Consider the following 51,440-nt stretch of genomic DNA (forward strand, 5'->3'; position numbering starts at 1 on the left):
TCGGCGGAGTCGGCCTCGACGTCATTGCCGCCGAAGTCCTGGCCCGGCACCGCATGGCCTACCCCGAGAACGGCATCGAACTGCCGCACCAGCCCCTGCTCGGCGGCGGCGAATACCAGTGGCGCCGCGACGGCGAACCCCACCTGTTCAACCCCGAGACCGTCTTCCGGCTCCAGCACGCCACGCGTGAACGCCGCTACGACATCTTCAAGGCCTACACCCGCGGCGTTGACGACCAGTCCGAGAACCTCATGACCCTGCGCGGTCTGCTGAAGTTCAAGGCCGGTTCGCGTCCCGCGGTGCCGCTTGAGGAAGTCGAACCGGTTTCCAGCATCGTCAAGCGGTTCTCCACCGGCGCCATGAGCTACGGCTCCATCTCCAAGGAAGCCCACGAGACCCTCGCGATCGCCATGAACCGGCTGGGCGGCAAGTCCAACACCGGTGAAGGCGGCGAGGACGTGGACCGGCTGCTCGATCCCACCCGCCGTTCCGCGGTCAAGCAGATCGCCTCCGGCCGCTTCGGCGTCACCAGCCTGTACCTGTCCAACGCGGACGACATCCAGATCAAGATGGCCCAGGGTGCCAAGCCCGGCGAAGGCGGCCAGCTGATGGCGCAGAAGGTCTACCCCTGGGTGGCCCGCACGCGGCACTCGACGCCCGGCGTCGGCCTCATTTCGCCGCCCCCGCACCACGACATCTACTCGATCGAGGACCTCGCGCAGCTGATCTATGACGCCAAGCGCGCCAACCCCTCGGCCCGGGTGCACGTCAAACTCGTCTCCGAGGTCGGGATCGGCACCGTGGCGGCCGGCGTCACCAAGGCGAAGGCCGACGTCGTGCTGGTCTCCGGGCACGACGGCGGTACCGGCGCCTCGCCGCTGAACTCGCTCAAGCACGCCGGTGTCCCGTGGGAACTCGGCCTCGCCGAGACGCAGCAGACGCTTATGCTCAACGGCCTGCGCGACCGTGTGGTGGTGCAGGTCGACGGCCAGCTCAAGACCGGCCGCGACGTCGTCATCGCCGCGCTGCTCGGCGGCGAGGAGTTTGGTTTTGCCACCGCCCCGCTGGTGGTCTCCGGCTGCATCATGATGCGCGTCTGCCACCTGGACACCTGCCCGGTGGGCGTCGCAACCCAGAACCCCGAGCTGCGCTCCCGGTTCAACGGCAAGCCCGAATTCGTGGTGAACTTCTTCGAATTCCTTGCCGAGGAAGTCCGCGAAATCCTCGCCGAGCTGGGTTTCCGCAGCATCGAGGAAGCGATCGGCCACGCCGAGATGCTCGACTCCCGCGACGCGATCAACCACTGGAAGGCCGAAGGGCTGGACCTTGATCCGATCCTGCACGGGCTCGAGTTCGACAACGACGCGCCGCTGCGCAACCTCACCGGCCAAAACCACGAACTCGACAAGCACTTCGACCAGCGCCTGATCGCCATGGCGGCCGAAGCGCTGAGCGACCGCACACCGGTGAAAATCTCCGTGAACGTCATCAACACGGACCGCTCCGTCGGCACCATGCTCGGCCACGTCGTGACGAAGACCTTCAGCACCGACGTCCTGGCCACGGACACCATTGACATCACGCTCAATGGCACCGCGGGACAGTCGCTCGGGGCGTTCCTGCCGGCCGGCATCACGCTGCGCATGTTCGGCGACTCCAACGACTACGTCGGCAAGGGACTCTCCGGCGGCCGCATCATCGTCCGGCCGGACCGCACCAACGTGTTCCCGGCCGAGCGCAACGTGATCGCCGGCAACGTGATCGGCTACGGCGCCACAAGCGGTGAGCTGTTCCTCCGCGGCCAGGTGGGCGAACGCTTCCTGGTCCGCAACTCCGGCGCCACCGCGGTGGTCGAAGGCATCGGGGACCACGGCTGCGAGTACATGACCGGCGGCCAGACGCTCATCATCGGCCGGACCGGACGCAACTTCGGCGCCGGCATGTCCGGGGGTACGGCCTACGTGCTGGACCTGCAGACCGAGCGCGTCAACAAGCAGGCCCTCGAGTCAGGCGAGCTGCAGCTGCGCGAGCTCGACGCCGAGGACCGCGACATTGTCCACGGGCTGCTGGTGAAGCACCTCGAGGAAACCGAGTCGCTGCTCGCGGCACGGCTCCTCGAGAACTTCGATGACACCGCAGCCCGCATAACCAAGGTGCTGCCGCGCGACTACGCGGCCGTCCTGCAAACCCGTCTTGACGCCATCGAAGAGGGCCTGGACCCCGACGGCGAAGAAGTTTGGTCTCGAATCCTGGAGGTGACCGGTGGCTGATCCACGCGGATTTCTGAAAGTACGTCAGCGTGAAACCCAGCCGCGCCGTCCCGTCCCGGTCCGCATCATGGACTGGAAAGAGGTCTATGAGGCCCAGGAAAAGGGTGTCCTCGAGAGCCAGGCCGGCCGCTGCATGGACTGCGGCGTCCCGTTCTGCCACCAGGGCTGCCCGCTGGGGAACCTCATTCCGGAATGGAACGACCTCGTCTGGCGGGACAAGGGCGAGGAAGCGATGGAGCGGCTGCACGCCACCAACAACTTCCCCGAATTCACCGGACGGCTGTGCCCGGCCCCCTGCGAGGCGTCCTGCGTACTCGGCATCAACCAGCCCGCGGTGACCATCAAGCAGGTCGAGGTGTCCATCGTGGACCAGGCCTTCGAGAACGGCTGGGTCAACCCGCTGCCGCCGGCGCGCCTGACCGGCAAGACGGTCGCCGTCGTCGGGTCCGGCCCCGCCGGGCTCGCCGTCGCCCAGCAGCTGACCCGGGTGGGCCACACTGTGGCCGTGTACGAGCGCGACGACAAGATCGGCGGCCTCCTGCGCTACGGGATCCCCGACTTCAAGATGGAAAAAGAGCAGGTGGACCGCCGGCTGGAGCAGATGAAGGCCGAAGGCACCCGGTTCCGCACAGGAGTGGCCGTCGGCACCGACGTGACGTGGGAGCAGCTGCGCCGCCGGTACGACGCCGTCGTCGTCGCCACCGGGGCCACCGTCCCGCGTGACCTGCCGATCCCGGGCCGCGACCTCGACGGCGTCCACTACGCCATGGACTACCTCGTGCCGGCCAACCGGGTGGTGGCGGGGGAGACCGTGGAGAACCAGATCAATGCCGCGGGCAAGCACGTGGTCATCCTCGGCGGCGGCGACACCGGCGCCGACTGCCTCGGCACCGCGCACCGTCACCAGGCCGCGTCCGTGACCACACTGGCGATTGGCAAGCAGCCGCCCGTCGAGCGGGCCGGCCACCAGCCCTGGCCGACATTCCCCACCTTGTTCGAGGTCGCCAGCGCGCACGAGGAAGGCGGCGAACGCACCTACCTCGCCTCTACCGTGGAGTTCGTCGGGGAAAACGGCAAACTCACGGGCGTCAAGGTTGCGGAGACGGAATTCGTCGACGGCAAGCGCCTGCCGAAGGCCGGCACCGAGCGGATCATTCCGGCGGACCTCGTCTTCCTGTCCCTGGGCTTCACCGGCGCCGAACCGGCCGGGATCACCGACCAGGTCCAGGCCGACTTTGACGGGCGCGGCAACGTGGCACGCGACGGTTACTACATGACCAACACTGAAGGCATCTTCGTCGCGGGCGACGCCGGCCGCGGCCAGTCGCTCATCGTTTGGGCCATCGCCGAAGGGCGCGCCTGCGCGGCAGCGGTGGACAAGTTCCTGATGGGCAGCACCATTCTGCCGGCACCCGTGGCGCCGACCGACCGTGCGATGGCTGTTCTGTAGTCCCACAGGACCTCCGGGATTCATCCGCACTTCAACTTAATCCATGCAACACACCAGTAGGGTAGGTATATGAGACGCGCTAAAATCGTGGCCACTTTCGGACCGGCAATCGCAAGCTTTGACAACACGCTGGCCGTGCTGGAAGCCGGCGTTGACGTGGCACGCATGAACATGAGCCACGGCGATTACTCCGTGCACGACAACACCTACGAGAACGTCCGCAAGGCTGCGGGACAGCTCGGCAAGGCCGTGGCCATCATGGCTGACCTGCAGGGCCCGAAGATCCGCCTCGGACGTTTCGTCGACGGTCCCCACCTCCTGGAGGTCGGTGACACGTTCACGATCACCACCGAGGACGTTCCCGGCACCAAGGACATCTGCTCCACGACCCTCAAGAGCCTGACGGAGGACGTCAACCCCGGTGATGCCCTGCTGATCGACGACGGCAAGGTCGCCCTCCGCGCGATCGACGTCGACGACGTCAAGGTGGTCGCCCAGGTGATTGTCGGCGGCTGGGTCTCCAACAACAAGGGCATCAACCTGCCCGGCGTTGCCGTCAACGTGCCGGCGCTGAGCGAAAAGGACGAGGACGATCTGCGCTGGGCCATGCGCCGCGGCGTGGACATGGTTGCCCTGTCCTTCGTCCGGGATGCCTCGGACATCGTCCGCGTGCACGAGATTATGGACGAGGAAGGCCGCCGCGTGCCGGTGATCGCCAAGATCGAGAAGCCGCAGGCCGTGGAGCAGCTCCCCGAGATCATCGACGCCTTCGACGCCATCATGGTGGCCCGTGGCGACCTCGGTGTGGAACTTCCCCTCGAGGAAGTACCGATCGTGCAAAAGCGCGCCGTTGAACTGGCACGCCGCTGGGCGAAGCCGGTTATCGTAGCCACCCAGGTCCTCGAGTCCATGATCGACAACCCGCGCCCGACGCGCGCCGAGGCCTCCGACTGCGCCAACGCGGTGCTCGACGGCGCCGACGCGGTCATGCTCTCCGGCGAGACCAGCGTGGGCAAGTACCCGATCGAGACCGTCAAGGTCATGGCCCGGATCATCGAGTCCACCGAGGTCCACGGCCTCGAGCGCGTCCCCCCGCTCGGCACCAAGCCCAAGACCCGCGGCGGCGCCATCACCCGGGCCGCCGTCGAGATCGCCGACCAGCTGGATGCGAAGTACATCTGTACCTTCACCCAGTCCGGTGACTCTGCACGCCGCCTCTCCCGGCTGCGCCCCATCAAGCCGGTCTTCGCCTTCACCCCGGTGGAGCACGTCTGGAACCAGCTCGCACTGACGTGGGGGATCCAACCGGTCCTGGTCCCGATGGTGGGCCACACCGACGAGATGACGGCCCAGGTTGACCGCAGCCTGCTGGAACTCGACGTCGTCGAGGACGGCGACCTGGTGGTCATCGCCGCCGGTTCGCCTCCCGGAAAGGCGGGTTCGACGAACCTGCTGAAGGTCCACAAGGTGGGCGACCTCGCTGACATCGGCGGCCAGGGCGAAGCGGCAGTGGCCAAGGACAAGCTCGGCCCGTGGCCGGAAAAGAAGAAGAAGAACCGGGTCCAGGCCTAGTTCTGAAAGCTTGAACGCAAAAGGGAGGATCCCCGCCGGCTGGCGGGGATCCTCCCTTTTTGGTGCTTGGTGCTTAGTGTTTCGAGCGCGCGGCTGGCGGCCGCGGAGCGCGGCCGGAACCGCCGGCCGCTAGTTGACCTGGTTGATGATGGTTTCGGCAACCTCGCGCATGCTGAGGCGGCGGTCCATCGAGGTCTTCTGGATCCAGCGGAAGGCTTCCGGTTCCGTCAGGCCCATCTTGGTGGTCAGGAGGCTCTTGGCGCGCTCCACGAGCTTGCGGGTGGCGAACTGCTCCTGCAGGTCGGTGACCTCGCTCTCGAGGGCCTTGATTTCCTCGTGGCGGGACAGCGCGATCTCCAAAGCCGGGATGAGGTCCGCCGGGGTGAACGGCTTGACCACGTACGCCATGGCGCCGGCGTCGCGGGCGCGCTCCACGAGTTCTTTCTGGCTGAACGCGGTGAGCAGGACCACGGGGGCGATCCGGGCCTTGACGATCTTCTCGGCGGCCGAGATGCCGTCCATGACCGGCATCTTGACGTCCATCAGGACCAGGTCGGGCTTGAGCTCCTCGGCAAGCTGGACGGCCTTTTCGCCGTTGTCCGCCTCGCCGACGACGTCGTAGCCTTCGCCCCGCAGGATCTCGATGATGTCCAGGCGGATGAGGGTCTCATCCTCGGCGACGACAACGCGGCGCGCCGGCTGGGAAGTGGGGGTTGACTCCGTCTGTTCTGACACGGGAACTCCTTGGAAAGGTACGGCGGGAACTCAACCATCATAGGTTTTGTCCGCCAATGTACTTGGACCGGTTTGGTTCGATGCGGCGTCACTGGCGCGATTCTGGAATTCAGCCTATCTGCATGTAGAGTAATTTCGCGCACTGGAAGCGATCGCGTTGCTCACAGCACTGTGGCAGGCTGATTGTTACACCGGTGTACTCCGCGCCCGAGTGGCGGAATTGGCAGACGCGCCGCACTCAAAATGCGGTATCGAAAGGTGTGTGGGTTCGAGTCCCACCTCGGGCACAGTGTTTCCGCAGGTCACAGCTTATTGCCGTGAGTAGTGCTGACAAAGCTTGACTTCAGGAGTTGTTTGTGCGCTGTACCCGCTGCACGCAGAACCTCTGCGCACCGGTTCCCTGGAAGATGCAGCCGCGCCGCCGAATAGCCTCCACCGCCCGAACTTAATGTCGGGCTGCCGGTACCACTCCTGGCGGCCGAAGAAGCAAGGTCTTTTCCGGACTTGAGCGTGCAACGACTCTAAGTGTCGGTGGTGGATACGCGTATAACCTGTAGCGCGGAGCGACGGGCGCCGTGCGAAAAGCCTCCCGAGTCGTCATAATTGGCCGGGGCACGCACGTGATGTGATGGGATTTGGGGGTGGATCACAACAAGAAGCGCCGACGCCAAGAACGCTGGATCGCCACCCTAGCCGCATTAACCTTCGTACTCGGCTTTGGGATCTTAGTCGGACACACTGGCTTTCGTATCGACGCAGGGCCGCTCGGGAACTTGTACGGTCTAACGCCGAGCCAATGGGGCGTTCTGGTCTCGGGTTTGGTTGGTTCGATAGCGGGTGGAATCGTAGCAGTTTGGGTTCTGCGTCGAACCCTCGACCATCAGGACGAAAACCATCGCCGCCAGTTGGACCAAACACAGAAGCTGCATGTGATTCAACTTGAAGCACAAAAAGCAGAAGCAACAAGACAACGCGCCCACGCGATGGCAGCGGTCTTGTTGTCCGGCTTCTGGGGCCTCGCCAGGAATCCAAAGGCTTCGGCCGACGAGATGGTGCAGCATATCGACGCAATCATCCAAGCAGCACATAACCTGCGCTTGGAAAGCGAGCACTCCGATTTGGCCCAAGCGCTGATGAGCCTGAATGGGGAGTTGTACGACGCCCCTTCGGTCATTCCTGGTAACGAGACTGCGCGGAAAGAATTGCTCCGCATCACAGGTGCAGTTTCCGGTGCGGTGGTCCTGTGGTTTCAGGCGGAGGACCTCGCCACACGGCAGGCCACCCTCCGGTCCATCAAAAAATCGAAGGACGACGCGAAAAACTTGCTTCAGCCTGACCAACGCACCTGAGAGGAAGCTCGTCGCGGCCAATAACGGTACGGATCTGCCAGATCAGAAGCGCGAAAACAGAAGATTTGATCTTCACCCTAGTCGTTTAGAGGTAGTGGTCCGCGGGGATTTTCGTGGATTCCTCCCGGAGGAAAAAGAATCCAATCTGGAGCTACTACTCGCTCACCTACGCCGAATAAATGCCAACCGGTGCCGGCGTAGAAGACAAGAGTCAGGAAGAAAACTCCTCTGATCTGCTCCCCGACGTTGACACGGTAAACCCCGCTTGGGGCAGGAACAAGACGAACGTAGGCAACGTGCGGAGCTGGATACCAGACGTGGGTTCCAGTGCCATAATCCTCCAAGTCCTTTGCCAAGCGCTGCCAGTCTGAGTCCGACATATCAGCCAGCCCCGGGGCGTGTTGGGCAAATAAGGGGGTCAACGCGGTCGTGGTTACAGGCTCGTCGTCATCCCTGAGGATATTGAGGAAAGTAATGGCCATCCAGATCGGATTGAAGAAGTTCTGATCACCCAACTGGTGCTCACCTTCCTCTTTGGTGAGTTGTACCGGCGGTTGCTCTGACGTGATTTCCTTTAACCGGCCATCAAAGTCACGGCTCCAACGCACGTCCCGGGAGTCGATGAAGTCAACACTTGCTACGGGTGCTGCGGGAAATTGAAAGGGTCCCAAGTGCGCCAGCAGCCCCAATGAGATGTCCCATGACCGCTTGCTTCGCGCTGGCAACACTGGGATCGTCTCGGGTGCCGCTAAGGGACCGACTTGAACCCTAGGATGGCCCGCGCCTACCAAGATATGCACGTCAAATACCGGCTCGTTGCTCTCGTTGGCGGCATACAGGATGTCCTGTCGGCGGTACTGCCGACCCTGATCCGAACTTATGTATTCAGATTCGATCAAAGCGGAAACCAAGGAAGCCGCTGCAAGTCGCTCTGCCGAAGCCCGCTCCGCGCGCTCTTCTTTGAGAGCCGCCTGGGCTCTTCTGCCTTGAACGCTTCCCGCCAAGCCAAGCACGACAGCAACAGCTGTTGCCCCAACTGTTCCGAAAGCTTGCCAAGCATCCCACCACTCCGCTTTTCCTAAAAAATCGGACATCCATGCGCTGCTGCGGACACCGATGCTCCTGACGGTTATGGCAGTCGCCACCACGAGAGTCACAAGCATTTTTCCAACTTCAGGGACATAGCTCGGGAAGCACCTTTCACAGGCTCAGTTCGGTATTGAAGATTCAAGTCCAGGTCACACCGCATCTACAACGTGGTCTTGGCGGGCATGTCTGGCCGATCCTCATCATCGCTGAAATCCGAATTGGCTGAACCTTCCGTCGTTTCGGGACCAAGTATTGCACGCACGAGGATGGTGGATATCAACTCATCAGCCATCTTGCCGAGTTTCCGTACGTTACTGGATCGCGCTGCTAACGTGCCCAGCACGCTTTTGACTTGAGATACGTCTACGGCGTGACGTTCCTCGGCCTCGAGTGCTCCGACTCGGGCGTCGACTAAGCGGTGCATAACAAGACCAACTTCCTCTCTTGAAAGAGGCTCAAACTGGATCAATGCATCGAATCTGGAATACAACGCATCGCCTAGTACGTCCTGAATCTCTTTCTCGGACTCATAATTTGACGTACAGATGATCAGTGAGCGTCCGACATCCACTCGGTAGTTTTTGTCTTGAAATACACCGCCATCAAAGAACTGATAGAAAGCGCTGTGAAAGACGGAGGCTGCTTTATCGAACTCGTCAATCAGCACTACACCCGACTCACGGTCGAGTAGGTCGTGGGCAAAAGAAGGTTCAGAGTGCCCGCCTCCAAACAAGTACGAAGCAAATTTCTCGTTGTGAAACATCGAGAACTGTTTGCGCATGAGGGTGCCCCCGAGAAGTTCGTTGATGAACTGAGCGGTCTCCGTCTTGCCCACACCCGAGGGACCATAAAACATGATAACGACTGGTTTAGTGCGCACCTCTCGGGTAAGAGGATAGAGCGCCGCCAGAAGATCTTCTTTGACGTTTCCTTGACCTACCAGATGCTTCCCGAAGTCATCGCGGAACCGTTCAAGCGTCTTGCGAGTTACGGAGGGGTACTTGTAATGGAGTTCCTTGAACGTTTTGGAAAAGACTCGCTTGAGGTGCTCTTGTACGTGCACCGGGGGATTGTGTAGATGTAGTTCTTGAGGGTTGTGCGCCTGAACCAAGCCGGCAAAGTTAGTAATGACGTGTTCCTGAAGACTGGCGTAGTCGCCTGACTCGGCGATGAGGCGTTTTGGCCGACGCTTTTTTGGTGTGATCTGCTTCGGCTCGCCCTCGCGATCGGGCATAACGACTCTCAGCTGACGGTTGCTTTCTTCGCGCTTGAAGACGGCTTCAAGAAGGCCCTCGTTCTTTTTCTTCTCGCCTGTGGATTCCTCAAACCATGACAGGGGGCCGTAGTATATAGAAATTTTGGTGTCAGTCGGCATGCTCGACCCCTGCCAAAAGAACGTCAAACACGTTGAGGAGGGCTTCCTCCTTCACCTCAACCCCATCGAGTGCGTCCCGAACCCTGACCGGGGCGTCTCCATTGTTTGGATTCATCTCTGCAGTCATGGTTAGGCTCGCTTCTCCTGCTTTGCCAACTTGGATGCCATGGAAGACGAGATGCATGCGTCCCAGGTCAACCAGCCCGTAGTTGTTCCGGAACGCCCGGCTATTGAACCGCAGGATGCACTTCTTTCCCTCTGGATCGGTGCCCAACAGTTCGTAGTATCCTTTTGCAGCTTCAAGCGCATCACCTAGGCCCGCCAAGTTGATGGGCAGCTCATCCATCTTCAACATAGCCATGTATGGGGTGAACATTTTCATATAAGCGGCAGAATCTTTCGTGGCCGCAACATCGAGATCAGCGAGTCGCGTTACTCCAGGATGATCCTGGGCAAGCGCCAAATAGTCGGTCAAAATGGTGTTGGACAGCGTCTTGTTCAGGATGTTTCGTCCAAGATTTGATGCACTTGCACCACCGCCGACTTCCGCTGACCCCCCAAAAAATGGGAACCAACTGAACTTGGCTGCCGCGTTTGCCTCAGCTTTGCCGTGCATTTCTGCGACGCGTTCCTTCACCTGCTCTGTCGTCAGTGCCGTCCTCCCACCTGCCGATACGTCGAGCAAGTCCGACGCTGATTCTTCATCAAAATAGACAATCTTGATGAAGGAGATGCTGAGATCTTGTTCTTTTTCACCCATTGATTTGCCTCCGTTGCTCGTGTCGAAGGCGATCCGCCGACCTCGTTATAGCCGGTCTTTTGAAGCGGCTTCGTGCATTGATGAAATCACATTAGCGCCATGTATCAGCCACTTAAGTCACCAACGCACCAGACACCACTTGAGCCATGAACTGCAGGCCAGCGCGTGAAACCCGATCTGGGCAGGCGAAGCAGGAATCGTGTTGGCGTTGTTGGTCGCCGTCTTTGTTCTGGTAGGGGTCCATCCGCTGGGTTGAGGGGCCGTAGTGCAACTCATGTGACCGGCTACGGGACCGAAAATTCGCCGCGGAGCGTTGCGCCCAGGTTTTGGAGAGTTCTCATTTCCGAGGTCGCCGCGGCAGCGCCCTAGTTGCCCGGGGGTCCCCGCTCAGCACTCAGCACTCATGGGACGTGGTGCAGCAGTTTTAGGGCGGCGTCCCGGTCAACCGAATACACGTATCCGTTGTTGGAGCCGCCCTTCGCCGTGACCGGGCCCCGGCCAGGCGGCAGGATCCGGTAGGCGTCTTCCCGGGGAATCCGGACTTCGCAGAGAGGATCGGTGAGCACCAGTATGCCGTTCGTGTCGGTTGGCTCCTTGTAGCCGCGCAACGGTGGATAAGAAGGCGTCGGCAGCGTGGCCACGAGGCTGATGCCCTGAACTGCCGGGCTCTTAAAGTTCAGTATCACGTCTCCCGGCCGGATATCATCCAATGTCTCCCAGGATGCGACGCGCTGCCCGCGGGCGCCTTTCAAAGGGGCCCACAAGGTGCCGTCGGGGTAGACATGCCGGAAGTTCTGGGACTGGAATGCCCACCAGAAATTAGTGGCAGGACCGACAGGGACGGTGATCGGTGTGTCCTTCGCTGAACTGGTCATGCATTATTCATACCGGAAACGCAAGGATGCCTGAGGATCTTGCAAACGGGTCTGCCCCAACCGGCGCGCCCTGCTCTGTCTCTAGCAGCGGGCTCGAATCATCAACGGTTCTTGGTGGCGTCGTCGGCGGATGGCAGGTAAATTGACCGCCAGGTGACAATGGGCGTGGTGTTGGGGGGTCTTCGTTGCAGCTGGTGGCGTACATCAATGGTGAGCGAGTCGATGCGACTGAGATGGCTCATCGGCCGTGGCGTGATCTCGTGAAACATCCGCGCTATGCGGAGCTGGTGCTGAGTGAATGCGGGCTGCGGGCAAAACGGGTGACCTCCCACATGGGCCGCCAGTACTTCGCCCATTACCCGAGCCTTGAGTGCCCTGTCGTGCACAAGTCGGAGTCGCCCCAGCACCTGGCCATGAAGCAGGCGCTGAAGGACAGGATCAACGCGACCCCGGGGTGGACCGCCGAGGTGGAGGCCGCTCATCCCGAGCGGGCCTGGACTGCCGACGTCTTGGCCACCAACACGGACGGCCGGCGGCTTGCGTTCGAAGTGCAGCTCTCGCAGCAGACCGAGGAAGAGTTCGTGCGCCGGTCCCAGCGTTACGTGGACGATCGCATCGGCCCGGTGTGGGTTGTCCCCAAAGACTTCGATTGGTTCCGGGTGCAGCTGCCGATGATCGTAACGGGCTTCGGCAAGACCAGTAACCTGCCCGGGGATCCTGCTGAATTGATGGAGATGCTCGACCACCAGCCGCTCATCGGAAAGATGGCCCGGTCCGGGTCGATGGTGGACGCGGTCCTGCAACCAAGATTCAAGTGGCCTCACGGGACGCCACGGCACCAGTGGGACACCATCCGGCGACTGGAGGCTGAGCGCGCCGAAGCCGCGGATGCCGCCAGAGTGAAGGCTGCTCAGGAAGCCAAAGCGAGACAGCTCCTGGGCCAGGAGGAGGTGCAACGCAAGGCGGAAAGGGACTCGCTGTTCGCGGTTCAAGCTGTGGCACCGGACGTCGGGGCTGTACCCGCAGTTAAGGCGGGGATGAATGTGTGGGCGAGCATCGTCAGGTGTTCCGGCTCCGGCCACCCTTTCCTCATCTGGCGGCTGCTGGAGCCGCCGGCGAGGATTGATCTTCGCCCTTACCGGCCGGGCCCTGAAAGCCTGGACCGTGTCCTTGTCCCGGTCGAGGCCTGGCTTCAGGCCGCTGGCGGCTCGCTGGTCCGAGGCAAATTGGTCACCGTGAACCGACCCGGTAAGCCTCTGGGGTTCGCATGCCCTACATGCAACGACCTGGTCCAGGGGCGGTGGGTGTCGTCGATACCAAATTCGAAGTGGTCAGCAATTGCCGAACGTAGCCAGGCGGAGGTTGACGTTCCCAAGCCGCCGGAACCGGGCGCGCGCCCTGGGCCGCCAAGGGAGCAAACCTTCAGGCCTCAGACGGTGCACCGGCCGGCGCGCATTGAGGAAGGCCACCCGGAGTACATCGGCCCGCGGCCCTGGGCCCTCTGGATGTCTGAGGCCAGGGACGCGACCGAGATCGCCGCACGCCAGGCGGCCAAAGATGCCAGGGCAGCACGACTGCGGGAAATCGGCGAGAACCCACGCTACATCGGCAGCGCCAACGGATTCAGATTCCAGTGCAGTGACTGCGGCGGAACTTTCGAAGACGACAATGAGGGCATCCACGCGAACGCCCAGTGTCTGGCGCGTGGCGGCAGGCACCCGGCTGGCAGTTGGCGATGACGGGCGGTCGTGAAAGGGTCGCACCCATGAAGCCGATCATCCTGCTCGACTCGACGGCGTTCTCAACCCGGTGCTCCGGTCGCGGCCGGGAACTGCCCCGCTCTGTTGATACAGGGTGCGGCCGGTTGGCTGAGGCCTGCGAGGGGCAAAAAAAGAGGGTGTGGACACTGCCCACACATGCAGGGTCTGACTGGTTCGTAGTGGCTACGGTTTGCGCCGGATTCCGGATATTTTCGGAGCGCCAGAACCCGGACTGCGTGGATCATCCGACGGCCGCAAAGTCCGCTGGATAAGCACCTCGGTGCACCAGTTCCCGCCACCGACCGAATCCTCATTACCGGCAAGTAGTATCTGGAAGCCCTGGGGCACAGCAAAGCGGAGGGAGCGCGGGAGGAGCTGGACTTGCTCGTGGACCCGGACATCCTCAAGACATTCCGGAACCGGGGAGTGAAGCACTGGCGAGAGCTGCGGCTGGCGGAGCTGGCCAAACTCGACGACCGTAGCCCCGGGAAGCCTTAGCCCGTAACCTCCGCCGGCTGCTTTTTAATGGCGCGAAGCTTCATGAGAGTGTCCTTGCCCAGTTCAGTCAAAGCCCAGTACTTGTTTTTCTCTGTAACGCCGCGAGGCTTCTTGCCGTGCTCCGTTAGGTTCAGCGCAAAGAGTTGCAGCATGATGCGGTCAAAAACTGGCTGCGGAAGACCGACTAATTTTGCTTCACCGAAGTCGCTGGGCAGGAGGTCCGCATGACTACCTGTCAGGAGCCGGCGCGCAAAATTGTTGAGAGCCTTAGCAAGTTCTTCCTCGCTGGCTTCGTCGATAAGGCGGATTCCCAGTTCACCGATGATCTGGTTCCAGGTTACGGTTATTAAGGCTGTATGACGCTTGGTCTTGTCATATACGCCAAAGGGATCGTCCATGTCGGCGAGCTCTATGTAGTCACTGACGACTTCCATGTCGTAGGTGTCTTCGCCTGAGGCTAAATCCTCAGGAATGCGAGCTATTTCGATAGTTGACGCTTGGACTTCCAACTCAAGCTCTTTGACTTTGGCCCGCAGCTCAGCCAGCTCGGCCTGCGTTTCGGGTGTCATGGCGTGTTGACCTCGCACCCAACCTTCAGCTGGATATTGCTTGATCGCACGAATCATGCTGCGTGACACCACGGAGCCGAGTTCGGCAGCCGAAGTGTAGGGCTTCACAAGCCGGCTCATAACCTTGGCTCGGAATGCGTCCATTTTGGCCTGCATCTCAGGCTGACTCTTACTCAGGGCGATCTCTTCGGGCTTCGCGTGAACGAAACCAAGCACAGGCTTTCCAGTCTCAACCGCGTAATCGTACTCTTTCTCGGTGTAGCTGATGCCTTCAGGAGTAGTGCTGCCGTACCGGCCTCCAACGATCACCACGTAGTAGTCACTTTCGTCAATGACTTGCTGGATGAGAGTCCATTGCTCGTCGCTTGTGGCGGGAAACATTTCCATGCCCGCCGGGAGACAGTCCATCTCCAGAAGCGCCTGAATGACTTCGCGGCGCTCCTCGGCCAGGTCGGTGTATGTGGAGCTGATGAAGACTTGATAGCGGCGATCCATGTCCTAATGTCTAGCACAATCGACCGACATTCATGGGCCCGGGGCCGCGCTCAGCCCGGTTGCTTCCCTAACATGCGTTGGTGCTGTCTGAACCATTTGCTGTACTGGGGCCGGCCGGTTCGCAGGTCGCCTTCGATGGTCCGGAGCCATCTGACCCGCGCACCGTCCCGGAACGAGATCGGGGGAACGTCCAGACTCCGATATTTGGTTTCCTCGCCCGGGTGGAGCACTTGCCGCGCTCCCTGACTAATCTGCCGACCGCCGTGGTCGTAGAAGAAAACGTCGTAGATCGACTCGTCGCTGTTATTGCGGATATGAAACCAGCGGTCCTCCATCGGCTCACCCGGTATGAAGTAACTGAAGTAGTAGACAACTCGGGGGGCCTGGGACGTGCGGCGCAGCGCGGCATCTCTGCGGATGACGTAGAAGGTGGCGAAGAAGGCGGAGCCGGCGAATAAGGCAGACGCCCATTGCCCGACGGTGCCCCAGGTGTCAGGGTCGAAGTTCATTGGTCCCCTCGACGAGAATCGACCAGGTCTGCTGAACCGCGTTCTCAAGTACGAGGATGAGCTTAATGAGAGTCTGTGAGGCTTTGTCGTACGGCCGCTGGTGTCCGTCACGCCTAGCATCAGCCAAAGCCTGCATGGCGTCAGCAATCGCCGGAAAGATCGCATCGGCCGCCTTACGTACCTCGTCGGAAGCGTACAGGCGAAGATGACTCGGCATGAGCCTCCGCGCGAGAAGGGGCAGTCCAGAACCCCCAGGGAAGGAGACTTTTCAACGACTGAACGACCGGGACGACGAGAATGTCATACTTCTCCTTGGATCGTGCGAGTTCGTCTCAGACGTACCGCCAATACCCACCTTCTACTGGCCAAGTTCCAGCGAATAGGGCAGTCGCTAGCGTGTCATATCGACTGCTCACACTGTCCAAATGGCGCCGGGGTAGCGGCGCTTCATGCCTCCACTCGTGCACGTTTGCAGGGTCTTTGTCCATCGCCCTCGTCTACCTTGGGACGACCCACCTCACCGATTGCCGTAGTCGGCGCCTCACGATAAATTGCCTCCAGCAGGCCAACAGATACAGCCCGATAAAAGAGCGCGCTTACGGCAGCGGCGATGCTGCCGATCAGGTGTACGGACAGGGGAGCGAGTGGGGGAATCACCGTACAAGATCAGTCTGATTTCCGGAAGGGCAGTTCTGCCTCCAGGAGGGGTTGCCTGGTACTTCGCCGAGTGGCACGATGCAATCGAGAAGATCCGGTTGTTCAAGGAGCGGACAGTCGGTCGGCGGATTGGCCATCGGGAGCGTATCCCTGTGGAGCTTGCTTTGATCCATCGCCCGGACAATGACTACAACCCGTATGCGATCTCAATTGCAGCGCCCGCTCACTATGGCGGGGACCGAGACAGCAGGTTCTTCGGATATTTCTACGACCACCAGCTTCAAAAGGTAGGCATGAGACGCCTTGCCGATCTTTCGGATGAATTGGGTGGTGCGGAGATCAGCTGCACGGGAATTGCTACTGAAGACGGACTGGAAGTTGATCTTCCGGAACCGGAGGAGTTGGCAACAGCCATAGACGACTTCCTTGGCTACGACGACACGAGAACACATAAGCGGAGGTCGCCAGCCACGGAAAGTGCACTTTCGGCGTTGCAGGTCTTCGCACACGAACCAGTGCCTGTAGGAGCGCTGCGTCTGACGACATGCTTTAGCGGTGCTGGTCGGAGGATAAACATCGAGGATAAAACGTCCCGGCGACTGGTGGGTCATATCGACCGCGGCTATTTGCTCCTCGAAGACGAACGTGACAGAGACTCGGTATCGAGTCTGCTTTCCAGATCGGGCCTGCGGATAACCGGCCCCGTCGGTACGGGCGCGGTCCCGCTGGAAGCTGACTGGCCCGTAACACGGGTGCCAAACCTTCAAGTAGACGTCCAAATCGAGGTATACCTGTTCCCTCCACGGGAACCAATAGGCCGATACAACCCTAAAACGCGAAAGTTGTGGGTCGAAGACAGCCGGCTGGTCGGACCATCGCTTTGCTACGCGGCGCGTCTAGGTCTTTCCGTAGCTGAAGTCGGGCTTCCCAAGCGACCTTGGAGACTCGACGACGAGGTCGCCTTTGACGAACTGAGGGATTACGGCCGACATAACAAATTTGCAAGCAAGCAGGCAAAAGCTGCTGCACCCATAATTCGCACTCTTCCAGACACCGTTCGTGCAGCCGGGCTGGAAAGGCTGATAACAAAGCGCATGATTGACGTGGAATCATTCCGCATTACGCAGGGCGCCTTGGTCGAGAAAAATGATCAGTTTCGACTCAACGAATTATTTGTACTCCAACGGCAGGAGCTATTCGGCCAGCACACTTTGACCGACACATCAGGGATGTGCAGGCTATGTGGACAGAAGGCGTGGACATTCACGACGATCGTCTGCACGGAGTCACTGACCTATTGCCAACAATGTCTGGAGTTCGCGAGCGAGGGCGTCTTCGAGCACTGGGGCAAAGCAGCTGACGCGCTGACGATGCTGGCAGAACTCGAATTCAGCAACGTGCCGATGCTGAAAGCGCAGCTAGACACTCTGCACATTGATCCACGAAGTCCCGTGCCACCCGAGGTGATCGACAAGCTCCTGCTGCTGAGGTTCACGATCAAGCGCGCCAAGTTCCCATGGACCCTCCTCCTAGAAAGAGCAGGCTTAGCGGAAAACGGTTTACGCTTGAGCAGAGGCACCCTCATTCGTGCCCGCGACGGGCATAAATGCCTTTCGCTAGGCGAAAAGGCGGTTTGCGACTTCCTGCATCAGTTTGGTATCAAACATGAGCGCGAGCCAATGTACCCCCTGGATCCAGACCTAAACCCTCTCGGCCGCCGGAGGGCCGACTGGAGATTGGCTGACGGCACTTTTGTAGAGCTATGGGGATTGCCCGACGACCCTGTCTACGCTACGAAAATGCGAGAAAAGCGCGAGCTTGCGGAACGACATGGGGTGGCACTCATCGAATTAACAGTTCGCGACCTTCCTGCGCTGCCGCTGGTGTTCGCGCCGTGGCTGCCGCCTGGGACGCCGGAAATGACATCCTGGGTATGGTCGCCTGTCGTGAAGCCCTTAACTACCACGCCCAAGAATAAAGACAGCGAAGGAATGGGTCGAAATGCATTCAACGCAGATGCGCGGAAGGAGCGGATGGAACGTTGCCGCCGAGCGTTAGAATTGCAGTCACTCGGATGCAGCAGGAAAGAAATCGCAGAAGCGCTTGGCACCAGCGTAGACGGCGTCAAAGTGTTGCTGCGTGATGGCAGATTCTTCTCCGACCCTGCCTCGAACGAGGAACGACTGCAACGGGCTAGTGCTGCTGTTGTGGCCCAGCGGCGTGGACTTACTAAGGCACAGTTCAAAGCAGAGAGCGGCTTCGCTGACCCCCAAGTCAATGAGTCATGGAAGGACGCGGACGTCCTTCACCCATCGTCGCCGGCGGGGTCTCCGTTAACCTGACAAAGGAATCGAAGCGCAGTCGGAACTGCAAATTGTCGCGTCTATTCAATAGGTGACTCCTCGCACCGGTCGGGGACCACTGCGCCGATAGATCCCTCATTGGGAGGCACAGGATCACTTCGTGGCCTATCTCCGGGCCTTGGCTAAAACGCCCATGATCGGCGTTCCGTCCAGCTGACAGGTCAGTCTCCTCTTGGGTTACATGTTCGGCACTCGCCACCAGCGGCCGTGACTAGCAGACTCCGGTAGTCAAAGACCGTGGCGTCTCATGCTCCATCGCTCAGCTATTCGGATCGGTCGATGAGAACGGAATCGGGGCGAGCAAATGCCAACTGGGTGTCCCCGCCGAGGTCCTTCGCTTGCCGCACGCGTCGGTGACTTGCCTGTCGTCGCCGGCGCTTCCCTTGGTGCACGTCGTTCACGATACGAAGAGGCGGCTTGTCATTCGCGACCTTCGTTAGATGCCGACGGACTGGGCAAAGGGCTGTTGACAGTGTCAACACTTTTTTGCCTTGGACTGGTTCGTACATCGGCCGGACGGTCTCGGACTGCCCATGTTTTTGCGGGTTCCGAGTGTTTGCAAGGGCTGGAATGCAGTTCGAGTCCCACCTCGGGCACAGTGTTTCCGCAGGTCAAAGGCTATTTGTCTTTTTGCTGTTGACAAAGCTTGACATGGATAAAGCTAAAGGTTTAACTGCGGCCCCTACCGGCGCGGTTCCCGAACCGGCTGTTGCTGACGAAGGCCTCCACCTTCTATACGGCAACTGTTGCGCGCGGCATTCGGGCCAGCAGCGGCGAGTTGCTCATTGCCGCGGGCTTGGAGCCACGAGCGTCACGTTGGGTCTCAGACTGGTTCAATACGGTGACGTAAAAGGGAAATCAACCCCTATTCTGACGGCTCCGCGGCTGTACCTGGCGTCAGGATGGGGTGTGCTTCACCCCGATAACCGCGAAAGGGCATCTGGTAGTCCGCTCCAATCACACGGCCAACAAATCACCAGCGTGCCGGAGTCACATCGGCTAGGCCCCCACGGTTCGATGCCAGGCCTGCTGGAAACCATGAACCTTTGCTTAGTAAGCCGGGCGCGCGAGCTCTATTGGGCTTGACGGAATAAGGCGGTGGCCTGAACGAAGGCTTTGCCGGTGCTGCCTGGTTCGGCGCTGAACAGTTCGACGTCGACGACCCGCAGTGACGAACCGGCATAGCACACATGTGTTCGGGTGGCGATTTCACCGAATGCCGGTCGCAGGTAGGCAGCCCCGAGCGACTGCAGGTCGTAGCCGGTTCTGTCGGGCATGGCTTGTTGGGCGGCCAAGGCGGCCATCATCATCAATGCGCCGCCGTGGAGGGCCCCTTGGGAGTTGCGGAGGAGGTCTTTGCGGGCAAACCCGAGTCCGGGAACGAAGCTTTGGGCGAAGTCGGGGCGACCACCCGGCAGGACCGGGGTTGCGGGACCAGCGGCGAGCAAGGCACCCAAAGAGGCCCCTTCCTCCTCGCCGAGCGGTTGCTTCGCTAGGGCCTCGAAACGGTCCAGCCCTTCTGAGGTGTTTCCCTCTGCGCGTTGGAACCAGCCGGTGCCCTGGACATATTCGGTCCCGTCCGGACCTTGGAGTGTTCCTGTGGCCATTCCGCCGGCCTCATCGCCCACCAGCGCCCGGGTCCAGGCTTCGAGGACGGTTCCGTCGGCGGGCAGCGGGCGCATGAAGTTAAGGTGCAGTTCGGTGGTGACCACCCAGTTGAGCCCATCCACGCTGGTGCGGAGGGCGGCGGAAAGGGTGTTGTCCAAGATGACGGCGGCGGCGGCGCCTGTCGGGCGCCCGTCCATATCGAGGACCCAGTGGCCGGTGTCCATGACACCCTTACGAATGCCAAGAAGCCCGTCGGGACAGTCCGTGAGCAGGCGTACCCTCATCATTTTCTCCACAGGGCCCGTTATGGTCGGGCGTTTGACCGGCAGTTGGGGCACGTCTGTGGGTGGTTCAGCGTCCGTGCGAGCCTTAGTCGCCGGGCCGTGCGGTGGTTGTTGGCCGGAAGCGGTCATTGACACGGGGTCACACCTTCGGTTGGTTGGGCGGTCGATTCAGCAGAACTACGCAGAATGGCGGGTAGATCCAATTCATGGAGCTTTCCTCGGGGAAGTTGCTCACGTGAACAGGACAGGAGAGTCAGCAGGCTAATAGTCGGTCTGCAAGCGAGCATTGCCGCTTTGCACCCACACGGTTGAGGCGCCGTCTACGTTGGGCATGACGAATCCTTGGCCCATAAACCGGGAAGGCGCGGGTCGGTCCCAGTCTTCGGACTGCAGGGGTTGCCACCAGCCCGTCTCGGGGCAGTGTTCACCCGAGCGGATAGCGAGAGTTCCTCTTCGCGTAGTCATAACGGTCCTCAGATAAGAAGTAGTGGCTGGACGGCCGCAGGCGAGTATGCGTTCGGCCTATTTCGTGACTTTGCCCATGCGGGTTGCGATGGGTGTGGTGAACAAAGGTTGGGCCAGGAACCAAGCGCCGGTAACCGTGGCCAGCGATGCCAGGAGGACTACGAGACCCCACCAGTCCACAACGTCCCGGGAGGTGTACATGTGGTTCAGGTTCCGTAGTGCCCCGGTGAAGAACACCAGGAAGATGTGCACGATGGTGAACCCCACGAAATAGAGCATCACCGGGAAGTGCACTGCGCGGGCCCACTCCACCGGGTAGGCCTTGTTGAGCCGGTCGGCCTTCTCCGGCCACCACGTGGAGAACCGCATTCCGGAGAGTACAGCCAGCGGGGCAGCGATGAACACGGTGACGAAGTAGGCCATGACCTGCAGGGCGTTGTAATGCACCCACCCGTTCTCGGAGGGCCAGTCGAGGGAGGCATATTGGACGGCTGCGGAGAGCATGTTGGGGATAGCGTCCCAGTGCGTAGGCACAATCCGCATCCACTGTCCGGTGGCGAACAACAGCACCACGAACACCAGGCCGTTGACAACCCAGAGTACGTCCAGGCACTGGTGTAGCCATTGGGTGAGGGAGACCTTCTTCGGGCTGTTGCCCTTCGGAGCGAAGAAGGAGTTCTTCTTCGGCGTCCAATAGCCTGGGGGTTTGCGCTCGGTGCGGACCTGCAGGCCGGTACGGATAATCAGGACGATGAAGAACATGTTCAGGAAGTGCTGCCAGCCCAACCAGGACGGGATGCCCTCAGGGGCTGACCCCGGCTGCGATCCGTGCCCGTCGTAGGTGGCAATAAATTGCTGCACTCCTTCGAGGGTCCGCAGCCACCGGGCGCCCAATACGACTGTGGCAGCCAGGACCAGCAGCCCGGCGACAATCCCGACAGGCTTCACCCACCTCGGAAGAGCGGTCGGTGCCTGGACCGTTCCGCCTGCAGCGGGGGTCCCCGTGCCCTGAGCTCGGGTGGCGGCTCCGGCGCCCGCAGGGGTCGGGGCGGCTGACGGGCCTGCGGCCGGTGTGGAAGCCGGGGCGCTGCCCATACGTGTTTTGGGGGAACCCTCCTTGCGGGTTGCCGCCGGGGCCATCTGCACGGCGGTGGGAGTTGATGCTGCCGCGTCAGCCGGGGTCTCCGCGACGGACGGGGCCTCGGAGAGTGCCGGGGCAGTGCTGCCCATGCGTCGTTTCCGTGCGGGGGGTGCCGCTGCCGCCGGTGGCTTGGTACTCGTGTCTGCCCTGGCCGCGGTCTTCGCTGTGACGGGTGCATCCACCGTGGCCTGGGAGTCCGACGGCGTTGCTGCCGAGGGGCTTGATGCGGGCGGCCGAGGGTCGCTTGCCGGCACGCCCGGGGGAGTGTCCAGCGGCTTATAACCTGCCATGCGGCGCGGGGCCGTTGGCCTGCCTGGGATGTGATCGCTGGTCATTGTAAGTGTCTGTCCTAGGTTCGGGGGATGGCATACGTCGCGGCTGCGTCCGGGCGCCTGTCAATTGCGGCGGTTATTGATTTCCTTGATGAGCTGCGGGACGACGGCGAAAATGTCCCCGACTATCCCGAAGTCGGCGATGTCAAACATTGGGGCGTCCTCGTCACTGTTGATCGCCACGATTGTCTTGGCGGTCTGCATCCCGGCGCGGTGCTGGATCGCCCCGGAGATTCCGAGGGCTACATACAGTTGGGGTGTCACGGTTACCCCGGTCTGGCCGACCTGATAGGACTGCGGCACGTAGCCGGCGTCCACTGCTGCCCGGGAGGCACCCACTGCGGCACCCAGGGCGTCGGCGAGCTCTTCCACGAGGGAGAATGCGTCTTTGGAACCAACACCCCGGCCGCCGGAAACCACGGCTTTGGCCCCACGCAGCACCGGACGCCCGCTTTCGGCCGGGATATCCGTGAGCTCGACGATGTTCGCTCCCCGAGCCGCTTGGGTGACGACAGCCGCGGTGGCGACCTGCGGGGCCTCAATGGCCTGCGCACGGGCTTCGACCGAGCCTGGACGCACGGACACGATCATCAGCCCGCCTTCCACGGTGGACTCGGTGGTGTAGTCGCCACCGAAGACCGCGTGTGAGGCGATGACCTCCTGGTCGTCCTCGTCGTAGCGCACCCCGACCACGTCTGCGGACACCGACCCGTTAGCGACTATGGCCAACCTGCCGGCCACCGCCTTGGAGTCGTTTGTTCCCGGTACCAGCACCAGTCGTGCGGAGTAGGCCTGGATGGCGTCAGCCAAGGCGCCGACTTGCGCTGTGCCCAGCCCTGCGGCAGCAGGGTCGGCTTCGGCCACGTATACGTGGGCGGCGCCCAATGCGCCCAATTGTGCAGGCAAGTCTTCTCCAGTTCCGGGCGCGGCGACGACGACAGCCACGGGGGTGCCGATGCCGGCAGCCGCCCCGAGCAGGGATGCCGCCGTCGACTTCGGCGAACCGCCGCCGGTGGTCTCAATCAACACGAGTACATTTCCAATAGTTGCCATGATGGGTTCCTTTACCTCTTGGCCAGCACCGGTTAAGAATGCTGGAGGCTGCGGGGGCTGTTCAGGGGCCGCCCGGATTCGACTAAAGACAGGACGGGGATGGGGTGCCCGGTCAGACCAGGTGGTTGGAGATCAGGAAGTCGGCCAACTGCGCTGCTGCAGTGCCGTCGTCTGTAATTTTCGGGCCGGCCTGCTTGGGCGGGCGCGCTGTGGCCGAGACCATGACGGAACGCACGGAGGCCGTGTCCGGCCCGGCCTGGATTCCCAGATCCGCTAGTGACCACGTCTCCAGCGGCTTCTTCTTGGCGGCCATGATGCCTTTGAAGTTGGGAAACCTGGCCTCCGCGGTTTTCTCCGTCACGGAAATCACCGCCGGGCACGCCGAGGACAACCTGAGTGTGCCTCCATCAACCTGAGCCCGTCCCGATACTTCGTTTGCAGTGATCGCAAGTTCATCCAATCCCGGCAGCACTGGCCAGCCCAGAATCTCGGCAATCATGGCAGGGACCATCCCGCCGCGCCCATCGGTGGCCTCATTGCCGGCCAGCACCACGTCGACGTTTCCGATCTTGTCAATCGCGGCTGCCAGCACCCGGGACGTCTGGACCATGTCCGAACCCGTCAGGGCCGGGTCTTTGACTAGCACTGCCGAATCCGCGCCCATCGATAAAAGCTTCCGGAGCGCCTTATTGGCGTCCTCCGGGCCCATGGTCAAAGCAACTACTTCCGCGTCGTTGGTGGAATCCTTGACCAGCAGTGCATTTTCCAAGGCGCGCTCGTTGATCTCATCGGGCACCGGATCTGACGCGGCCCGGTCCAACAGTCCCGACTCCAAATCGATCTTGCGGTCCGACCAGGTATCCGGAACCTGCTTAGCCAATACGACTATCTTCACTTCACTTCTCCTTCTAATAACGCATTCAATTGACTACGTCCCGAGGCTGTCATTGCTGAGGGGACGGGGGGCTGAGTAATGGCTCAGGCGCTCTAGGACCAGTTGTCAGCCGCCACAGGAGGGCGCTGGCAGCTACGGTCAGTACGCCGAAACCGCAGGACATCAAGATGAACGGCGTCGTACCCAACGGGACAAGCCCCAATGCAAACGTGCCCAGCGCGGTCCCGGCATAGAGGGCGGAGTTGTTCCATGACAGCGCGTAGGCGCGGTTCTTGCCGGCCGAGTTGGTCAGCATCTCTTGGCTGTTACTGACGAAGGCCGATCCTGCCGCAAACGTAAACGCCCAGCCTGCCAGGGAGAACCAGAGGTGACCCGAGGCGGTGGCCAGGATGACGAAGCCGGTCATCACTGCGGCGAAGGAAAGGTTCAGCAGCTGTTGCGAGCCATGCCGGGCGCGAACCCAGTCCACGAGACGCCCTCCGACCGTGGCTCCCAGCAGGGAACCTGCTCCCACGGTCGCACCCACAAGACCGAGCTGGGCGGTATCCAGGCCGAACCGGGTGAAGAGCAATGCCCCCGCGAAGGTGTAGGTGGCATACCGGGTGGCCTGCGCAAAGAAATTAGCCGTCAATAGAAAGTTGAACTCCCTGCGACGCCACAAATTCAAGGAGTCCGCGGACGCCTCCCTGATACCGACCTTTTCCGGGACACGGACTTCTTTGCCCAAACGCAGCCCGATCAGCACAGCCAGCACTGCACCGAGCACGGAAATAGCCAGGAAGGTCCACCGCCACGATGCGAAGGAGGCAACGAAGCCTCCCAGCGGAACGCCTACAATTTGTCCGGCAGCAAAGGTCGAGGCCACGCCCGCTACGGCCTTGCCCACCTGGTGTGGCGCCGCCGTCTCCGTAGCGAAGGACCACACCGGCGGACCCATGATTGAGGCGCCAACGGCAGCCAGTACCCGCCCGGCAACCACCAGCCCAAGCGTTGGCATAAGTGCTGCCCCCAGCACACCGACACTGAATACTGCCGCTCCGACCCACATGGCCGATCGCCGTGTGAAGCGGTTGGTGATCAAGGCGACCGCCGGGCTGAGCAGTGCGTAAACGAGGGAGAAACTCCACGCAACCACGGAAGCTTCCCCGATGCTCACACCGAAACCCGCGCTGATCTGTGGCAGCAGCGGCGAGACCATGAACATGTCCATGCCCAGAACGAGGAACAGCGAGCTGGCGAGCCGTTGCTTGGACCACGGGGTGGCCGTGATCGTGGAGGTGGGTATCATCGCTCGGCTTCCCTGCTCCCGCTGTGGTACTGCTGCGCATGAAGTGTCATAGTGCTCACGCCTCCCGGACGAGGGCGGGGCTGCGGCCCGTCCCCGTGGGTTAGAGGCCCATCCTCTTGGCGAGGACGTTCCGCTGGATCTCGTTGGTACCGCCGCCGATCGGGCCGACACGTGAATCCCGGAAGTACATCTGCATGTCGTATTCCATCGCGTAGCCGGAGCCGCCGTAAACCTGCAGGCCAATGTCGGAGACCTTGAAGTTGTTCTCGGTGGCAATGATCTTGGCTATTGAGGTTTCCTCAATGGCAGACTCGCCAGCGTCCAACAGTTCCGCCACGCGGTACGTTGCCTGGCGTGCCTGCTCGGCCATGATCCACATGTCGACCAGTTTGTGCTGGATCACCTGGAACTTGGAGATTGGCTGGTTGAACTGGATGCGCTGCTGGGCGTAGTCGCCGGCATCCTCGGTGATCCGATAGCAGTTTCCTGCCGAGATCGCGGCCAGCCCCAGACGTTCCAGGCCGAGCGCCTTCATGAGGTTCTTCCAGGTCTTGCCTTCCTCACCGATGCGGTCCGCGTCCGGGACGAAGACGTTCTCCAGCACAACTTCGTTCGCGTGCGTGGTGCGCCGTCCCAGCATTTGCAACGGGTTGATCGTCACACCGGCACTCTTGGTGTCGACCAGGAAGGTCGTGAAGCCCTGGTGCCGTTCAGCGTTCGGGTCCGTCTTGGCAATCACAACAAGGTAGTCGGCCACGTGGGCGCCGGAGATCCAGACCTTGGTGCCGTTGAGTACCCAGCCGCCCTCCTGCCTGACTGCCTTGGTCCGGAGGCCGGCTACATCAGAACCGGTTCCGGGTTCGGACATGGCGATGGACATCTTGATGGAGCCGTTAATAATGCCCGGGATAATCCGGTGCTTAAGCTCCTCGGAGCCGAACTTCGCCACGTGGCCGCCTGCGTAGATCGACGTGATCATCACCGCTTGCCCGATGCCGGCGTAGTGGTATCCAAGGGTCTCCATAAAGTTGGTGATGTCCTTGTAGCTGGCGCTTGCGCCTCCGTACTCCTCGTCAAAGAACAGGCCCAGGAAGCCGCTTTCTGCCAGTGCGTTGTAGGCGGCATGGGGGAATTCTTTGACGTCGTCGATACGGCGGATTTCTTCCCTGGGCAGCGTTGCTTCCAGGATCTCCAGGACCGCCTCGCGGACCGCCTTCTGATCCTCGGTGAGTCCCGTGGTGTTGACCAGTAACTTCATTGTCTTGTCTCCAGTGGTAGTCATGTGTGCTGCGATGTTGTCGTGCCCTGTTGGGCGGTCAGTTGGCGGCGGGTTCCGGTTCTGATGCCGCTCGTTCTGCCATCCCTGCCCTGGTGTAGGCCATGGTCTTCATAAGGCCTCGCTGGACCACCGTGTCGTCCTGATTTACGAGTTCCATCAACCGGACAACCACACCCCGGTCGGGTTTCGAGGTGATCTTGGCGTCCTGCACGGTAGTGCGCAGCCGCACCGTGTCGCCAATAAAGATCGGTGCGAGGAACTGCCATTCGTCCACGCCCAGCGCGGCGATTGCTGTGCCGTCGAAGTCACCCATGCGGGCGCTCAGCCCGGTCACGATCGACATGCCCAGGGTGCCGTGGGCGATCCTCTGCCCAATGGGGGAGCGGCCCGCATATTCGGCATCGGTATGCATGGGGTTGGAATCGCCTGAAATCCACGAGTACATAACGATGTCCGTCTCAGTCACCGTTCTGGCCGGGCTCTCGTTGACGTCACCGATGGTGAAGTCCTCTACGCATTTGCCCATTCCACTGCCCCTTCTACCTGGTTGGCGACCGGCACGGCACTGCCCGTTTGCGGGGTGCTGCCGTGCTCCCGAGGTGCCAAAACGATGAGGGCGTCGACGGCCATGGGTCCGTGCTCCCGGGTGATGCGTACGGGGTTGAGCTCGAGTTCGGTCGCGAGGCCATCGAGGTCACGCACCAGCTGTGAGAAAGCGACGATGGTGTCGGCAAGGGCGTCGATGTCGTAGGGGGCCTGGCCCCGGGCGCCCTCAAGGACCTTGACCAGCGTCATCTCCCCAATGGCTGCCAGGGCGGTCGGACGATCGAGCGGCGTGAGGTAGACCTTGACGTCCTTGAGGATCTCGACCCAGGTGCCCCCGCTGCCGAGCAGGACCAGGGGACCGAATACGGCGTCGAAGCGGGCGCCCAGCAGGATTTCGGGCCCTTCCCCGGCCAACTGCTGCACGCTGTAGCCGACGATTTGGGCGTGTGCGGCCTCCGAGAGCATGCGGGAAGACATGGTAGTCAACGCCTCGCGGACCTCGTCGGCGCTGGTGAGGCCGACGCGTACGCCCCCTACCTCGGATTTGTGCAAAATGTCCGGGGACACGACCTTGAGCACCACCGGGTATCCCATGGCGTCCGCAGCGGCCACTGCCTCGTCCGGCGTCTGGATTACCTGTTCTGCCGGGACCTTGATGCCGTAACGGGCCACGATCTCCTTTGCGGCAGTCTCCGTCAACGCTGTCGCGCCGGAGGTTGCGGCGCCCAGCAATCTGGAGGCGGGATTTCCGACTGCGGCATCGGCGGTGGAGTCCGACAACGGAGACCAATCGGTGCGGGCGTGCCAGTCCATCCATCGTCGGATCGTCCACATGCACCGGGCGGGGGACCGGAACACGGTGACGGAGGCATCGCTGTCGAGATCGCGGCTGCCCGGTCCTTCCAGCCATTCGTTCATCCAAACGGCGGCCAGTGCGGTGTTGGTTTCGCTTGCAACCTCCGCGAGGTAAGGGGCTCGCACGCCAGTGGTTGTCTCGTGGACAAACGTCAGCGGCACCACTACGGCCCCGTAGCCTGGATCGTCACAGAAGGACATCACTGCTGTCTTGAACGTGGAGATGTCCTTGAGTACTTCGGCAGTAAGGTCCGCCGGATTGGCCATGGAACCGAAGCCTGGAACAATGTCTCGGAGGACGGCGGCCGTGGCGTCATCCAGTGCCGGCAGCGGCAAACCGTTTTCTTCAGCCTTATCGGCGCAGATCACGCCTGCCCCGCCCGACGTTGCCATGATCCCCACGCCTGCCCCGTTGGGGCCCTGGGGATTGCGGGAGAAGAACGTCGCGACTTCCAGAAGAGCTTCGAAGTCCTCCACCAGGACCGCGCCGGCCCGGCGGAAGGCTGAGCGGTAGGCCTCGGCGGAACCGGCGAGCGTCCCGGTGTGGGACAGTGCGGCCTTGCTGCTGGCCTCACCGTTGGCGGCCTTGTAGACGATGACAGGTTTTCCGGCCCGACCGGCCTTCAGGATGGCCTCTATGAACCGCCGGCCGTCGGAGATACCCTCCAACAGGCACACGATGACTGAGGTGTCCGGGTCTTCCGCAAGGTAGGACACGTAGTCGGCAACGTCTACATCCACTGAGTTGCCGCAGGCGAGGAACTTGCTGAAGCCCATGCCACGATGCACGCCCTGAAGAAGTGAGTACCCGAGAGCGCCGCTTTGTGAGACGAGGGAGATGCTGCCCGCGTCACCGGAGATCATCTGCCCGCAGTCGGTCATGAAGTTCATGGCGGCCTTGCTCTGGGCATTCACGAGGCCGATGCAGTTAGGGCCGGCGAGCCGCAGGCCGCCTTGCCGGGCAGTAACCAGCAGGCGAAGCTGCGCTGCTTCGCCGTCCAGATCCCCGGTTTCACGGTAACCGGAGGCATAAACCACGGCCCCGCCGATGCCCAGGCGGGCTGCTTCCTGGATGACCGGTTCGGCCAGGTGCTGTCCCACGCAAACGATGACACAGTCGGGGACCTCGGGGAGATCGGCCAGGTTGGCAAAGGTGGGCCGGCCAAGGATCTCGTCATGCTTCGGGTGGATGCCGTAAACGGTCCCCGTGAAGTTGGCGAGGTTCTCGAGCGTCCGGCGCCCGAAGCTGCCCTCGGTGGGCGAAGCGCCCACCACGGCAATGCTTCTCGGCTCGATAAGCCGGCGCAGATCGTCGCGCCCATACAGGGGCCGCTGCTGAATCATGTTCTCTCCTAAATATCAACGGTTGAACCATTGCAATTGTGGCGCTAGTCTCAAGATACGTCAAGAGAGCTTTCCGCAAGGCCGCGGAACCAGCGGCCAGGAATCATCAGGAGCACAGAATGGGCAGAGTGGCAGTCATTGGATATGCAGCAACACCGGTAGGCCGGTTGCAGCCACGGACCGGGGACGCGGGCTCACTTGAGCACGAAGTCCTCGCGGACGTTGTGCTCCGGGCCGTCGAGATGGCCCAGGTGGACAAGTCGGATATTGGGGGCCTGAGCTTCGCGCAGCCTCGTCCGTATACCCAGCAAAAGTACTTCGGGACGTTTATGGCCAGCTATTTGCAGTTGCCCTGTGACGGATTCGTGGCTGAGGTTCTCGGCAACGGAATGACCGGGGGCCTCGCCTTTGAGCATGCTGCCGACAACATCCGCTCGGGACGGGCCAAGGTGGCCCTTGCCCTGGGCGTAAACTACGAGACCGCAATCTCTTCGGGTGAGCACATGATGAGCTCCATGCGCGCCGTCGGGGATGTTGATTTCCAGGCACCCTTCGGTATCACGCCCATCGCGTGGTACGCCATGGACATGATGCGCTACATGCATGAGTTTGGGGCCACCCGCGAGGATGTGGCCACCGTGGCCGTGAAGAACCGCCACCACGCCAGCCTGAATCCGTTGGCCCAGTACCGCAAGCCCATTACCTTGGATGAGGTCATGGCCCAGCCGACTATCGTCTACCCCCTGGGGCTCTATGAAGTGCCCCCGCGAAGCGACGGCGCGGTGTGCCTGGTGTTGGCTGACGAAGATGTGGCCCGCGCCAGCGGCCGGCCCTACGTCCTGGTCCGCGGCACAGGCTTCCACCATGAGGGTGCCCACCAGATCACAGCAACACCCAACGACATGATCGCCCTGAACGCTGCCCAGAAGGCGGGCGGCCAGGCCTTCGCTGAGGCCGGGCTGAAGCCCTCCGATCTTGACTTCGCGGAGCCGTACGCCCCCTGCACTATCGTCGAGGTTCTGGTCAGCGAGGCGCTGGGAATCGTTCCGCGCGGGGCCGGCGCCAAATTTGCGGCCGAGGGCAGGACCTCCTTGGGCGGTGACATTCCCATCTCCACCTCGGGCGGACTGACTTCCCGGGGCCACCCGGCGTACGTCACCCCGCTGTATAACCTCCTGGAAGCCGTGGAGCAGTTGATGCACCAGGCGGGCGACCGTCAGGTCCAGGACGCCTCGGTCGGCCTGGCCACCGCTGAACTTGGCAACTACAACGCAGCTCTTGTGCACATCCTTGAAAGGGTTTCCTGATGATCAACACCGTCCAGCTGAACCACCCCCACCCCTACCCACCGCGGAAGACCCCTTTCACCACCCCGTTCTGGGAGGCGCTGGCAGAAGGGCGTTTCATCAGCACGCGGTTGGGGGCGGACGGGGCCATCACTTTTCCGCCGAGGGACTTCGATCCGGCAACGTGGAGCAGGGACATCGAGTGGGTGGAACTATCCGGGCGCGGCACACTCTACTCAGTGACGTCCGTCCATGCAGCTCCGGAGGCGTTCCGTGAGTTCACTCCGTACCAGGTTGCGATCGTCGACCTGGACGACGGGCCCCGTCTGGCCACTGCGTTCCTTGGGCCGGTGGACACGCCGCTGGATTCACCGATAGAAATCGTGGCAATGAGATACACCGACGAAGTTGCTTTCGCCGCCAGGCCTCTGGTCGACTGAAGCCGTGACGGGGGCATTCCAGCCATTCGCCAGCGTCAGGCCAAGGCGTGCGGTGGATGAGATCATCGAACAGATTCGAAGCCGTATCCAGTCCAATGAGCTCAATCCGGGTGAAAGACTACCCAGCGAACGGGATCTGGCGGAGCAGCTCGGCGTGAGCCGGAACACCCTTCGTGAGGCTCTTCGGATGCTGGAATCCTCCGGGCTCGTCACACTGAAGAAAGGATCCACCGGCGGCGCGTTCCTCAACGACTCGAATTCGGCAGCCCTGGCCCAGGGCCTGCTCGATGGGATGGGGCTGCGGCAGTACGACGCCAAGGAACTCATCGATGTCCGTCTCATCCTAGTGAACTACGTCGCTGAAAAGGCGTGTCTTCACTCCACAGACGCTGAGATTGAGGAACTGGCCGACGTCGTGAGTTCCTCGGAGGAAGCCGAAGCCAACAACCTCGACTTCGAGGATCGTCTGGAACGCCACATCCTGTTTCACCGGAAGCTCGCTCAGATCGCCCACAATGGGATTTCTGAGGCGCTGACGGGACCGCTCCTGGAAATTACGCGGCACTTTCATCAGAATGCTGGCCCCACCGGTGGTTTGGAGACCCACGGAACCCGCCGTCAACTCGTGCAGGCGCTAAGGGACCGGGACCCGCACGCCGCAAAGCGGGCATTGACGAAACACTTTGATCTGCTCCACCGCCGCATCCAAGCCGGGGATCTAGCGTAGCCGGCCACCAAAAAGGAAGCCAGTCCCGGGTCAGGCCCGGGACTGGCTTTTCCATGCTTCTGAGCTGCACGTGCAGTCCTTCTGCAGTTCCGTCCCGAATTTGCTGACACTGGCTATTTCGCCGTCACGCCCGGACCTGGAGATCCCCCTCGAAGGCTCAGCAGACCGGCCGCGACTACCGTAGCCACGATGCCCTCGGTATGTGTATGGTTGATCCATTACGTGGGTGACTGAAGTCTCACACGTGATAACGCCGTAGAGAATTTTGTTTCATGAGCCGGATGCCAAATCAACGTAGGCGGGCACCCGAGCCAGACAAGGGTCGCTGCGGCTACGATACTCGAACGTATGGATATCACCCACGCCGGTGAAACGAAGGTAGACAGTGGATTACTCAGCTCAGCCGTTCGCGCAGGTACAGCCGCGCCGCGCCGTGGATGCAATCATGAAGCAGATCCGCGACCGCATCCAATCCAACGAACTCAGGCCAGGTCAGAAGCTGCCCGCCGAGCGGTTGTTGGCGGAGCAAATGGGCGTGAGTCGGAACACCGTGCGTGAAGCTATTCGCATGTTGGAGGTCTCCGGCCTGGTCACCTTGAAGAAGGGGGCAACAGGCGGTGCGTTCCTCAATGATTCGAACACGGCTGCCTTATCGCAGAATATTCGCGATGGCATCAACCTTAACCAGTACGACGCTACCGATCTCATCGACGTGCGTTTGGTGTTGGAGACTTACGCTGTCGAGCGGGCCTGCCTCCACGCGACGGACGAAGAGATCGATGAATTGGCTGCAATTGCCCGGCAGTCAAAACTTGCGGAGAGTTCCGAACCGAGTTATGAACGCCGGCTGGTTCTGCACATGGATTTTCACCGGAAGCTCGCCACTTTCGCCCATAACCGCGTGCTCGAGGTATTGACCGAGCCGTTGCTGGAAATGACCCGGCAGTTCCACCTGAAGTCCGGACCGGCCGCGGGAATGGAAACTCACGAACTCCGTGCCCGCTTGGTCCAGGCAATCCGGGACCGCGATTCTGAAGCTGCCACAAAGGTCTTGGCTGAACACTTCAAGGCACTGCAAGAGCGCATCTTTGCCGTTACCCTCCACAGCTGAAAATGACTGATGCTCCGGAGCCTCTGCATGGGCTCCGGAGCATCTGTTTTCAGAACTACTTGCCGATAGCTGCGGCACGCTCCGTTGCTCCGGCGTGGCCGGACTCCGCTGCCAGCGCAGCGATGTCCCGTCCCATGCGGTAGCCAAACACCAGGGCCGGGCCGATATGGGAGCCGTATCCTGGGTAGCCGCCGCCGAACACGGAGACTGCAGCGGCGCCCACCGAGAACAGCCCGGGGATGCGGGATCCGTCGGGCCGGATCACCGCGTGGCGTGAGTCAACGTCGATTCCGGCGAAGGTCCCCAGATCGCCCATGCGCACTTTTGCGGCGAAGTACGGACCTTTGTCCAAGGGTGCCAGGTTCGGATTAGGCTTATGATCCATGTCGCCGCGGAAGTGGTTGTAGGCAGTAGAGCCACGGCCGAACTCGCTATCCTCGCCGGCGGCGGCGTCCCGGTTGAAGCGCTCAATGGTGGCCGTCAGCCCGGCCGCGTCAACGCCGATTTTCCGGGCCAGCTTTTCCAGTGTGTTGCCCTTAACCAGGTAACCCATCTTGTAGAACAAGGCCCGGGGGATTGGCCAAGGCTTGGCATAGCCAATGCCGTACTTGTCCATGAGCTTCCTGTCGCCCACAATCCACGCGTAGACAGAGTCCTCGTCCTTCATGTGCGCCAGCATCTGTCCACCAAAGTCGTGGTAGCTGAGAGCTTCGTTCCCGAATCGCTTGCCGTTGCGGTCCACCGTGATCATGCCCGGCAGCCCGATCTGGCGCAGGTGCGGGAAGAGGCGCTCTGCACCGGTGCGCAGGTACTTGAAGACCGTGACGGGCGCCCATGAGCCTACCGAGGAGACCTCGGCGTTGATCCTGCCGCCGACCTTCATGGCCATCCGTGCCGAGGAGCCGTCATGGCCCTGGGTCGGGGTGAAGTGCTCCCCGCCGTTGCGGTCATGCGGAAAGTACTGCCTGCGCAGGGCATCGTCTCCGGAGAAGCCGCCGCCGGCCAACACCACGCCCAGCCTTGCCTCCACCCGGCCTGCGTGTTCGCCGGAAAGGACCGCACCGGTGACCACGCCGCCGTCGTCAATTACCAACTCCTCCGCGGGAGTGGAGGTCCACACGCGCACGCCCGCGTCCAGTGCGGAAGCGACCATGCGGGTCATCAGGGCCGAGCCGTTAGTGCGCCTGAGGGGCTGCTGGAACAGCGCAGTGTCCGCCCAGGTCCTCAGCAGTTTGCCGGCCGTGTAGGTAAAGGCCTTTACGGACTGATTGGCCTTCAGGATCGTGCTCAGGTCCGGGCCCACCTGCGGCATGTAGCCGAAAACGGTGTAAGAGCTAAGGTACGGCTGCAGCTCCTTGCGGCGGTTGCCCAGCATGCGGATGTCGGCATCGGTGGGCAGGATGGCGCGGCCGCCGAGTTTGGCGCCCGGCAGGTCCATCTGATAGTCCGGCGCCTTCTCGGGATAGCTGAAGGTCACTTTGGTGTGGTTCTCGAAGAAATCAATGGCTTCCGGAACGGTGTCCAGGAACCCGTCGATGCCGTCCTTGTTGTAAGTCTCCGGCGCCAGGGCCCTCAAGTACTTTTCGGCTTCGGCCCGGGTGTCGCCCGTGGCCGCAGCGCCCTTGCGGTTGCCCGGGACCCAGGCCCATCCGGCGGATAGCGCGGTGGTGCCGCCGAAATGCGGAGACTTTTCCGCAACGATGACATTCAGGCCGTCATGCGCAGCCCGCAGTGCTGTAGCCATGCCGGCCGCGCCGGAACCGACGATAAGTATGTCGCAGCGGTGGGTAGTGGGGGTGTCAGTCATGACTGTTTCCTAGCGTTTGGAGGACAAGGCAGCGCTGCCTGAAGGGGTGAGGGGCGTTGCTGAAGCGTCGAGTTCGAGATCCACATAGGCGAGGTCCTGCACGTTCGGCAGTGAGTAGGGCTTGATGGCCTCGTGAAGGGGGTGGGTGTTGTAGACGGCGAGTGCATTGCGGTCCTGGAAGTCCGCAACGATGACGTGGTCCCATGATCTGTCCGTCTTCAAAACGTCAGGTCCGTGGACGAGTGAAAGCAGACCGGGGATATTGCCTTCCAGCAACTCCAGGCCGGTGATCCAGCCGGCGCGGATTTCATCGGTGAAGCTGTCCTTCCAGCGGAACATGACGATGTGCCGGATCATGCGGGCACCGACTCGGACTCGGCAGTGTAATGGGCCGGCTGATTGGCCAATCGTCGGCCGGCCAGGTAGGCCATGGTCATCAGCGGGCCCAGGGTAGCCCCGGCGCCGGGGTATCCGGCGGCGTAGGGGCTCTCGGTGGTGTTGCCGGCGGCGAAGAGGCCAGGGATGGTGTTTCCGTCGACGTCGAGGACCTGGCCGTTGCCGTCAGTAGCCACACCTCCGCAGGTCCCGAAGGCTCCGTTGACCACCTCGAGGGCGTAGTAAGGCCCGTACTGCAGCGGCCCCAGCGAAGGGTTGGGCCACTGGTTATCCGCGTCCCCCCAATACCGGTCGTACTCTGAAGACCCGCGGCCGAAGTCCGGGTCCTCGCCCTGAAGGGCGTTGGCGTTGAACCGCTCCACAGTGGCTTCGAGGTTCTCTGTGGGGACGCCGATCCGGGAAGCGAGGTCGGCAAGCGTCGGTGCTTCGATGAGCCAGGCCGGGGTTGGGTCGCCGGCGCGGTGGTCCATGATGCCATAGCGCTCCAGGTAGGACTGGTCGAAGACCACGTGGGCCGGGGTGTTCAGTGTCTGGTTGTTCGCCGAATCCCAGGAGTGCAGCACACGGGCCAGGTCGTTGTAGTTCTGTGCCTCATTCGCGAAGCGCTGGCCGTGGCGGTTGATCATGATGGAGCCGGGCCCCTGGCGCTCGAACCGCAGCAGCGAACCGACAGGTTCCCCGTCCCGCATTGTCCCGGTCAGGGACATAGGCGCCCACCAGGCTTCGCGAGTACCGCGGGTCATGGCGCCGATGCGCTGGGCCATCTTCAGGGCGTCACCCGTATTTGAGGGCGGTGAGCACATGGTGTAGACGCGGGTGGCGAGCATCGAGTCTGCCAGCTGCCGGTCCCACTCAAAACCGCCCGCGGCCAGCACCACGCCTGCGCTCGCTTCGAACTCGGTACCGTCACTGAGTACGACGCCGGTCACACCACTCTCGCGGGTCAGGAGCCTTTTAGCGCGGGCCCCGACAGCGAAATGAACACCATTTTTGAGGCATGCGCTGATGAGCATGGCTACAAGGGAGTGGCCCTTGGCTGCAAACCCGTTGGCCTGACGCTCATTCAGTTCGTCCCACGGGAAAGCGGTGAAGGCGCCCCAGTCCTCGTATTCCTGCATGGTGTAGGGAAGCCGGCCGTCCGTGCGGACGTGCTCGGCCATCGGGCCGAGGGCCTCGTTGCAGTTGAACAGCTCGGGCTCCACCGTTCTGCCGCCCTTAATGGCACCGGGCAGATCCTGTCGGTAGTCTGGAAAGTTGTCGAGGAAGATGAATCGCACTCCGAGTTCGTCCGCCGCGAAGCGGAGCATTGTGTCGCCGTGGTCCAGGGCCGCGTCGAGCAGTTCGGACCGGCCGCGGCCGCGGGCCACGGCCTCCACGTACTCACGGCCGGCGGACTTTGAATCGTTGATGCCGGCTTCGCGTGCGTAGTGGTTGTCCACCACCCAGAGCATGCCTCCGGACACTGCGGAAGTGCCTCCCAGCAGCTCGGATTTCTCCAAAACGATTACGGACTGGCCTGCATGGGCTGCGGTGGCAGCGGCCGTGAGTGCGCCCGCACCGGAGCCCACCACGACGACGTCATAGCGGCCGGCGTTCTCAGCATTGAGGATGCGCATTTGGTTATTTCACTCTCCGTGGGTCTGACGTCCAGCGGGATGGCTGGAGCAATTCCCTGATCGTGGCACGGTGGCAGGCGCTTACCGAGGTGGTGTTCCATTGATTCGAACGGTTGAGTCGTTGAACGGAAGAGGCTGCTGTGCAGCGACTGACGTTCGCTGGCGGCCTACGCTGGCGTTGAGTTCGGTGCGGGGAGGCTCCGGCGAAGTGTGCCCACGGGTGCAGGGTTATAGCCAAGGCGACGGGAAATGGCTCGGGCGGCCATCTGCATCTGGGGTACCAGTGCCGGAACGTTTTCCTGGCCCCTGGTGACGATAGCGGTGAGGCAGGCCAAGGGTTGATCCCCATCCGCGAAGATGGGCACGGAGATCCCGCTGGACTCATCCACAATGATTCCGGCCATGGAGCAATATCCGGTCTGGCGGATGATGGCCAAGACTTTCCGCAGCTCGTGCGGATCTGTGACCGTGGCATCTGTCAGTTTCTCCAGGCGCCGGCTCAGGAACCGTTCCTGGTCTTCTTCGGGGGCGAAAGCCATGAAGACCAAGCCGCCCGAACAGCCATGGACCGGGAGGCGGCCGGCGATCCTGGTGATGTTGACGACGGACTCGTTGAGGGCGAGACGCTCGATGTAAAGCACATCCGTGCCCTCAAGTACGCCCAGCGAAATGTTGTGGCCCGTGTGGGCGGCTAGATCCTCCATGACCGGCAGGGCGGACTCGCGAAGGCTCGCGGCCCGGGAGCCGCGCGAGGCCAGCTCCCAGAGCCGGTGGCCGTGCCGCAGCCGTCCGGAAGGGTCGCGGACCAGCAGGCCCTCAATCTCCAGTTCGCCTACGAGGCGATGCACTGTGGATAGGGGCAGGTCGACCTTACGGCTTAGCTCCCGCAATTGAAGAGCAGGGGCCTCATCCGCAAATGCAGCAAGAATCCGCACAACGCGGTGGATGACGGACTCCCCGGAAGTGGAATTGGCCACGGACGCCTCTCAATAGGGAAGTACTTCATTATACCGATGAACGGAACACCCTGAGCAGTCCGCTCGGCCGGTGGGCGAGCCTTCATGCCAGCGACCTGGGCCGAGCCGGGGCGGGAACTGCACCAACTGGTTGCCGATTGCACCGTTGACTACACGTCCTCGCCAGGGGGAGCGCCTGTCGCCAAGACCGGTGTTGACTATATGGCTTAGATCACTATTATTGGAGCAATGGTTCCTCCATTGACAGCCTCTCTGATGGGTTTCCTCTTCCAGCCTTTGAACTGCTGGACACCCCTGCTTCGATGCAGCCGTCCCGGGAATCTTCACTCAAACGGGGTTTATCCTCACACAAAGGAGTGTTATGTCCACAACAAGTGAACAGGTGCGCGTGTTAACGCCTGAACAGAAGGATAAGGAAGTCCGTCGTGTCGTTGGCTCAAGCTTTCTCGGAAGTGTCATCGAGTACTACGACTTTTTCGTCTATGCCTCCGCAGCGTCGCTGGTGTTCGGCCCGGTGTTCTTCTCCAACCTGGACCCCTTGGCCGGCACAATTGCCTCCTTGGCAACCTTCGCGGCCGGTTACGTTGCCCGTCCGGTGGGAGGCCTGATCTTCGGCCACTTCGGTGACCGGCTCGGGCGCAAGAAAATGCTCGTCCTCTCTATGACCGGCATGGGCGTCGGCTCATTCCTGATGGGCCTGATTCCCCCGGCTAATGCCATTGGATCGTGGGGCGCCGTAATACTCGTTACGCTGCGCGTAATTCAAGGAATCTGTGTGGGCGGCGAATGGGGCGGCGCTGCCTTGATGTCCCTGGAGCATGCCAAGGCGAAAAAACGCGGCTTTGCGGCGTCGTTCGCTACCGCCGGCAGCTCGTTTGGTACTTTCCTTGGAACCGGTGCCATGGGTGTTGTTGCACTGCTGCCCCACGATGCTTTCCTTGCCTGGGGATGGCGCCTGCCTTTCCTTGCTTCCGCGGCCTTGCTGGTGATCGGCCTGATCATCCGCTCCAAGGTTTCCGAGAGCCCTGTCTTCGAAGCCGCCATGGCTGCGCAAGAGGCAAAGAAGAAGGAATCCGCTCCTCTTATGGAAGTACTTCGGCATCCCAAAATCCTCATCCTGACCACCTTGAGTTGCATTTCGTTGTTCAGCATGTCCGCCATGATCAGCACCTTCGGACCAACCTATGCTGTCGCAGGCGGTGCCAGCAGCTCCAGCGTTCTGTTCGGCTTGTCCATCAGCGGGCTTTTCTCTTCTGCAGGGGTCCTGGTCTTCGGCAAACTGTCGGATACGTTGGGCCGCCGCTGGCTCATGATGGCAGGTGGCATTGCAGTCGCGCTGTTGACCTATCCACTCTTCGCGGCAATTGGGTCCGGAACTATCGCGCTGGTCTTTATCGCCTTCGTGACACTAAAGGTCCTCTACTCGATGATCTATGGTCCGATGGCGGCATTTCTTGCCGAGCAGTATCCTCCCCGGTCGCGGTACACCGGCATCTCGCTCAGTTACCAGCTGGCCAGTTTGATTGGCGCCGGATTCACCCCTGTTATCCTTGCTTCGCTTTACGCTGCATCCGGCAAGGACATCGGTCCCGTCATCTGGTTCATGATGGGCATGTGCGCGATCAGCGTGGTGGCCGTTTTCCTCACACGTGAGACTAAGGACAACGACATCATGACGGGCGCTGCGGTTAAAGACTTTGCTACCAACCGTAGCGCGGTCGGCCCAGGCCGCTGACCCGACTCACAACCACCAGAATCGGGTCATTGGTGGCGCTGAGCGGCGACTGAATGCAGGCAGGCCCAGACAAAGCGTCTGGGCCTGCCTGTGCTCATCGCAGTCGGTGGTCTAACCGCCGTTTCCGTTCCCGCCTGGTTCTCCAGGGTTCCGCGCTTATGTTCGTCTCGGTTCTCTCCATCCGGGAAACCATGGGAACTGGACTCGAACGGGCTAACACCTGTGCATTTCTTCTGCTACGCACTGTACAAGATCGCTATGAACGATCGACGGCGGGGTGTCGCAGCGCTCGGCGTGGCCGTGCCACTGCGTGAAAAGTGCGCCAAGCGCTGGTCCCGTCCTCCAAATGGCGGCCAGGGGTATTAGCAGGCAACTTACGGAAACACGACAGCAGCATCGCCAATGAACGGAAAAGCGTAGCGGCCGTTCGATGTCGCACCACTAACAGCAAAGTCATCCACCGCCCCTGCGGGGCCTACATTAAAGCGAGACAAACCGTGGCAGCACGCAAAATCATCACCACCCAGGTGGCCATCATGGGAGCCGGCCCCGCCGGCCTGATGCTCTCCCACCTGCTGGCCAAGGCTGGCATCGAATCGACCGTGATCGAGATCCGCAGCCACAAGCAGATTTCCGAAACGGTCCGCGCGGGAATCCTGGAACACGGCACCGTCAACCTCCTTGTGGACAGCGGCGTCTCGGAGCGGGTGCTGCGCGAGGGCGACCGTCACGACGGCATCGAGCTGCGGTTCCACGGGGAAAGCCACCGCATCGACTTCAAAGAACTGGTGGGGGAGTCCGTCTGGCTGTACCCGCAGACGGACGTCTTCCTGGATCTCGCAGCACGGCGTAAGGCCGATGGCGGGGACGTCCGCTACAGCGTTACGGACACCACCGTCAACGACCTTGAGGGCAAACCGAGGGTCTGGTTCACCGACGCCGAGGGCGTGGAGTTCGAGATCCAGGCCGAGTTCCTGGTGGGCGCGGACGGTTCACGCAGCTACTGCCGGCGGCAGGTGCCGGAGGCCTCGCGGACGCAGTACTTCCACGAATACCCCTTCGCCTGGTTTGGGATCCTGGCCGAAGCCCAGCGCAGCTCTGATGAGCTGATCTATGCCAGCTCGGACAACGGGTTCGCCCTCATCAGCCAGCGCACCGAAACCGTCCAGCGGATGTACTTCCAGTGCGATCCCAAGGAAAACGTGGCCGAGTGGGACGACGACCGGATCTGGGCCGAGTTCCGCAGCCGGGTCAACGGAAACGGCTTCGAGCTGAAGGAGGGCCCGGTCATCGACAAGATGGTCCTGCCGTTCCGGAGCTTTGTGCACACCCCCATGCGGCACGGCAACCTGTTCCTGGCCGGCGATGCCGCCCACACAGTCCCGCCCACCGGCGCCAAGGGCCTGAACCTGGCCATCCAGGACGTAAAAGTGCTCTTTGAGGGGCTGGAATCCTTCTACAGCAACGGCTCAACGGCCTCGCTGGACAGCTACAGCGACCGCGCCCTTGAGCGAGTGTGGAAGGCCCAGCAGTTCTCCTACTGGATGACCACCATGCTGCACACCCCCACGGATGCGGGCGACTTTTCCCGGGCACGGCAGTTGGGCGAACTCAATTCCGTGGTGTCATCCAAGCACGGCATGGCATACCTTGCCGAGGCGTACACCGGCTGGCCAGGGGCACGGTAAGAGGCACCAAGCCAGCTGACACGTATCCCTTCAACACCCAGCAAAGTGTCGGCGATTCATCGACCACCAACCGGAAGTAGTCCTGTGCGATACATCAAGCTTCGCGACCTCACCGTCTCCGCGATCGGGCTCGGCTGCATGGGAATGTCCCATCTCTACACGGGCCATCAGCAGGCAGAAAACGAGTCCATCCGCACCATCCATCGCGCCTTGGATCTGGGCGTGACCCACTTTGACAGCGCCGAGCTTTACGGACCTTTCAAGAATGAAGTACTCCTGGGAAAGGCCCTGAAGGGCCGCCGCGGCCAGGTGGTTCTCACGTCCAAGTTCGGTCTGATCTCGCACGTGGGGAAGGCCGGGCCCGTGGATAGTTCGGCGTCAAACATCCGCGCCGCAGTGGAAGGCTCCCTCGCGCGCCTCGGCACCGATTACATCGACCTCTACTACCAGCACCGGGTGGACAGGGCGGTGCCCATTGAAGACGTCATGGGAACGCTGACCGAGCTCATTGCCGAGGGAAAGATCCGGCATATTGGTCTTTCCGAAGCCGGGCCGGACACCATTCGGCGCGCCAATGCGGTCTACCCGGTTACCGCGCTGCAGTCCGAATACTCGCTGTGGACACGTGATGGCGATGATGGAACCCTGGAACTGCTGAAGGAACTCGGGATCGGTTTCGTGCCCTATTCGCCTCTCGGCCGCGGTCTGCTCACCGGGAAGATTCTGTCCCTTAGCCAGCTCGATCAAGATGACTGGCGTTTGAGCAACCCGCGCTTCATGGACGGTGCATTGGACAAAAATCTCATTGTGCTGAAGGAAGTGGAATCCGTGGCCCGGCAAGCGGGTGCCACGCTTTCCCAGGTGGCGCTGGCCTGGCTGCTGAGCAAAGGGAAGGACTGGTCGGCGATTCCTGGCACCACCCGGGTTGAACACCTGGAAGAAGACTTGCTGGCGGTGAACGTGAAACTCAGCCCGGAACAACTCAATGCCCTGGATAGCCTCACGCAGCCGGTGGGCGATCATCATACCGCCGCCCAGATGCGGCTCTTCGACCGCGAAAACTCGCTCAGCACCCAGGCTGGGCGATAGCCGTATGTCTGTGCATCCTAAGGTAGTTTTCCTCGGTCACAGCGAGGCCGGGTCCGCCATTGCCGGCGAGCTGATCAAGGCTGGGTTCGACGTCGTCGGTTTCGATTCCGCGGTGAGCAAGTCACCCGTCGCGCCTAGGGCGGCGAGCCTTGAGGAGGCAGTAGCCGGCGCTGCCGTGGTTCTTTCCCTGGGCCCCTATACGGCGCCGTCCAGGGTTGCCGAGCGCGTGGTGCCCCTCCTTGGCAAGGGTGCGCATTACGGGGACCTGAGCACCGGCACGCCTGCCGTGAAAAAGGAACTTGCCGCGTTGTTTGACGACGGCATATATGCGGATATCGCAGTTGCCGAGCAGGATCCGGTGGCCGGCGAAATACCAGCTCTGGATGTCGCCGGCACCGGCGCCAGGAAGCTGATCGAACTGCTTAAGCCGTCCGGGCTGGGCTTGGAGTATGTTTCCGAGGTGGCGGGCGAAGCAACGGCGCGCCGGCTCTTCCGCAGCCTGCTGGCCAAAGGTATGGCAGGAGTCATCACGGACAGCCTGTGGGCCGCGGAGAGCCTGGGCCTGCAGAACTGGGCTTACCAGGAGATTCTGGAGGAATTCGAATCCCATTCAGCCGAGACGGCCAAGCGGTATCTTTCGGGTACCGCCCTGCACGTCAAGCGGCGCCAGATTGAAATAATGGACGTCGTGGGGATGCTCAACGAGACCGGTTACGAGAGCACCATGATCGCGGCCATCGAGTTCACCTACGGACGTATCCTCCATGGAAAAAAGATTCCGTTCAGCAAGGCGCAGTAGTTGCTGCGGGGCTAGCCAGACAACGTGAGGGGTGCTCCTTCGCTCGAAACCAACTGTCAAGACAATTGATATCCGAGCGACGGAGCACCCCTTTGTCGGTTAAAGTCTCGCTTTGAGTGGCTGCACTGGACCCCCTGCTTAGTAGGCGAGCTGCTGCTGCAACGCGTCGAGCACCACGTAGCAGGGGAGAACCTGGCCCACGCTGGAGTTGGGCTCGCGCTTTTCCTTGATGGCAGCCACGAACTCGCGGTCCTGCAGTTCGATGCCGTTCATGGATACCGCCACGTTGGAGACGTCGATGGGATTCTCTTTTCCATCGACAAGGTCGTCATACCGTGCGATGTAGGTGTTGGTGTCACCGATGTAGCGGAAGAACGTCCCGATGGGGCCGTCGTTGTTGAAGGAGAGTGACAGGGTACAAATCTTGCCTGTTTCGGTTTGGAGCTGGATGGACATGTCCATCGCTATGCCAAGCTCAGGATGCTTGGGCCCCTGGATGGCGTTGGCTTTCACGATTTTTTCGCCGGTCTGGTATTGGAACAGGTCCACAGTGTGGGCGGCATGGTGCCACAGCAAGTGGTCGGTCCAGGACCGGGCGTGGCCCAGGGCGTTGGCATTGGTGCGCCGGAAAAAGTAGGTCTGCACATCCATTTGCTGGATGGCGAATTCGCCAGCGCTGATCTTGTTGTGCACAAATTGGTGCGACGGATTAAACCGGCGTGTGTGGCCGGCCATGGCAACGAGGCCCGTCTCCTTTTGCACGTCCACGATTTCCTGCATGCCCGCCAGGGAGTCAGCCATCGGGATCTCAACCATGACGTGCTTGCCCGCACGCAGGGCCTCCAGGGTCTGGGCATGATGCATCTGCGTAGGCGTTGCAAGAACAACGCCGTCCAGGTCGTCCTGGGCCAGCAGTTCGGAGTAGTTGGTGAAGGCGGCCTTCGCCCCATATTTGGCGGCTACCTCCTTCGCGATGTCCATCTTGCTGTGGGCAACATACTGGATCTTGGCGTCAAGGATTTGGGTCAGGGCGTCGAGGTGCTTGTGGCCGAAGGCGCCCAGGCCTACGACGGCAATATTGACAGTCATGCGTCTCCTTCTTTAGGGGTAAGGATCAGGTGGCCAACGGAGGTGTTGGAAGCGGGCACATGGTTGAACCGGTGGACCTCGTCGACTTTGTCGCCGAGGGCGCCGCGCATGATGAGCCACATGATGAGTTCAACGCCTTCAGAACCTGCTTCCCTCATGTATTCGAGGTGGGGCTTGTACTGGAGCACTTCGGGCTGGTCGATGAGATCGTCCATAAACTTTTGGTCCCAGGGCAGGTTGATCAGTCCCGCGCGGGCGCCCTGAATTTGGTGGCTCATGCCGCCGGTGCCCCAGACCTGGACGTTAAGGTCCTCGTCGAATTCTTCCACCGCCCGCCGGATGGCCTTACCGAGGGAGAGGCAGCGTTCGCCGGAGGGCTGGGGGTACATCACGACATTCACGGCCAGGGGTATGACCTTGGAAGGCCATTTGTCTGGAGTGCCGTACATCAGTGACAGGGGAACTGTGAGGCCGTGGTCCACCTCGAGCACGTTCAAGACAGTCAGGTCGAAGTCATCAAGGATGAGGGAGGCAGCCAGATGGGTTGCGAGCTCTGGAGCCCCTTCGACGGACGGTACGGGCCTGGGCCCGTAGCCCTCGTCGCAGACCTCGAATGATTCGGCTACACCGATGGCGAAGGTCGGCATGATTTCCATGCCGAAGTACGAAGCGTGGTCGTTGTAGACGATGATTGCCACGTCAGGATTGTTGGTCTTGATCCAGCTTTTCGAGAACTCGTATCCCTGGAACATCGGCTTCCAGTAATCGTCCTCTGTACGGCCCATGTCGATCGCTGCGCCGACTGCGGGCACGTGGCTGGTCGCGATCCCAGCTGTAATTTTTGCCATTATGCTTCGTCCCGTTCCTTCTTGGAGCGCCATCCTTCAATGTTGCGGCCGCCGGCGAGCATCATTGCCTGGTACTGCTCCACGTTCATATCGGTCATCGTGCTTACGGCCTGGACGTAGGACAGTCCTTCCGCCGCGAAAATCTTGGACAGGAAGTAGACGTTGCCTCCGTTGTCGAGCATTTTCTGGAAGTCACGGGTAAGGACGGCCTGTTTCTGGTCCTCCGTCATCTCCCACTCGTCCAGGTAAGAGCGCTCGTCCGCTAAGAACCTCCTGCGGTTTTCCTCCTTGCGAAGGCTCATGCAAAACTCGTTCAGCTGGAAGCCCTCGCGGCCCTTCTCAAGAGTGAAGATGGTTGTGCCCGGAAGGTCCTTGAACTGTTCAAAATCTGGCTTCATGGTCAGCTCCAATAAAGGTAGTTGGGGTTGGCTACGAGCAACTTCTCCTGCAAAGCCGGCGTAGTTGCTATGGACGGGACGTAGTCCACGAGGATTCCGTCGTCGGGCATCTCCTGTTTCATGTTGGGGTGCGGCCAATCCGTCCCCCACAGGACGCGGTCTGGGAACTCCTCCACGACGGTTCTGGCAAACGGCGCAACGTCCGCGTAGGCAGGTGCTCCACTGACCGTGATGCGGTCCGGGCAACTGACCTTCGAGATGACGTTGGAGTTCTCCTGCATGAAGCGCAGGAAATCGCCAAACTCTGCGCCGTCCACGGGTTTGGTGACGTCAGGGCGGCCCATGTGGTCGATCACGATTGGAATGTTCAGGGAAGTGAAGAAGTCCCATTTTTCCCGGAGATCCGAGGGTTCGAAGTAGAGCACAACGTGCCAGCCCAGCGGACGGATTTTCTCAATGATGTCGCGGTAATACTCGTCGGGCTTGGGGTCCACCAAGCGTTTGACGTAGTTGAATCGGACGCCTCGGACGCCCAGTTCGTGCATCTGTGCCAGTACCGCCGGAGTTACCGAGGGCTTTAGGGCGACGACGCCGCGCGCCCTGTCGTTCGAGTTCGCCAGGACATCCAAGAGGGCGGAATTATCCGTACCGTGGCAGGTTGCCTGAACCACTACGTTTTTCTCGAAGCCGAGAAAGTCGCGCAACGCGAAGAGCTGTTCCCTGCTGGCGTCGCACGGGGTGTATTTCCGTTCATGAGCGAAAGGAAAGATGCTGCCTGGCCCGAAAACGTGGCAGTGGGCATCGACGGCACCGGCTGGAACCTGAAACGTCGGCTTGCTGGGGGTGGGATCCCAGTCGAGCCAGTCGGAATCCTTCACGAAGGTGAGTGTGTTCATGAGACCAAGACTTTCGTCGTCTGGTTGAGGCGTGGAAAGACTGTGCGGGCGTTGTTGGCGAAGATGTCTTCGCGTTCTGGCCGGGAAATGTCAGCGGCGTCGATGTAGCGCTTGGTGTCGTCAAAATACTGGCCCGTCTGGGGATCGGTGCCGCGTACGGCGCCGATCATTTCGGAACCAAAAAGAATGTTCTTGTTGTCGATGACGCCAAGCAACAGGTCGATGCCGGGCTGGTGGTAAACGCAGGTGTCGAAGAAGACGTTGTTCATCAGGTGTGTATCAAGGGCCGGCTGCTTCAACATGTCTGCAAGTCCGCGGTAGCGGCCCCAGTGATAGGGGACGGCTCCGCCGCCGTGGGGAATGATGAACCGCAGCGCCGGGAAGTCTTTGAACAGGTCACCCTGAAGCAGCTGCATGAACGCGGTGGTGTCTGCGTTCATGTAGTGCGCACCGGTGGCGTGGAAGTTGGAGTTGCACGACGCCGAAACGTGAATCATGGCGGGAACGTCCAGCTCCACCATCTTTTCGTACAGGGGGTACCAGTAATTGTCCGTCAACGGCGTTGTCTGCCACATCCCGCCGCTGGGGTCAGGGTTGAGGTTGCAGCCGATGAAGCCGAGCTCGTTGACGCAGCGCTCGAGCTCATTGATTGATTCAGTGAGATCGGCACCGGGGGACTGCGGCAGCTGACAGACACCGATGAATGACTCAGGAAAGAGATCCACGACGCGTTTGATCAGGTTGTTGCACGCAACGGTCCATTCAAGGCTGATCCGCTGGTCACCCTCGTGGTGGCCCATGGCGGACGCCCGTGGAGAAAAGATCGTTAGATCAATGCCGCGCTCGTTGATGAGGCGCAACTGGTTCTTCTCGACAGAGTCGATGATGCTCTGGTCGGAAATCTCCGGGTAGGCAGGGCTGGGCTTGCCGGCCTTGAATGCTGCCAGCTGATCGATCCGCCACTGATTGTGAAGTTCCGGGGCAGTTGTGTAATGGCCGTGGCAATCAATGATCATGTGTTCTCCCGGAATATTTGAGGGACATAAACGGAGCCCGACATCAACATGCGGGCGGTGCGGAGTAAGGCGGACTTGGTCACGACGGGCTGGTCCGAGGAGTTACCGACTTCCATCTGGACTGTAAAGAACCCGGAGGGGTGCTCGACCTGGACCTCGATACCGGTACCGTCGCCGCGGCCCGGTGTATCCGGTGACCCGATTTTCTCGGCGACACTGCCCTTGAGCACACATGCGGTGGCTACCGAGACTGCACCGAGAACACCGATGGATTCATGGACCCTGTGCGGGATAAAGGTGCGGGTGCTGATGGCCCCCCCTCCCTTGGCTGGTGCAAGCAGGCTCATCTTGGGAACCGTCTTGTTGGTTACATCGCCGAGGTTCATGAGGGGTCCGAGCTGAAGGCGGATCTCTTCCACCTGGCCCCTCAGCTTCGAATTTGCCTCGAGTTCGGCCGGAGTCTCATAGCCCGTCATGCCAAAATCGGAAGCGTTGAGGCAGGCCACCGGCATGCCGTTATCAACGCAGGTGACCTCTACTCCGTTGACGACGTCGGTCACGTTGCCTGTAGGCAGCAGCGAACCACAGCTTGAGCCAGAGACATCCTCGAAATTGATAGTGATGGGCGCGTGCGTCCCAGGAACGCCGTCGATGCGGGCGGAACCGGCGTAATTGACCACTCCTCCTGGAGTTTCCACATACGCTGTGGCCTTGGAGTCCGTGTTCACCATGTAGATGGCGACAGGAGTGACACCATCAGCAGCCGGCAAAAGTCCGTTTTCAAGTGCGAAGGGACCCACCCCGGCCAGAATGTTGCCGCAGTTCTGTTGATCGCTGACCTCGGCACGGTCCGGCCACACCTGAAGAAAGAGGTAATCGACGTCGATCCCGGGCCGGATGGACCGGTTGACGACGGCAACTTTCGAAGTGAGCGGGTGGCCGCCGCCCATTCCGTCGATCTCCCGCGGGTCGGGTGAGCCCATGGCCGCCAGAAGGAAGGCATCCCGGGCGCCCCGCTCGGCCGGCAGGTCCTCGGCCAAAAAATACAGTGCCTTGGACGTACCCCCACGCATGACAGTGCAGGGGACCGCCATCTGACTGGTCATTGCTGGTAGTCCTCGTAGACCAGACCCTTGGCGGCAAGCCTGTCGCGCATGTTGTAAATGTCCAGGCCCAGCTCGCCTGACTTAAGACGTGCCCGCTTCGCGGTCTCATTCGCTTCACGCTCACGGCCTTTGGCGAGGACGCTCGCGGCGTCCTCCCGCCGCACAACACAAACACCATCGATGTCGGCAACGATCACGTCGCCGGGACGGACGAGCTGATTGGCGATCACGACGGGAACCTGTACATTACCGACGGTCTCCTTCACAGTTCCCTGTGCACCGATGGCCTTTGACCACACCGGAAAATTCATGTCGGTCAGGGTGTCGACATCGCGAACACCGGCATCAATAACGAGACCGCGGACGCCGTGCGCGAGAAGACTTTCAGCGAGCAGGTCTCCGAGGTATCCATCGTCACAAGGACTTGTCGGCGTCACGACCAGGATGTCGCCGGCCTGGGCCTGCTCGACGGCAACATGAAGGGACCAGTTATCGCCTGGAGCAACCTCGCAGGTAAGCGCGTTTCCGGCTACCTTGGCGGGAAAGATAGGACGCAAACGAATGTCGAGCAGGCCGGTTCGACCCTGGGACTCATGGACCGTGGCCACACCCAGTTCTACAAGACCATCAATGATGTCCAAGGGCGTCCGTGGGGTACCGCGAACTACTACTGCCATGATTCTCCTTTGAATACCGCGGAACTCCGCGCGTCGCTGCGATCGAGTATGGGTCCGGAACCCCTTGGAGGGCTTCCATTGGTGCCTATGCTCGCGCATTGGTTCATCCATTGATATCGTGGAGGTCACGGTAGGTCTTGTCAAGACGGAGGAGAAAAAATGCAGTCCCAAAGCGTAGGTCAGAGCGGCGCCACTGAGCCGGCATCAGCAGACAAACCGTTGCTCACCGTACTGGCCGAATTTGCGCACTCACTTGAGGGTGACGCCATTCCTGCTGCTGTACGCGACCAGGCCAAGCTCTGTCTGCTCGACACGTTGGGATGCATTATCGCTGGCTCCGTAACAGCGGAGGCCGCGGCCCTGCAGCGGGCGGAACGCCGTCTGAGCAGTGGCTCGGGAGTCATGCTGTCTCCGAGTGAAGAAGCTCGAGTCTTGGGCTACATGGGTGACGTACTGGAACTCAATGACTTGATCGGGGGACACGCAAGCATTGGGATCGTTGCCGCGGTCCTAGGCGCGGCCCGGCAAGCGGACTCTTCCGGAGAGCGGGTGGTCGATGCAATCGTCGCTGGCATCGAAGTCACTTCCCGTCTCTATGAATCCACGGCATGGACGAAGAAGCCGTACACAGAGTCGGGGATGGTCATTCCGAGTCTCGTTTCCGCCATTGGTGCCGCGGCCGCCGTGGCCCGACTGCGCGGACTGTCCGTCGCCATGACGGCAGAAGCAATGGCCATTGCCGGGACCATCGTCAGCTGGGGTCCGGCAGAGGTTATCTTCGGCACGGGAGGAACCATCAAACCAATCCTGTTTGGTGCGTGCCCTGCGGACAGCGGCATCAAAGGCGTTGAGTATGCCCAGGCGGGACTGACCGGCCCGCCGAACTTGATTGAAAGCCCGCTCGGGCTCATGGCCGCACTCTCACACAGTTTTGACGAAAGTGAGATCCGTTCCCCGGATGTATGGCATCTGCTCAAGCCGCAGCGAAAACTTCATGCATCCTGCGGGTACACCCACTCGAGCATCGACGCCGTGGTGGATCTTGTGCGCCATGGCGTGAACGTTGCAGGAGCCAAGCGAATCAAAGTTCAGGTGCCCGAATACTTGCTAGCCGCCGTAGGCAAGGATCACATGCCGGAAACTTCCAATGAAGCCCGCTTCCATCTGCAGTATTGCCTCGCTCTCGCGGCCAATGGTGCCGACTTCATCAGCCCGGCCCATACGCTCGAATTCGAACGATACGCGTCCCCCGAAATCGAATCGTTGATGGAACGGATTGAAGTCTCTTCACTGGAAATCAGTGGCACGATTCACGCGAAGCCCTACAACATTTCACGAGTAACCGTTGAGGGGCCCGACGGTGAAATAGTCGAAGGCGGCTGCAACGCCCCTCGGGGTTCTGCTGCCAACCCACTGACAGACGATGACGTTATTCAAAAGTTCAGGCGTCTGGCATCTGCACGAATGCCGGACGCCGAGATTGAATCGGGCATCAGCCTGATCCTGGATCTTGCCCGTCCAGGAAACGACAAAGGTCTTTGGGCGATCATCGACGGCATCTTGGAAGCCGACGCGAAGGCCGGCTAAGTGCGCGGTGTGGAAATCGGGGAAGAGGATAGGAGTAGAAGCGGCGACGTGCACCTGCAGCCCCACGTCGCCGCTTTTGGCTGGTCATATGCGTGTTTACCAACATCCTCTGAAATGGGTGAAGGAGGTGTCGCCATCATGAATTTCTGCTTTGCTGGATCGTGCGTTCCTTACATTGCAGGCTCCGTTCGTGGCCGGCGGCGCCACCCACAACCAGGACAGGGCGAACCCGTCCGTAGTCCGGCAAAAAACCGCGTTCCCTGAGGGGGACGCGGTTTTTGGGGAGAGCAGAGGGGTGAATGAATGTGGGTGTGGACAATGTCAACACTTTGGGCGTCGGACTCGCCCTTGCTGGGGTTGGATCGGGCCGGATTCCGCATGTTTCCGTGAGAGCCCAGTGTTTGCGAGGGCTGGAATGCAGTTCGAGTCCCACCTCGGGCACGTGTTTTCCCTGTTCAGGGGCTTGTGAGCCTCTGAATGTGTACAAATCTCCTTTTATGGGCCCCTGCGGGGGCCCATTTTTGTTGGTTTCCGTTGCTGTCTGGCGGCTCCTTCTCTTGACTTGGACAGCGGTGTTGCTGTGTACACCTTCATGGCCGGGAGCGCTTGGAACTGCATGACCTGCTGCGACTTCGGGATCAAAAACTCTATGGTCATCCCTGTCGGCAGCCAGAACTCCTGGGAAATTTTCGTTGTGTCCTCGGCAATGTTCTCGAGCAGCGGGCAGGAGCCGGGC

Annotated in this window: 42 protein-coding genes and 1 tRNA gene (1 of these 43 cut by a window edge); 16 read left to right on the forward strand and 27 right to left on the reverse strand. The window is 61.3% G+C overall.

The window, feature by feature from the left end; genetic code table 11:
- The 3 genes from gltB to pyk all read left to right on the forward strand — a co-directional run.
- A protein-coding gene (gene gltB / locus AC1DGD_RS14055) for a glutamate synthase large subunit (protein WP_028277048.1) crosses the window boundary here: on the forward strand, window positions 1-2,270 show its 3' end. Its footprint begins 2,347 nt before the window's first position; the window shows 2,270 of its 4,617 coding nt (coding positions 2,348-4,617); its start codon lies off the left edge, out of view; its stop codon occupies window positions 2,268-2,270.
- On the forward strand, window positions 2,263-3,720 hold the full coding sequence (locus tag AC1DGD_RS14060) for a glutamate synthase subunit beta (RefSeq protein WP_476857178.1): 1,458 nt from the start codon (window positions 2,263-2,265) through the stop codon (window positions 3,718-3,720). The genes gltB and AC1DGD_RS14060 overlap by 8 nt, the downstream gene beginning before the upstream one ends.
- 69 nt (window positions 3,721-3,789) lie before the next feature.
- On the forward strand, window positions 3,790-5,292 hold the full coding sequence (gene pyk, locus AC1DGD_RS14065) for a pyruvate kinase (protein WP_043436173.1): 1,503 nt from the start codon (window positions 3,790-3,792) through the stop codon (window positions 5,290-5,292).
- A 129-nt stretch (window positions 5,293-5,421) separates the two neighbouring features.
- Here pyk and AC1DGD_RS14070 read toward each other — a convergent pair whose 3' ends face one another.
- Window positions 5,422-6,027: an ANTAR domain-containing response regulator gene (locus tag AC1DGD_RS14070; RefSeq protein ID WP_018772478.1), complete on the reverse strand. Its 606-nt coding sequence runs from the start codon at window positions 6,025-6,027 to the stop codon at window positions 5,422-5,424.
- A gap of 205 nt (window positions 6,028-6,232) precedes the next feature.
- Between AC1DGD_RS14070 and AC1DGD_RS14075 the strand changes: the two genes are divergently transcribed.
- Both AC1DGD_RS14075 and AC1DGD_RS14080 read left to right on the forward strand, forming a co-directional pair.
- A tRNA-Leu gene (locus AC1DGD_RS14075) sits at window positions 6,233-6,314 on the forward strand.
- Between the two features lie 354 nt (window positions 6,315-6,668).
- Window positions 6,669-7,376, forward strand: coding sequence for a hypothetical protein (locus AC1DGD_RS14080; protein WP_476857179.1), 708 nt, complete (start codon window positions 6,669-6,671; stop codon window positions 7,374-7,376).
- Between the two features lie 77 nt (window positions 7,377-7,453).
- Here the strand turns inward: AC1DGD_RS14080 and AC1DGD_RS14085 are convergent, their stop codons facing one another.
- From AC1DGD_RS14085 to AC1DGD_RS14100, 4 genes are all read right to left on the reverse strand, one after another.
- On the reverse strand, window positions 7,454-8,539 hold the full coding sequence (locus tag AC1DGD_RS14085; protein ID WP_476857180.1) for a hypothetical protein: 1,086 nt from the start codon (window positions 8,537-8,539) through the stop codon (window positions 7,454-7,456).
- A gap of 86 nt (window positions 8,540-8,625) precedes the next feature.
- Window positions 8,626-9,840 carry an AAA family ATPase gene (locus tag AC1DGD_RS14090; RefSeq protein WP_476857181.1) on the reverse strand — a complete coding sequence of 405 codons (1,215 nt, stop codon included), beginning with the start codon at window positions 9,838-9,840 and terminating at the stop codon, window positions 8,626-8,628.
- Window positions 9,830-10,600: a DUF6414 family protein gene (locus AC1DGD_RS14095; protein WP_476857182.1), complete on the reverse strand. Its 771-nt coding sequence runs from the start codon at window positions 10,598-10,600 to the stop codon at window positions 9,830-9,832. The genes AC1DGD_RS14090 and AC1DGD_RS14095 overlap by 11 nt, the downstream gene beginning before the upstream one ends.
- Window positions 10,601-11,001: 401 nt before the next feature.
- Window positions 11,002-11,475, reverse strand: coding sequence for a hypothetical protein (locus tag AC1DGD_RS14100; protein ID WP_476857183.1), 474 nt, complete (start codon window positions 11,473-11,475; stop codon window positions 11,002-11,004).
- Window positions 11,476-11,735: 260 nt separating this feature from the next.
- On the opposite strand from AC1DGD_RS14100, the gene AC1DGD_RS14105 reads away from it, so the two are divergent.
- Window positions 11,736-13,214 (forward strand): competence protein CoiA family protein, encoded by a 1,479-nt coding sequence (locus AC1DGD_RS14105; RefSeq protein ID WP_476857184.1) that lies wholly within the window; start codon window positions 11,736-11,738, stop codon window positions 13,212-13,214.
- Window positions 13,215-13,729: 515 nt separating this feature from the next.
- Here the strand turns inward: AC1DGD_RS14105 and AC1DGD_RS14110 are convergent.
- On the reverse strand, window positions 13,730-14,797 hold the full coding sequence (locus AC1DGD_RS14110; protein WP_476857185.1) for a DUF4062 domain-containing protein: 1,068 nt from the start codon (window positions 14,795-14,797) through the stop codon (window positions 13,730-13,732).
- A 50-nt stretch (window positions 14,798-14,847) separates the two neighbouring features.
- The gene (locus AC1DGD_RS14115) at window positions 14,848-15,306 is read right to left on the reverse strand and encodes a complement C1q domain-containing protein (RefSeq protein ID WP_476857186.1); all 459 of its coding nucleotides are present in this window, start codon (window positions 15,304-15,306) and stop codon (window positions 14,848-14,850) included.
- An 809-nt stretch (window positions 15,307-16,115) separates the two neighbouring features.
- On the opposite strand from AC1DGD_RS14115, the gene AC1DGD_RS14120 reads away from it, so the two are divergent.
- On the forward strand, window positions 16,116-18,305 hold the full coding sequence (locus AC1DGD_RS14120) for a hypothetical protein (RefSeq protein WP_476857187.1): 2,190 nt from the start codon (window positions 16,116-16,118) through the stop codon (window positions 18,303-18,305).
- Between the two features lie 1,094 nt (window positions 18,306-19,399).
- Here AC1DGD_RS14120 and AC1DGD_RS14125 read toward each other — a convergent pair.
- The 8 genes from AC1DGD_RS14125 to AC1DGD_RS14160 form a co-directional block, all read right to left on the reverse strand.
- Window positions 19,400-20,221: an acyl-CoA thioesterase domain-containing protein gene (locus tag AC1DGD_RS14125; protein ID WP_476857188.1), complete on the reverse strand. Its 822-nt coding sequence runs from the start codon at window positions 20,219-20,221 to the stop codon at window positions 19,400-19,402.
- Between the two features lie 519 nt (window positions 20,222-20,740).
- A complete protein-coding gene (locus tag AC1DGD_RS14130) occupies window positions 20,741-21,913 on the reverse strand; it encodes a cytochrome b/b6 domain-containing protein (protein WP_476857189.1) in 1,173 nt (390 codons plus the stop codon).
- A gap of 306 nt (window positions 21,914-22,219) precedes the next feature.
- The gene (locus AC1DGD_RS14135) at window positions 22,220-23,209 is read right to left on the reverse strand and encodes an electron transfer flavoprotein subunit alpha/FixB family protein (protein ID WP_476857190.1); all 990 of its coding nucleotides are present in this window, start codon (window positions 23,207-23,209) and stop codon (window positions 22,220-22,222) included.
- A 112-nt stretch (window positions 23,210-23,321) separates the two neighbouring features.
- Window positions 23,322-24,104, reverse strand: a complete 783-nt coding sequence (locus tag AC1DGD_RS14140) for an electron transfer flavoprotein subunit beta/FixA family protein (RefSeq protein WP_476857191.1) — start codon at window positions 24,102-24,104, stop codon at window positions 23,322-23,324.
- A gap of 49 nt (window positions 24,105-24,153) precedes the next feature.
- A complete protein-coding gene (locus tag AC1DGD_RS14145; protein WP_476857192.1) occupies window positions 24,154-25,392 on the reverse strand; it encodes an MFS transporter in 1,239 nt (412 codons plus the stop codon).
- Between the two features lie 100 nt (window positions 25,393-25,492).
- The gene (locus tag AC1DGD_RS14150; protein WP_476857193.1) at window positions 25,493-26,674 is read right to left on the reverse strand and encodes an acyl-CoA dehydrogenase family protein; all 1,182 of its coding nucleotides are present in this window, start codon (window positions 26,672-26,674) and stop codon (window positions 25,493-25,495) included.
- 34 nt (window positions 26,675-26,708) lie between these two features.
- Window positions 26,709-27,197 carry a MaoC/PaaZ C-terminal domain-containing protein gene (locus AC1DGD_RS14155; protein WP_476857194.1) on the reverse strand — a complete coding sequence of 163 codons (489 nt, stop codon included), beginning with the start codon at window positions 27,195-27,197 and terminating at the stop codon, window positions 26,709-26,711.
- Window positions 27,182-29,416 carry an acetate--CoA ligase family protein gene (locus tag AC1DGD_RS14160; RefSeq protein ID WP_476857195.1) on the reverse strand — a complete coding sequence of 745 codons (2,235 nt, stop codon included), beginning with the start codon at window positions 29,414-29,416 and terminating at the stop codon, window positions 27,182-27,184. The genes AC1DGD_RS14155 and AC1DGD_RS14160 overlap by 16 nt, the downstream gene beginning before the upstream one ends.
- A 128-nt stretch (window positions 29,417-29,544) precedes the next feature.
- Here AC1DGD_RS14160 and AC1DGD_RS14165 point away from each other — a divergent pair, with 128 nt between their 5' ends.
- The 4 genes from AC1DGD_RS14165 to AC1DGD_RS14180 all read left to right on the forward strand — a co-directional run bounded on the left by AC1DGD_RS14165 (window position 29,545) and on the right by AC1DGD_RS14180 (window position 32,980).
- Entirely contained in the window at window positions 29,545-30,723 is a 1,179-nt protein-coding gene (locus AC1DGD_RS14165) for a thiolase family protein (protein WP_476857196.1), read from the forward strand.
- Entirely contained in the window at window positions 30,723-31,142 is a 420-nt protein-coding gene (locus tag AC1DGD_RS14170) for a Zn-ribbon domain-containing OB-fold protein (protein WP_476857197.1), read from the forward strand. The genes AC1DGD_RS14165 and AC1DGD_RS14170 overlap by 1 nt, the downstream gene beginning before the upstream one ends.
- A gap of 52 nt (window positions 31,143-31,194) precedes the next feature.
- Window positions 31,195-31,869: a FadR/GntR family transcriptional regulator gene (locus AC1DGD_RS14175; RefSeq protein WP_476857198.1), complete on the forward strand. Its 675-nt coding sequence runs from the start codon at window positions 31,195-31,197 to the stop codon at window positions 31,867-31,869.
- Between the two features lie 385 nt (window positions 31,870-32,254).
- Window positions 32,255-32,980 carry a FadR/GntR family transcriptional regulator gene (locus tag AC1DGD_RS14180; RefSeq protein WP_476857199.1) on the forward strand — a complete coding sequence of 242 codons (726 nt, stop codon included), beginning with the start codon at window positions 32,255-32,257 and terminating at the stop codon, window positions 32,978-32,980.
- Between the two features lie 55 nt (window positions 32,981-33,035).
- On the opposite strand, the gene chcC2 is transcribed toward AC1DGD_RS14180, so the two are convergent.
- From chcC2 to AC1DGD_RS14200, 4 genes are all read right to left on the reverse strand, one after another.
- A complete protein-coding gene (gene chcC2, locus AC1DGD_RS14185; protein WP_476857200.1) occupies window positions 33,036-34,787 on the reverse strand; it encodes a 4-oxocyclohex-2-ene-1-carboxylate 5-dehydrogenase in 1,752 nt (583 codons plus the stop codon).
- A gap of 9 nt (window positions 34,788-34,796) precedes the next feature.
- Entirely contained in the window at window positions 34,797-35,144 is a 348-nt protein-coding gene (locus tag AC1DGD_RS14190) for a Dabb family protein (RefSeq protein ID WP_476857201.1), read from the reverse strand.
- On the reverse strand, window positions 35,141-36,799 hold the full coding sequence (chcC1, locus tag AC1DGD_RS14195; protein WP_476857202.1) for a 4-oxocyclohexanecarboxylate 2-dehydrogenase: 1,659 nt from the start codon (window positions 36,797-36,799) through the stop codon (window positions 35,141-35,143). Before chcC1 ends, AC1DGD_RS14190 begins: the two co-directional genes overlap by 4 nt.
- Window positions 36,800-36,966: 167 nt before the next feature.
- A complete protein-coding gene (locus tag AC1DGD_RS14200; protein WP_476857203.1) occupies window positions 36,967-37,776 on the reverse strand; it encodes an IclR family transcriptional regulator in 810 nt (269 codons plus the stop codon).
- Window positions 37,777-38,137: 361 nt separating this feature from the next.
- On the opposite strand from AC1DGD_RS14200, the gene AC1DGD_RS14205 reads away from it, so the two are divergent.
- From AC1DGD_RS14205 to AC1DGD_RS14220, 4 genes are all read left to right on the forward strand, one after another.
- Complete coding sequence (locus AC1DGD_RS14205; RefSeq protein ID WP_476857204.1) at window positions 38,138-39,511, forward strand: MFS transporter; 1,374 nt, start codon at window positions 38,138-38,140, stop codon at window positions 39,509-39,511.
- A 497-nt stretch (window positions 39,512-40,008) separates the two neighbouring features.
- A complete protein-coding gene (locus tag AC1DGD_RS14210) occupies window positions 40,009-41,199 on the forward strand; it encodes a 4-hydroxybenzoate 3-monooxygenase (RefSeq protein ID WP_476857205.1) in 1,191 nt (396 codons plus the stop codon).
- An 84-nt stretch (window positions 41,200-41,283) separates the two neighbouring features.
- On the forward strand, window positions 41,284-42,288 hold the full coding sequence (locus AC1DGD_RS14215) for an aldo/keto reductase (RefSeq protein ID WP_476857206.1): 1,005 nt from the start codon (window positions 41,284-41,286) through the stop codon (window positions 42,286-42,288).
- 4 nt (window positions 42,289-42,292) lie between these two features.
- Window positions 42,293-43,087 (forward strand): DUF1932 domain-containing protein, encoded by a 795-nt coding sequence (locus AC1DGD_RS14220; protein WP_476857207.1) that lies wholly within the window; start codon window positions 42,293-42,295, stop codon window positions 43,085-43,087.
- A gap of 138 nt (window positions 43,088-43,225) precedes the next feature.
- On the opposite strand, the gene AC1DGD_RS14225 is transcribed toward AC1DGD_RS14220, so the two are convergent.
- Genes AC1DGD_RS14225 through AC1DGD_RS14255 form a run of 7 tightly spaced genes read right to left on the reverse strand, consistent with a single transcriptional unit; the run spans window position 43,226 to window position 49,081 of the window.
- Window positions 43,226-44,176, reverse strand: coding sequence for a Gfo/Idh/MocA family oxidoreductase (locus AC1DGD_RS14225; RefSeq protein ID WP_476857208.1), 951 nt, complete (start codon window positions 44,174-44,176; stop codon window positions 43,226-43,228).
- On the reverse strand, window positions 44,173-45,024 hold the full coding sequence (locus AC1DGD_RS14230; protein WP_476857209.1) for a class III extradiol dioxygenase subunit beta: 852 nt from the start codon (window positions 45,022-45,024) through the stop codon (window positions 44,173-44,175). Before AC1DGD_RS14230 ends, AC1DGD_RS14225 begins: the two co-directional genes overlap by 4 nt.
- A complete protein-coding gene (gene ligA / locus AC1DGD_RS14235; RefSeq protein ID WP_476857210.1) occupies window positions 45,024-45,422 on the reverse strand; it encodes a protocatechuate 4,5-dioxygenase subunit alpha in 399 nt (132 codons plus the stop codon). Before ligA ends, AC1DGD_RS14230 begins: the two co-directional genes overlap by 1 nt.
- Before the next feature lie 2 nt (window positions 45,423-45,424).
- Window positions 45,425-46,318: an amidohydrolase family protein gene (locus AC1DGD_RS14240; protein ID WP_476857211.1), complete on the reverse strand. Its 894-nt coding sequence runs from the start codon at window positions 46,316-46,318 to the stop codon at window positions 45,425-45,427.
- Complete coding sequence (locus tag AC1DGD_RS14245) at window positions 46,315-47,334, reverse strand: amidohydrolase family protein (RefSeq protein WP_476857212.1); 1,020 nt, start codon at window positions 47,332-47,334, stop codon at window positions 46,315-46,317. Before AC1DGD_RS14245 ends, AC1DGD_RS14240 begins: the two co-directional genes overlap by 4 nt.
- Entirely contained in the window at window positions 47,331-48,440 is a 1,110-nt protein-coding gene (locus tag AC1DGD_RS14250; protein WP_476857213.1) for a 4-oxalomesaconate tautomerase, read from the reverse strand. The genes AC1DGD_RS14245 and AC1DGD_RS14250 overlap by 4 nt, the downstream gene beginning before the upstream one ends.
- Window positions 48,437-49,081 (reverse strand): 4-carboxy-4-hydroxy-2-oxoadipate aldolase/oxaloacetate decarboxylase, encoded by a 645-nt coding sequence (locus tag AC1DGD_RS14255; protein WP_476857214.1) that lies wholly within the window; start codon window positions 49,079-49,081, stop codon window positions 48,437-48,439. The genes AC1DGD_RS14250 and AC1DGD_RS14255 overlap by 4 nt, the downstream gene beginning before the upstream one ends.
- Window positions 49,082-49,276: 195 nt before the next feature.
- On the opposite strand from AC1DGD_RS14255, the gene AC1DGD_RS14260 reads away from it, so the two are divergent.
- Window positions 49,277-50,704 carry an MmgE/PrpD family protein gene (locus tag AC1DGD_RS14260; RefSeq protein ID WP_476857215.1) on the forward strand — a complete coding sequence of 476 codons (1,428 nt, stop codon included), beginning with the start codon at window positions 49,277-49,279 and terminating at the stop codon, window positions 50,702-50,704.
- Window positions 50,705-51,199: 495 nt separating this feature from the next.
- On the opposite strand, the gene AC1DGD_RS14265 is transcribed toward AC1DGD_RS14260, so the two are convergent.
- Window positions 51,200-51,440 (reverse strand): hypothetical protein (locus tag AC1DGD_RS14265; RefSeq protein WP_476857216.1); only part of this gene is annotated, 241 nt, incomplete at its 5' end.

The sequence above is a fragment of the Arthrobacter sp. 05T45 genome (assembly GCF_056395875.1).

Bases quoted from the DNA above. Each gene is read 5' to 3' on its own strand.
- AC1DGD_RS14190 (WP_476857201.1), bottom strand. From the start codon at position 35,144: ATGATCCGGCACATCGTCATGTTCCGCTGGAAGGACAGCTTCACCGAT.
- AC1DGD_RS14115 (WP_476857186.1), bottom strand. From the start codon at position 15,306: ATGAACTTCGACCCTGACACCTGGGGCACCGTCGGGCAATGGGCGTCT.
- AC1DGD_RS14135 (WP_476857190.1), bottom strand. From the start codon at position 23,209: ATGGCAACTATTGGAAATGTACTCGTGTTGATTGAGACCACCGGCGGC.
- AC1DGD_RS14145 (WP_476857192.1), bottom strand. From the start codon at position 25,392: ATGATACCCACCTCCACGATCACGGCCACCCCGTGGTCCAAGCAACGG.
- AC1DGD_RS14095 (WP_476857182.1), bottom strand. From the start codon at position 10,600: ATGGGTGAAAAAGAACAAGATCTCAGCATCTCCTTCATCAAGATTGTC.
- AC1DGD_RS14240 (WP_476857211.1), bottom strand. From the start codon at position 46,318: ATGAACACACTCACCTTCGTGAAGGATTCCGACTGGCTCGACTGGGAT.
- AC1DGD_RS14220 (WP_476857207.1), top strand. From the start codon at position 42,293: ATGTCTGTGCATCCTAAGGTAGTTTTCCTCGGTCACAGCGAGGCCGGG.
- AC1DGD_RS14125 (WP_476857188.1), bottom strand. From the start codon at position 20,221: ATGATGAGGGTACGCCTGCTCACGGACTGTCCCGACGGGCTTCTTGGC.
- chcC2 (WP_476857200.1), bottom strand. From the start codon at position 34,787: ATGACTGACACCCCCACTACCCACCGCTGCGACATACTTATCGTCGGT.
- AC1DGD_RS14090 (WP_476857181.1), bottom strand. From the start codon at position 9,840: ATGCCGACTGACACCAAAATTTCTATATACTACGGCCCCCTGTCATGG.
- pyk (WP_043436173.1), top strand. From the start codon at position 3,790: ATGAGACGCGCTAAAATCGTGGCCACTTTCGGACCGGCAATCGCAAGC.
- chcC1 (WP_476857202.1), bottom strand. From the start codon at position 36,799: ATGCGCATCCTCAATGCTGAGAACGCCGGCCGCTATGACGTCGTCGTG.
- AC1DGD_RS14160 (WP_476857195.1), bottom strand. From the start codon at position 29,416: ATGATTCAGCAGCGGCCCCTGTATGGGCGCGACGATCTGCGCCGGCTT.
- AC1DGD_RS14250 (WP_476857213.1), bottom strand. From the start codon at position 48,440: ATGACCAGTCAGATGGCGGTCCCCTGCACTGTCATGCGTGGGGGTACG.
- AC1DGD_RS14260 (WP_476857215.1), top strand. From the start codon at position 49,277: ATGCAGTCCCAAAGCGTAGGTCAGAGCGGCGCCACTGAGCCGGCATCA.
- AC1DGD_RS14230 (WP_476857209.1), bottom strand. From the start codon at position 45,024: ATGGCAAAAATTACAGCTGGGATCGCGACCAGCCACGTGCCCGCAGTC.
- AC1DGD_RS14155 (WP_476857194.1), bottom strand. From the start codon at position 27,197: ATGGGCAAATGCGTAGAGGACTTCACCATCGGTGACGTCAACGAGAGC.
- AC1DGD_RS14225 (WP_476857208.1), bottom strand. From the start codon at position 44,176: ATGACTGTCAATATTGCCGTCGTAGGCCTGGGCGCCTTCGGCCACAAG.
- AC1DGD_RS14245 (WP_476857212.1), bottom strand. From the start codon at position 47,334: ATGATCATTGATTGCCACGGCCATTACACAACTGCCCCGGAACTTCAC.
- AC1DGD_RS14205 (WP_476857204.1), top strand. From the start codon at position 38,138: ATGTCCACAACAAGTGAACAGGTGCGCGTGTTAACGCCTGAACAGAAG.
- AC1DGD_RS14085 (WP_476857180.1), bottom strand. From the start codon at position 8,539: ATGCTTGTGACTCTCGTGGTGGCGACTGCCATAACCGTCAGGAGCATC.
- AC1DGD_RS14170 (WP_476857197.1), top strand. From the start codon at position 30,723: ATGATCAACACCGTCCAGCTGAACCACCCCCACCCCTACCCACCGCGG.
- AC1DGD_RS14110 (WP_476857185.1), bottom strand. From the start codon at position 14,797: ATGGATCGCCGCTATCAAGTCTTCATCAGCTCCACATACACCGACCTG.
- AC1DGD_RS14150 (WP_476857193.1), bottom strand. From the start codon at position 26,674: ATGACTACCACTGGAGACAAGACAATGAAGTTACTGGTCAACACCACG.
- AC1DGD_RS14130 (WP_476857189.1), bottom strand. From the start codon at position 21,913: ATGGGCAGCACTGCCCCGGCACTCTCCGAGGCCCCGTCCGTCGCGGAG.
- ligA (WP_476857210.1), bottom strand. From the start codon at position 45,422: ATGAAGCCAGATTTTGAACAGTTCAAGGACCTTCCGGGCACAACCATC.
- AC1DGD_RS14100 (WP_476857183.1), bottom strand. From the start codon at position 11,475: ATGACCAGTTCAGCGAAGGACACACCGATCACCGTCCCTGTCGGTCCT.